General features: G+C 48.9%; 46 protein-coding genes and 2 pseudogenes (1 of these 48 running past the window's edge). 21 read left to right on the forward strand and 27 right to left on the reverse strand.

The annotated features are described in order from the left end of the window. Positions 1 to 417 precede the first annotated feature (417 nt). Positions 418 to 1398, reverse strand: a complete 981-nt coding sequence (locus tag ACO6UY_RS11650; protein WP_422447534.1) for a LacI family DNA-binding transcriptional regulator — start codon at positions 1396 to 1398, stop codon at positions 418 to 420. A gap of 309 nt (positions 1399 to 1707) precedes the next feature. Here ACO6UY_RS11650 and ACO6UY_RS11655 point away from each other — a divergent pair, with 309 nt between their 5' ends. The 4 genes from ACO6UY_RS11655 (at position 1708) to ACO6UY_RS11670 (ending at position 8225) form a co-directional block, all read left to right on the forward strand. Next, positions 1708 to 3135, forward strand: a complete 1428-nt coding sequence (locus tag ACO6UY_RS11655; RefSeq protein ID WP_422490005.1) for a carbohydrate porin — start codon at positions 1708 to 1710, stop codon at positions 3133 to 3135. Between the two features lie 16 nt (positions 3136 to 3151). After that, the gene (locus tag ACO6UY_RS11660; RefSeq protein ID WP_422490007.1) at positions 3152 to 3718 is read left to right on the forward strand and encodes a GlgB N-terminal domain-containing protein; all 567 of its coding nucleotides are present in this window, start codon (positions 3152 to 3154) and stop codon (positions 3716 to 3718) included. Beyond that, positions 3715 to 5445, forward strand: a complete 1731-nt coding sequence (gene glgB, locus ACO6UY_RS11665) for a 1,4-alpha-glucan branching protein GlgB (protein WP_422490009.1) — start codon at positions 3715 to 3717, stop codon at positions 5443 to 5445. Before ACO6UY_RS11660 ends, glgB begins: the two co-directional genes overlap by 4 nt. 392 nt (positions 5446 to 5837) lie before the next feature. Then, positions 5838 to 8225 carry a hypothetical protein gene (locus tag ACO6UY_RS11670; RefSeq protein WP_422447544.1) on the forward strand — a complete coding sequence of 796 codons (2388 nt, stop codon included), beginning with the start codon at positions 5838 to 5840 and terminating at the stop codon, positions 8223 to 8225. Between the two features lie 187 nt (positions 8226 to 8412). Here ACO6UY_RS11670 and ACO6UY_RS11675 read toward each other — a convergent pair whose 3' ends face one another. From ACO6UY_RS11675 to ACO6UY_RS11690, 4 genes are all read right to left on the reverse strand, one after another. Then, a complete protein-coding gene (locus tag ACO6UY_RS11675; protein ID WP_422447546.1) occupies positions 8413 to 9543 on the reverse strand; it encodes an ABC transporter ATP-binding protein in 1131 nt (376 codons plus the stop codon). Positions 9544 to 9579: 36 nt separating this feature from the next. Further along, entirely contained in the window at positions 9580 to 10068 is a 489-nt protein-coding gene (locus tag ACO6UY_RS11680) for a hypothetical protein (protein ID WP_422447548.1), read from the reverse strand. 62 nt (positions 10069 to 10130) lie between these two features. Next, on the reverse strand, positions 10131 to 11177 hold the full coding sequence (lpxD, locus tag ACO6UY_RS11685) for a UDP-3-O-(3-hydroxymyristoyl)glucosamine N-acyltransferase (protein WP_422490011.1): 1047 nt from the start codon (positions 11175 to 11177) through the stop codon (positions 10131 to 10133). A 15-nt stretch (positions 11178 to 11192) separates the two neighbouring features. After that, positions 11193 to 12236, reverse strand: a complete 1044-nt coding sequence (locus ACO6UY_RS11690; RefSeq protein WP_422461453.1) for a hypothetical protein — start codon at positions 12234 to 12236, stop codon at positions 11193 to 11195. 450 nt (positions 12237 to 12686) lie between these two features. Here ACO6UY_RS11690 and ACO6UY_RS11695 point away from each other — a divergent pair, with 450 nt between their 5' ends. From ACO6UY_RS11695 to glgX, 7 genes are all read left to right on the forward strand, one after another. Beyond that, entirely contained in the window at positions 12687 to 13919 is a 1233-nt protein-coding gene (locus ACO6UY_RS11695) for a maltose ABC transporter substrate-binding protein (protein WP_422461455.1), read from the forward strand. Positions 13920 to 14028: 109 nt separating this feature from the next. Beyond that, entirely contained in the window at positions 14029 to 15324 is a 1296-nt protein-coding gene (locus ACO6UY_RS11700) for a carbohydrate ABC transporter permease (RefSeq protein WP_422490013.1), read from the forward strand. Then, positions 15324 to 16157: a sugar ABC transporter permease gene (locus ACO6UY_RS11705; RefSeq protein WP_422490015.1), complete on the forward strand. Its 834-nt coding sequence runs from the start codon at positions 15324 to 15326 to the stop codon at positions 16155 to 16157. Before ACO6UY_RS11700 ends, ACO6UY_RS11705 begins: the two co-directional genes overlap by 1 nt. Before the next feature lie 9 nt (positions 16158 to 16166). Then, positions 16167 to 17948, forward strand: a complete 1782-nt coding sequence (locus tag ACO6UY_RS11710; protein ID WP_422447560.1) for a glycoside hydrolase family 13 protein — start codon at positions 16167 to 16169, stop codon at positions 17946 to 17948. Positions 17949 to 18026: 78 nt separating this feature from the next. Beyond that, positions 18027 to 18827, forward strand: a complete 801-nt coding sequence (locus ACO6UY_RS11715) for a TrmB family transcriptional regulator (protein ID WP_422447562.1) — start codon at positions 18027 to 18029, stop codon at positions 18825 to 18827. Between the two features lie 51 nt (positions 18828 to 18878). Further along, entirely contained in the window at positions 18879 to 20462 is a 1584-nt protein-coding gene (locus ACO6UY_RS11720; protein WP_422490017.1) for a family 43 glycosylhydrolase, read from the forward strand. A 378-nt stretch (positions 20463 to 20840) separates the two neighbouring features. Continuing rightward, a complete protein-coding gene (gene glgX / locus ACO6UY_RS11725; protein ID WP_422490019.1) occupies positions 20841 to 22952 on the forward strand; it encodes a glycogen debranching protein GlgX in 2112 nt (703 codons plus the stop codon). 52 nt (positions 22953 to 23004) lie between these two features. On the opposite strand, the gene ACO6UY_RS11730 is transcribed toward glgX, so the two are convergent. Further along, complete coding sequence (locus ACO6UY_RS11730; protein ID WP_422461461.1) at positions 23005 to 25050, reverse strand: alpha-amylase family glycosyl hydrolase; 2046 nt, start codon at positions 25048 to 25050, stop codon at positions 23005 to 23007. 466 nt (positions 25051 to 25516) lie between these two features. Here ACO6UY_RS11730 and ACO6UY_RS11735 point away from each other — a divergent pair, with 466 nt between their 5' ends. After that, the gene (locus ACO6UY_RS11735; protein WP_422461463.1) at positions 25517 to 27937 is read left to right on the forward strand and encodes a glycogen/starch/alpha-glucan phosphorylase; all 2421 of its coding nucleotides are present in this window, start codon (positions 25517 to 25519) and stop codon (positions 27935 to 27937) included. A 105-nt stretch (positions 27938 to 28042) separates the two neighbouring features. Here ACO6UY_RS11735 and ACO6UY_RS11740 read toward each other — a convergent pair whose 3' ends face one another. Both ACO6UY_RS11740 and ACO6UY_RS11745 read right to left on the reverse strand, forming a co-directional pair. Next, positions 28043 to 28864 carry a serine protease gene (locus ACO6UY_RS11740; protein ID WP_422447572.1) on the reverse strand — a complete coding sequence of 274 codons (822 nt, stop codon included), beginning with the start codon at positions 28862 to 28864 and terminating at the stop codon, positions 28043 to 28045. Positions 28865 to 28910: 46 nt separating this feature from the next. Further along, positions 28911 to 29618, reverse strand: a complete 708-nt coding sequence (locus ACO6UY_RS11745; protein WP_422447574.1) for a SapC family protein — start codon at positions 29616 to 29618, stop codon at positions 28911 to 28913. 285 nt (positions 29619 to 29903) lie between these two features. Here ACO6UY_RS11745 and ACO6UY_RS11750 point away from each other — a divergent pair, with 285 nt between their 5' ends. Beyond that, entirely contained in the window at positions 29904 to 30566 is a 663-nt protein-coding gene (locus tag ACO6UY_RS11750) for a class I SAM-dependent methyltransferase (protein WP_422461465.1), read from the forward strand. A 294-nt stretch (positions 30567 to 30860) separates the two neighbouring features. Here ACO6UY_RS11750 and ACO6UY_RS11755 read toward each other — a convergent pair whose 3' ends face one another. Then, positions 30861 to 32597, reverse strand: coding sequence for a hypothetical protein (locus tag ACO6UY_RS11755; RefSeq protein ID WP_422447578.1), 1737 nt, complete (start codon positions 32595 to 32597; stop codon positions 30861 to 30863). A gap of 695 nt (positions 32598 to 33292) precedes the next feature. On the opposite strand from ACO6UY_RS11755, the gene ACO6UY_RS11760 reads away from it, so the two are divergent. Further along, positions 33293 to 34144: a hypothetical protein gene (locus tag ACO6UY_RS11760; RefSeq protein ID WP_422447580.1), complete on the forward strand. Its 852-nt coding sequence runs from the start codon at positions 33293 to 33295 to the stop codon at positions 34142 to 34144. A gap of 287 nt (positions 34145 to 34431) precedes the next feature. After that, positions 34432 to 35547 (forward strand): hypothetical protein, encoded by a 1116-nt coding sequence (locus ACO6UY_RS11765; RefSeq protein WP_422490020.1) that lies wholly within the window; start codon positions 34432 to 34434, stop codon positions 35545 to 35547. A gap of 145 nt (positions 35548 to 35692) precedes the next feature. Here the strand turns inward: ACO6UY_RS11765 and tuf are convergent, their stop codons facing one another. The 4 genes from tuf to rpsL form a co-directional block, all read right to left on the reverse strand. Beyond that, positions 35693 to 36886, reverse strand: a complete 1194-nt coding sequence (gene tuf / locus ACO6UY_RS11770) for an elongation factor Tu (protein WP_257294232.1) — start codon at positions 36884 to 36886, stop codon at positions 35693 to 35695. Between the two features lie 155 nt (positions 36887 to 37041). Beyond that, on the reverse strand, positions 37042 to 39144 hold the full coding sequence (fusA, locus tag ACO6UY_RS11775; protein WP_422447584.1) for an elongation factor G: 2103 nt from the start codon (positions 39142 to 39144) through the stop codon (positions 37042 to 37044). A gap of 18 nt (positions 39145 to 39162) precedes the next feature. Further along, on the reverse strand, positions 39163 to 39633 hold the full coding sequence (gene rpsG / locus ACO6UY_RS11780; RefSeq protein WP_101748087.1) for a 30S ribosomal protein S7: 471 nt from the start codon (positions 39631 to 39633) through the stop codon (positions 39163 to 39165). 149 nt (positions 39634 to 39782) lie between these two features. Further along, positions 39783 to 40157, reverse strand: coding sequence for a 30S ribosomal protein S12 (gene rpsL, locus ACO6UY_RS11785; protein WP_101748082.1), 375 nt, complete (start codon positions 40155 to 40157; stop codon positions 39783 to 39785). Positions 40158 to 40658: 501 nt separating this feature from the next. On the opposite strand from rpsL, the gene glpX reads away from it, so the two are divergent. Continuing rightward, positions 40659 to 41669, forward strand: coding sequence for a class II fructose-bisphosphatase (glpX, locus tag ACO6UY_RS11790; protein WP_422447586.1), 1011 nt, complete (start codon positions 40659 to 40661; stop codon positions 41667 to 41669). Positions 41670 to 42153: 484 nt separating this feature from the next. Here glpX and ACO6UY_RS11795 read toward each other — a convergent pair whose 3' ends face one another. From ACO6UY_RS11795 to ACO6UY_RS11805, 3 genes and pseudogenes are all read right to left on the reverse strand, one after another. After that, entirely contained in the window at positions 42154 to 42369 is a 216-nt protein-coding gene (locus ACO6UY_RS11795) for a group II intron maturase-specific domain-containing protein (RefSeq protein WP_422447939.1), read from the reverse strand. A gap of 193 nt (positions 42370 to 42562) precedes the next feature. Continuing rightward, positions 42563 to 43189 (reverse strand): annotated as a pseudogene (locus ACO6UY_RS11800) (reverse transcriptase domain-containing protein); the annotation flags it as partial. 148 nt (positions 43190 to 43337) lie between these two features. Further along, positions 43338 to 43478 (reverse strand): hypothetical protein, encoded by a 141-nt coding sequence (locus ACO6UY_RS11805; RefSeq protein WP_422461471.1) that lies wholly within the window; start codon positions 43476 to 43478, stop codon positions 43338 to 43340. A 346-nt stretch (positions 43479 to 43824) separates the two neighbouring features. Here ACO6UY_RS11805 and istA point away from each other — a divergent pair. Beyond that, positions 43825 to 44828: pseudogene (istA, locus tag ACO6UY_RS11810) on the forward strand (IS21 family transposase); the annotation flags it as partial. Between the two features lie 151 nt (positions 44829 to 44979). Here the strand turns inward: istA and ACO6UY_RS11815 are convergent. From ACO6UY_RS11815 to yhhA, 4 genes are all read right to left on the reverse strand, one after another. Continuing rightward, the gene (locus ACO6UY_RS11815; protein ID WP_422490022.1) at positions 44980 to 45315 is read right to left on the reverse strand and encodes a hypothetical protein; all 336 of its coding nucleotides are present in this window, start codon (positions 45313 to 45315) and stop codon (positions 44980 to 44982) included. A 396-nt stretch (positions 45316 to 45711) separates the two neighbouring features. Further along, a complete protein-coding gene (yhhC, locus tag ACO6UY_RS11820; protein ID WP_422447592.1) occupies positions 45712 to 46311 on the reverse strand; it encodes a cyclophane-containing peptide 2OG-Fe(II) oxygenase YhhC in 600 nt (199 codons plus the stop codon). Positions 46312 to 46315: 4 nt separating this feature from the next. Further along, a complete protein-coding gene (gene yhhB / locus ACO6UY_RS11825) occupies positions 46316 to 47452 on the reverse strand; it encodes a cyclophane-forming radical SAM/SPASM peptide maturase YhhB (RefSeq protein ID WP_422464001.1) in 1137 nt (378 codons plus the stop codon). Positions 47453 to 47457: 5 nt separating this feature from the next. Beyond that, on the reverse strand, positions 47458 to 47607 hold the full coding sequence (gene yhhA / locus ACO6UY_RS11830; protein WP_422447594.1) for a YhhA family cyclophane-containing RiPP: 150 nt from the start codon (positions 47605 to 47607) through the stop codon (positions 47458 to 47460). A gap of 351 nt (positions 47608 to 47958) precedes the next feature. Between yhhA and ACO6UY_RS11835 the strand changes: the two genes are divergently transcribed. Continuing rightward, complete coding sequence (locus ACO6UY_RS11835; protein ID WP_422463186.1) at positions 47959 to 48153, forward strand: transposase; 195 nt, start codon at positions 47959 to 47961, stop codon at positions 48151 to 48153. A gap of 8 nt (positions 48154 to 48161) precedes the next feature. After that, complete coding sequence (locus tag ACO6UY_RS11840) at positions 48162 to 48536, forward strand: IS3 family transposase (protein ID WP_422463184.1); 375 nt, start codon at positions 48162 to 48164, stop codon at positions 48534 to 48536. Positions 48537 to 48569: 33 nt separating this feature from the next. On the opposite strand, the gene ACO6UY_RS11845 is transcribed toward ACO6UY_RS11840, so the two are convergent. Next, positions 48570 to 48947, reverse strand: coding sequence for a hypothetical protein (locus ACO6UY_RS11845; RefSeq protein ID WP_422463182.1), 378 nt, complete (start codon positions 48945 to 48947; stop codon positions 48570 to 48572). Positions 48948 to 49088: 141 nt separating this feature from the next. On the opposite strand from ACO6UY_RS11845, the gene ACO6UY_RS11850 reads away from it, so the two are divergent. Beyond that, positions 49089 to 49352: a YihD family protein gene (locus ACO6UY_RS11850; protein ID WP_422447602.1), complete on the forward strand. Its 264-nt coding sequence runs from the start codon at positions 49089 to 49091 to the stop codon at positions 49350 to 49352. Between the two features lie 27 nt (positions 49353 to 49379). Here the strand turns inward: ACO6UY_RS11850 and ACO6UY_RS11855 are convergent, their stop codons facing one another. Then, entirely contained in the window at positions 49380 to 49973 is a 594-nt protein-coding gene (locus ACO6UY_RS11855) for a hypothetical protein (protein ID WP_422447604.1), read from the reverse strand. Between the two features lie 70 nt (positions 49974 to 50043). Next, positions 50044 to 50238 (reverse strand): hypothetical protein, encoded by a 195-nt coding sequence (locus ACO6UY_RS11860; RefSeq protein ID WP_422490024.1) that lies wholly within the window; start codon positions 50236 to 50238, stop codon positions 50044 to 50046. Here ACO6UY_RS11860 and ACO6UY_RS11865 point away from each other — a divergent pair. Next, entirely contained in the window at positions 50225 to 50584 is a 360-nt protein-coding gene (locus ACO6UY_RS11865; RefSeq protein WP_422447608.1) for a hypothetical protein, read from the forward strand. The genes ACO6UY_RS11860 and ACO6UY_RS11865 overlap by 14 nt on opposite strands. On the opposite strand, the gene ACO6UY_RS11870 is transcribed toward ACO6UY_RS11865, so the two are convergent. The 4 genes from ACO6UY_RS11870 to rpoB form a co-directional block, all read right to left on the reverse strand. Continuing rightward, positions 50585 to 51343, reverse strand: coding sequence for a TlyA family RNA methyltransferase (locus ACO6UY_RS11870; RefSeq protein WP_422490026.1), 759 nt, complete (start codon positions 51341 to 51343; stop codon positions 50585 to 50587). It abuts the gene before it with no gap. A 146-nt stretch (positions 51344 to 51489) separates the two neighbouring features. Continuing rightward, positions 51490 to 52470: a hypothetical protein gene (locus ACO6UY_RS11875; RefSeq protein ID WP_422490028.1), complete on the reverse strand. Its 981-nt coding sequence runs from the start codon at positions 52468 to 52470 to the stop codon at positions 51490 to 51492. A 602-nt stretch (positions 52471 to 53072) separates the two neighbouring features. Next, complete coding sequence (gene rpoC, locus ACO6UY_RS11880; RefSeq protein ID WP_422463180.1) at positions 53073 to 57284, reverse strand: DNA-directed RNA polymerase subunit beta'; 4212 nt, start codon at positions 57282 to 57284, stop codon at positions 53073 to 53075. Between the two features lie 70 nt (positions 57285 to 57354). Then, positions 57355 to 57671 carry the end of a DNA-directed RNA polymerase subunit beta gene (rpoB, locus tag ACO6UY_RS11885; protein ID WP_422490030.1) on the reverse strand. Its footprint extends 3760 nt past the window's final position, so only the last 317 of its 4077 coding nucleotides appear in the window; its start codon lies off the right edge, out of view — the gene reads right to left on this strand; the stop codon is at positions 57355 to 57357.

A 57671-nucleotide genomic window follows, 5' to 3' on the forward strand; every position in this document is an offset into this window, starting at 1 on the left:
TGAACTGGCAACATGTCGACGTTCCTGAATATCTGATCAATCCTTTGACAACAGATTTCAGGAAAATATCAATCGGGGTGGTGAAAGGCAGTTAGTACATTATTTCGATGAGTTTGATGTGTACAATCTCCGTTCACCCTGAGCGGAGTCGAAGGGTGATTGGCACAATATGCAGGGTATGGAGTTTACGCCTTTCGACTCCGCTCAAGACGAACGGAGTCTGGAAGTCAATAAAGGAACCCATCAATCGCATTGAAACCGTACACCATCTCCGTTCATCCTGAGCGGAGTCGAAGGGTGTTTGGCACGATCTATCATGGGCCGGAGTTTGCGCCCTTCGACAGGGTCAGGACGAACGCAGTGCAGAGGCTTATGATAACGGCAACCCGTCAAACTCATTGAAACCATGGACTAGCCTCAAGTCATAACACAGGAGGTCTGCCCTTTACGGACAAACACATCCAGCCAGCACCCACGAGGCTCACAGGATTTGATTGCCTCTATCGCCAGCTCAGCCCCCTGAACGGCAATACTGTCTATATCCTGTCGTACAGTGGTCAGTGAATGATAACGATCATCATCAATGCCATCGTAACCCACCACCTGCACATCATCCGGTACCCGCTTACCGGTATCCGCCAGTGCCATGGAAATACCTGTGGCGACAATGTCAGAAAAGGCGACAAATGCATCGGGCTTAATCCCCGATTCCAGCAAGCCACGTATACGGCGATAACTGTCTAATGCAGGCAGACCGGTATCCACTGAAATTTCTATGGCTTCCGAGGGAATAAGCCCTGCTTCCAGCATCGCCCTGCGATAGCCCTGGTAACGCATGCACGAAACCGCATGATCACTGTGCAGGCAGACGTAATAAATAGTACGACAGCCATTCCCGAGCAGGTGTGTGGTTGCCAGAAAACCACCCTGTTCATCATTGGAAGCGACCCAGAAATGCCCCTCCCGCACATCACCAATACTCACATAGGGGGCTTCCTGCTCCTGAACCTTCTGATAGCGGGGATCTTCATGGTGCAACCCAATGCCAACATAGGCCTTGGCCGACGTCATCAGCTCACCCTCCGGAGAAAACTTCACCCGCTTGACCCGGTACCCCTGCCGCTCCAGCTCAATCTTCAGCGCTTCATACACTTTTAATGCAAACGGCGATATGGTTCCCAGATCCAGCCCCAGCACAACCCCCACTACAAAGGCATTCTGCCCGTGCAACTGCCGGGCCATATAATTGGGTTGATAGTTAAGCTCATGGGCCGCGTCCAATACCTTCTTGCGGGTACTGTCTGAAACGTATTTTCCGCCATTGAGCACCCGACTGACGGTTGCAATGGATAATCCTGCCAGCGCCGCCACCTGGAGAATGGTTGATTGCCCAGACACTTGATTCCTTCCCCAAGGGATTTATCCCTATATCAAATAACTGACATTGATTCGAAATATCACCAACCTTGGTAATATATTTTGTTTACAGTGTTCACAAAAAGACACAGATCAATATTTAGCCAAGTTCTTCTAAAAACCTTTTCATATTGCTCTTCACCCCACAAATGCCAAAGAATTTCACAGCCAAAAAAACGTCAACACGTTGTAATGCCTGCTGACAGAGTCTGGACGATTTATTTCGTTTCAGGGGGGACTGCAGCATGCAAGATGGCGAACACACGACAACACATTTGAAGGAATTTGGTTGTGACCAAAGCAAGACTTCTGCCACTGGCTGGTGCTATCGCTGCCGTACTGCTTTCCGGTACGGCAATGGCCAGTGAAACCACCACTGAAACTCTGAATCTGAAGCCGACTGATATCCTGACCGATGGCTGGCAGGTAAACGGTTATATCCGTGCTGGCTGGCGGGTGAATGAAAACGGTACATCTACCGGTAATGAATATGGCAAACCTGACTACAATGTAGCAGGTACAACTGGCAAGAATGCTAACCAGGTTGAATTCAACGTCAGCAAAAACACCACTTTCCAGAATGGTGTGTGGTCGCAGCTGGGTGTGCGTGCTGAGTACGGTAATGGTGACTCCAGCTTCTATTCTTCCACAGGCAGCGAAGACAGCAACAACGATGGCGAAGGTAGCTTTGAAATCAAAGAAGCCTTTATGCGCTTGGGCGGCTTTAGCTATTTGCCAGAAAACGCAGAAATCTGGGCTGGTCGTCGCTTCCTGAATCGTGAACAGGGTTTGCTCTCTGGTGAATTCTGGAAGCAGTCTTCCGGTGTTGGGTTTGGTTATGAGCAGAGCGGCAACGGTATCGCTGTTGTATCTGTAGATCCGGGTGAAAAGTCTGAAAAACCAGAAGGCAAAACCATCCACTCTTTAGATCTGTATAGCTACAACCACGAAGCGCTGGGCGGCAGCTTTAACTTTGATGCCAAATTCATGATGGCTGGAGATAAAGACAAATACGCAGATAACGAAGCCACTGACGGTATCGGCCTTGCTCTCACCTATAAGCGCGACTACTACGGACTGGATGGCTGGACTGCGACTGCTCTGGCCTATGGGAACGGTTTGGCCGCCAACCGAGGTGTAAACTTTGGCCAATGGAGTGGTGGCACATCAACGGTTGATAGTGATAAGGGCAACAGTATCTTCTTCACATCCTACGGTGTCATGAACATTAATGATCGTTGGCAGTTAGCTACTGAAATTACGTATCTTCGTGGCGAAAAAATCTGGGGGTTAGGTTCTGATACCAAATTTGATCCAGATAAGGAAACAGCCAATGACGAAATTTATTACAAATCAGAGGGTGACACTGTCGATCGCCTTCTCATAGCTGCACGTCCAACTTACAAAGTTAACGAAAATTTCCGCTGGGAATTCACCGGTTCATACGGCTACGAGAAAGATTATTGGGGTCACCGTGAGGTAGACGGGAATCTTGTAGAAGGTGGTGCAAAAGCTGAAACAACCTTCTACACTGCTGAAATTGCAGCTGTATTCACCGTTAACTCAGACTACTTTGGTCGTCCACAAATCAAGCCTTTCATCACCTACATGGTTCGGGATGCGGACAATAAGTACGAAGATCAAAAAGGCTGGGGTGATGAGTTCGACAACGATGACAAAACCTTCCAGTTCGGTGTAGAAGCAGAAATCTGGTTCTAATTCCGCCAGCTATCTGTTGTTGAATCCCCATGCACAGCATGGGGCGCTTAATCTGACCAACCGCAAAGCGGTGCAATGCGGTTGGTGCCGTGAATATCAGTGTTCTGTGCTGATGGCGGGAAGAATTTCTCGCTCCACTGACACCGGTAACCCAAGGCCTGAGCCAGGTGATGCATGCCTCACCTTTTTCCATCCTGGGATTCACCCCGGGCAGTCCGGTAGTGGTCTCACCATCCGCGCCTGGCATCCTGATGCCGAGTGCATCGAGCTTGTGCAGGAAAGTACGGGTAAATCACTGGGCAGAATGAACCGACTGGCCAATGGTTTTTTTGAGCTGAGTTTTCCCCAACGGAAAAAAGTCTTTTACTATCTGCTCAACATCACCCTGAAGGACGGGACAGAAGAACTCCGCTTTGACCCTTACCAGTTTGGCGAGTACACCCTTTGCCAGCAGGATATCGACCCGCTCCATCTGTACCGACATCTGGGTGCTCTGAAAGTGGAACACGCCATTACCCGTCAGCGCAGTGTTTCAGGCGTGTTGTTCAAGGTCTATGCCCCCATGCCCGTTCCGTCAGCGTGATCGGTGATTTCAACCGGTGGGATGGTCGCTGCCATCCCATGGCCAGTGCTGATGACGGTATCTGGCGACTGTTTGTACCGGGCGTTGCTGAAGGTACCCTGTATAAATATGAGCTGCACGATCAGAATGGTCAGCTGCTGCCGGAAAAAACCGACCCCTTTGGCCATAAAGTGGAACAGTGGCCGGGCCTCGCCTCCATTGTACAAACGGAAAGTACCTTTACCTGGTCCGACAGCCAATGGCTGAACAAACGTCAGCTGAACCATAACAAACCCATGTCGGTTTATGAGGTCCACCTGGGCTCATGGAAAAAATCGAACGACGATGGTTTTAAAAATTACCGGGAGCTGGCCGACGAACTGATCCCCTATATCCGGAAAACGGGCTTTACCCATATCGAATTACTGCCCATTTCCGAACATCCTCTCTACGAATCCTGGGGCTATCAGCCGGTTGGGCTGTTTGCCCCCACCAGCCGCTATGGCACACCGGACGACTTCCGCTACCTGGTTGACCAGTGCCACCAGCACAATATTGGTGTGATTCTGGATTGGGTTCCCGCCCACTTTCCACAGGATGAACACGGCCTGTTCCGTTTTGACGGGACCGCTATTTATGAATATGAAGACCCGCAACGGGGCTGGCATCCGGACTGGAAGTCCTGTATCTACAATTACGGTTCGCCATGGGTACAGGATTTTCTGATCAGTAATGCCCTGTACTGGCTGGATGAGTTTCATATTGATGGCCTGAGGGTGGATGCCGTGGCCTCCATGCTCTACCTGGACTACTCCAGAAAACAGGGCGAGTGGACACCCAACCATCTGGGCGGCAATGAACACCTTGAGGCCGTCGCCTTTTTGCAGCGCCTGAACACTGAAGTTCACCGGCTGCATCCACACTGCATGATGATCGCCGAGGAGTCCACCAGCTGGCCCTGTGTATCACGCCCCGGACACCCACAGAGCCTCGGCTTTGATTACAAATGGAATATGGGCTGGATGCACGACACTCTGGCCTATATGAAGCGGGACCCGATTTATCGTCAGCATCACCACCATGAAATGACCTTCAGTATGGTCTACGCCTATAACGAGAACTTTGTGCTCTCCCTCTCCCACGATGAAGTGGTTCATGGTAAAGGCACGATCCTCACCCGTATGCCCGGGGATGACTGGCAGCGCTTTGCCAACCTTCGGGCCTATTACGGATTTATGTTCGGGCACCCCGGTAAAAAGCTGATGTTTATGGGCTCCGAGTTTGGTGTGACCAACCAGTGGAACCCGGCAGAAAGCCTGAACTGGAACCTGTTGGAGCAGGGCCCTTACCACCAGGGCATGCTGACGATGATCAGTGAGCTGAATACCCTGTATCAGCGTTACCCGGCACTGCATGAGCTTGATTTTGATCGCAACGGTTTTCGCTGGCTGATACTGGACGACCATGGTCAAAGTGTTTTTGCCTTTTACCGAACAGACAGCGCAGGTAAAACCATTGTCGTTATCAGCAATATGACACCATTTGTAAGGCATGATTACACCATTGGCGTTCCGGCAAGTGGACAATGGCAGGAAATCTTTAACAGCGATGACCAGCGCTTTGGTGGCAGTCATATTGTCAACGGTACCGTCTCAACCCGGCCAGGAGAGTGGCATAACCAACCCCAAAGCATCAGACTGACTTTGCCGCCACTGGCGACTATTATGCTGACCGTTGACCGGGAATAAAGCCCATAGCGAGAAAAAGCTCCCGACACATACTGATTCCTTCGATCCCGTGTGTATTACAGAAATCGCTCAATCCTCCGTAAGTATCTTTCCCATGCTTTTAGGCCCTTTGGGTACTGCGTGGGAATGCATACCGGAGCCTGCAGTATGGAACAACCTGTTTCTGCCCGGAATCACCAGAGTTTAATGGGGGTTCTACATTTTCGGAGAAGTTCGGTATACATTCCCTTCCCACCTGGCTGGCAGCCTGGAACATTTGTAGCAAGAACTCACAGTAATTCCGGTACTGACAAAAATAAAATAATCATCCTTATTTACATCTACATTTGTATTCTGAATTTTGTAAACTCGGAAGCTCTGAAATGACCCCCGTGCTCACCTCATGCGTAACCATGACGCCACCGTCTGATTTGGCTGCTACTGATAGCGGCCATGGCCCGGAACGGGGTTCGTCCTGGCCGGGCTTCTGGAGTGTCAGCAAGTCAGTGGCTCAATCCCTTCATCCTGACTTTGATCCCGGGCAACGGACTGATCAGCCCGGTAGCCCATGGATACAACTGAAGATTCAACCTAAAGAGCTGGCCCTGCGTCTGGTCCAGAAAGCCATCCCCGTCGATAGCTACCTGAACACCATTAACCAGGTGGCCATGGCCTGTCTGGCGCTGGCCAGCCTGCCGGTTTGTGGGGGCCAGACGCCAGAAGACAGCAATCCTGGAACCAGTAAAGAACCACCTGGCACTGCTGCCTCAACCGTCCCGCCGGGCTGCAGAGACGAGCAGATTCCTGTCCAGAGCAATGCTGACCTGGCCAAAATCGGGAATAAGCCATGCTATCCCCCCAATGGCAAGTACGAACAGATTGCTGATATTGATGTCGAAAACCACTCGCCCATCCCGGGCTTCACTGGTGAGTACAACGGTAACGGCAAGAGCATTAGCAACCTGAACAACTGCCTGTTCTTGCTGGTGAAAGATGGGGGAGTAGTACGTGATGTGGTGGTCAAAAATGCCAGTATAAGCATAAATGACCGGCGATCTTACGGTAATAAGGGCATTATCGCCTGCGAAGCCAGCGGACACTCACTGTTGAAAAATAACACAGTGGAACATTCTGATTTCAAGTTAGTGAGAGGCGGCCAGGGTATGATGATGGGGATGCTGGCGGGAGAGATCAGGAACAACTCAAAACTGGAAAGTAACCAGGTCAAGAACTCGGCGATGAATGTAAATACAATAGGGCTACGTTCTGCCTCTGCAGGAATATTAACCGGAAGGGCCAGAGGATCTGCTTCCCTGGACAGCAACTCGATTGACCATTGCAATATCACAGCAAGCCACAAAGAGAGCATTTTCTGGAGTGAGAGTGAAACGTTCACTGGCCTGATAGCTGGGAGCATGGACGATAACGTCACTGTCAGTAACTCGAGACTCACCAATAACCGGCTGGTAGATAATACGCGATTGGTCAACGCCGGAGGTGTCGCAGGGTGGGCGTCCGGCACAACTATAGAGGGTACCCATGCCATCAATAACAGCATGCTTTCGCAGATATGGTTCGCACCAGACCCAAAGATTGCGGTAGTGGTTGCCAATGCAGTTAAATGCCGTATTAGCGATACCACCGCTATCAATAACCGCCTTGAATTAAAAGAAGGTTATGGGGAAACTTCATGGGAAAGTGCACCCGCTACGGGAATCGTAACAGCAAGTTGTGATCAAAGTACGATCAAAAATACTCTGGCCGAACATAATGAATTGTTCTCCGTAGGCAAGGTAGCCGTTGCCACCGCCTATATTGAAGATAAATGCGAGATCCGTAATACCACTGCCAGAAATATCAAGATTGAAGCCAGACAAGGTGACAACGATCAATCTGCTGCGGCGATTGCTGCGGCCAGCTTTGGAACAAAAGCGTTCTACAACAATAAGATTAGCCAGACAACCGCTATCGATTGTCAGATATCAGCTCAAGGAACAAATGGTTATGCCGCAGTGGGAGCTGCCTATCGAGGCAGGGGTTATGTAACCATCAGCGATACCACTGTCTGCAACAGTAACATCAAGGGTACTCACGCAGGCATAGCCGCTGGCGACACTAACCATCCATTTACTCGCACCCTTGCCTGTAAAACCACACTCAACACCCGGCTGGAAAATTCTGGTTGCGCTGAGGCAAACTGTCCGAAGGAAAGTACTGACGCTCCTCCCACACAACTCAACACGACCACCACCGCTGGCAGTTATCAAGCAACAACTGACGCCTTATCCTCACCTCTTGAAACACCGGCCAGCAGCACTACAACTTCAGAATTGTCGAGCTCAACTGTTGCGCCCTCGATTTTCTCAACATCAACAACATCACAACTGGCCAGTTCAGCAACTTCACCAACAGCTCTGTTCTCAGGCAGAGATCAGCCAACCACTGTTGATCGACATCTGTCGCTCAAAACAGTAACGGCTGCACCACGTCAGCCACTACCATCTGCCACTGTGTCTTCTTCATTGGTTAATGGAACCAACGACCACACTATTTCACCCCTGAACAACGACGAAGTGGATGCAGGTATTCCGGTTCCTGCCCTGGCCGGATGGGTAGCAGCGGGGATTCTCACGGGTGGCATTTTGCTGTATGCCTGCTACCAGTGGTACCAGGGCTATCAGCAAGGGTTAACGGGCAAAGCGTTAGCCCTGCGGCCCATGACCCGGATCAGAGATGCGATTTGCTGTCACCCAAAAGCGGATAGCCTGGAACTGGTTTCTTTGCAGCCGTCTGATGTCTGACAGTAAAATCGGAACCGGCAGCCTGCCAACAAACGTCAGACTGATTGTGATGAACGCTGAAAAGTGTATCTTCCCAGTAACTTGCGCAGCGGTTCGATATGCATTCCCACGGGGGCCGTGGGAACAAGGTGGCTGTATAATAGAGCTTGTCTGCAATAGAGTGGTTGTACGTGGTTTACTTTGCCGCTTACCCTTTAATGATCGTCAGGTTTTTTTCATTTTCCACATCAAAAATATGACAAGCTTCGGTATTCAAATTGAAGCGCATTGTGCGACCAATATCAGCTGTGGTAATGGTATGGTCGTTCACTCGAGCAATCAGCTCATTATCGCCTACTTTGAAATACAGATATTTCTCATTACCCATATTCTCGACAACCGTCAACATGCCTTCAACCGTATTAACAGCATCACTGTCATTTGCCAGGGAGATATGCTCAGGGCGAATACCAAAGTAAACCGCCTGATCAATCTGCTCCTGCAGCAATACCTGTTTGGCTCTTGGGATAAAGCACTTCACCCCCGGTGCAAGTTCTACAAAAAGTCCCGCATCCGATTTATGAATAACCGTTTTTACCAGGTTCATGGAGGGAGAACCAATGAAACCAGCGACAAATTTGTTAGCCGGGAAATTGTACAAGTTGGCAGGGGTATCCACTTGCATGATTTCACCCTTATTAAGTACGCAGATTCGGTCACCCAGTGTCAGTGCTTCTGTCTGATCATGAGTAACATAAATCATGGTGGCAGGGTTACCTTCCTCCTTCAGACGCTGGTGCAGCTGGGCAATTTTTACCCGCATGGAAACACGAAGCTTGGCGTCCAGGTTTGATAACGGTTCATCGAACAAAAACACATCAGGCTTGCGCACAATGGCACGGCCAACAGCAACCCGCTGTCGCTGACCTCCGGACATCTCTTTTGGCTTGCGGTCCAGAAGATCGGTAATTTCCAGTTTTTCTGCTGCCTCTTCAACCGCCTGGCGAATCTCCTCTTTCGACTTTTTCTGCATTTTCAGGCCAAAGGCCATATTGTCAAAAACGGTTTTATGGGGGTAAAGCGCATAGTTCTGAAAGACCATGGCAATACCCCGGTCCTTGGGAGGCAAGTCATTCACCACGCGTTCACCGATCCGGATTTCGCCGTCGGTGATGCTTTCCAGCCCTGCAATCATGCGTAGCGTGGTGGATTTTGCACAGCCGGACGGACCAACGAACACCATAAACTCGCCGTCATGGATATCAAGGTCAATACCATGAACCGCCTGAAATTCATTGTCATATTTTTTTTCAACGCTTTTTAAGCTTACGTTAGCCATCCGGTCATTCCACAGATAATCTTTCAGGTAACAGGGTTATTCAGCACACTGGGCAATCGCAGCCAGTTTCGGCTTGCCTTCAGCATCAACCTGGAAGCCCCAGACATAAAGGCCGGATTCGGTGAAGTTGATGCGGGTATCTTTCATAAACCCACCACGAATTAACTTACCTTCCTGTCCGACGGTCAATGCCCGACCACTCACGGTGAATTGTGGTTTCCAACCCATACTGGCAAACTGGAAGTTCACCGGGCCCGCCTCATTCTCCATGATGACCTGATAAATGCCATCCCCCTTGTAAGACATACGACGATGCTCCTGGTGCATCCACTGCCCATCGGAGAAAGTGCCAGTAACGTACATGGGCGGACGAACAGGGCCACTACCGGCAACATCAGGCAAATTACAACTGGCAACGGGGCTGGTGCTGACCGCTGATGCAGCAGCCGTATCATTAGCAGGATTTCCGGCACAACCAGCCAGAGTGGCAGCAAGGGTAAGGGTTGCCAGGACTTTGATTTTCATATTAACTCCATAGCGACAATGACCAGTCGCCAACGTAGATAAATAACAAAGACGTGTGTTTTTTATTTAAAATAAAGTTTCTGTCGTATTTTTCCGAACCAGCTCGCTTCGCCGTGGGCTTCACGCTCCGGTTTTTGCGATTTAACGTTCCGGGTTGAAATCATTGGGGCTTTACCCTTTGACAGGGCATTAAGCGTAGCCATTGATTTCATATATCGTTGTGCATCTCTGGCAGGATAACCAAACAGCTTGCTTCGTGGTGGGCAGGAACGGCTGACGCCTGACTTGCCCTGAATCACCGTACCATCGCCAATATGCAGATGACCGGCAATGGCACTCTGCCCATGCACCGTAACCCGATTACCAAGGATGGTATGACCGGCAACACCGGATTGTGAAATGATCAGGCAGTGCTGGCCTATACGACAGTCGTGGCCAATCTGGCAAAGGTTATCAATTTTGCTGCCCCGGCCAATAACCGTGTCTCCGAGAGTACCCCGATCAATGGTGTTGTTGCAGCCAATGTCCACATTATCTTCAATAATGACCCGACCAATACTTTCCAGCCGTTCATATTCGCCAGAACTATTGAGCATGTATTCAAAGCTGAAATTACCGATGGAATTATTGGAATCGATGGTCACATTATTGCCAATCACCGTCCCTTCCTTAATGACGGTATTGGCATGTATGGCAACATTATCGCCAATCACTGCGCCATTATGTATGCGAACTCCCGGCATAAAATGGCAACCTTTGCCGATGCGGGCATGTTTGCCAATGAATACACCCGGAATAGTGGACACATTCTCCTGATCCAACAGGTGGTATTTTTCAGCTTTGTAGTAACGCAATAGATGGTTAAGCAAAGTAACATCCAATGCATCAATCACTATTTTTGCCGGTGCCTTGATATTGCCTATGGCTGCAGGTCCAACCACAATGGCTGCCTGGCAATGATCAATAAACTTGAGGTCATGCCTGGAGAGCACAATAGCCAGGGCATCTGGCCTGCTGGCCGATACCGGGCAGATACTGTCTACTGTGATGTTGCCATCACCAAACAGACGACCGTGGAGTTGTTGAGCAATATCAAGGGCGTTAAGCATGGGATTTATACCAGATTAAAACCTGTAAAGAGCATGGGCGTAAAATTTGTGGCTATCCACTTTCTTGCTCAAGCCTGCTTCCCTGGGGTCATTAGTGGTCTCTTTTTCATAGGTATATTCATACTCGGCCTTAACCATCCAGTTCTCACCCAGATCGGTCTCGTAACCAATAGAGGTTTTGACGACGTCCTTAAAGTAATCCGGACCAGCGCCTTTGTCGGTGGTTTCGTTTTTTGTGAACCGGGTTGTCAGGTAAACCAGACCAGCATTATCTATGCTGTAACGAATAGTCGGTTGGATGTATTTCTCAGTAAACTCATACTTCTTGACCCCGCCGGCATGAACGGTCTCATTATCATCTTTGACCTGGTAGAACAGCTCCAGCTCGAACTGAAAGTTGCCGTAATTCTTATAGGGCTTGAACATTAAGCTGTAGCCCCCCTCATCGGTTGTCCCCCAACTACCATTGTCAAAACTCAGGTCCAGGTATTCAGCCGATGCATAGAAACCAGCGTTGTAGTTATTATTCCAATAAGTCAGGTATGGTCGAATGATTTGCTCAAGAGAGTTTTTTTCGTGGTGATTAGCAGAGCTTGATACAACTTCACTGGTAATGTATTCCGCTTCATAGCCCAAACCCGTTCCCCAGCCACCACTCAGGGCAAAGGGCCGATCAAGTAAGATCAGGTGCTTTAGAGAATCTTCATTCTCATAGTAACCTTTGGCACCGGAAGTATCGTAATTTTTCTGCTCCCGGCTCATGGTTTTTAATGAGTAGTTAGCGCGCAGGCCCAGATCCTGAATATTTAAAAACACATTACCAATTTCATTGGTAATGATTTTTTCCTTGATTTCACCGTAGCCCCAGTTTGTGGTTGTTTTTGTCTCATACTCGATTGATGAACCAAAGTGACCAGACAGGTTTATGCCTTCATTGCTGGCAGATAAATTATCTCCATTATTTGCCTGACGCAGGAAATCAGTAAATTCATCGGCTGATGCAGCACCCGATAAACCGATAACATTAGCAATAACAACTGATAGTAACTTTTTTCTCATCAGGAATCCCCAAGTGGCAAATAATCTGGCAATTATTCAATTGAAGTAATGCAATCCAAAAATAACGGACAGCTAATAATGTAACCTTTAGTTACTTACAACTCTTCAGTGAAAAAATACGAACAACTGCAACAAGGTCAGAGATCGAAAACAATCGGAAGTCATAGAATGACAACCCTGTAATTCAACAATTTGAGTCTGAAAACATATAACCTGCAGTATGTTCAACAATGTGTTTTTGTGGTGTGATTAAACGCCTTTAGTTCAGCTTTTACAATATGAAAATATTGATCTGAATCAATTTAATCATTTTTTCTCAAATAAAATTTATTTATAAACAAAATCAGCAACAAAATGAATGATTAACCATTGCGCCATTTTTTCTTTTGATTAAAAATGTGGTATTCCACCATGTACTACCCTGTGAATTGTGATTGAGTAGCCAACAGTATGAAACCTCTTTATAAAAATCTGGCGTTCACGCTTTCGTTACTGTCTGCCAGCATTGGGTCCGCTGAACAGTTGATACCTGAAAAGAATGCACAACTGCTCATCTGGACCGATGAGCTGGCCATGGATTATATGGACTATGCCACCGAGGCGTTTAACGAAACCTTTGGCTACGATGTTCAGTTCCGGTTCCGACAACTGGCGCCAATGAACAGTGCCGGACGCCTGATTCAGGACGGTGGCACCGCCCGGGTTGCTGATGTCGCCGAGATTGAACACGATATGCTGGGCAAATTAGTCGTCAGCGGCGCGGTTATGGAAAACCTGGTCAGTGCCGATCGTGTTGATAAAGAGTTTATTTCCAGTGCTGCCTCAGCAGCCAAAGCTGATGGCAAAGGCTATGGTTTTCCCGTCAGCTATGCGACAACTGCCCTGTTCTATAACAAAGACATCCTGGCCGAGGCACCAGAGACCTTTGAAGATTTGATTGCGTTCTCCACCACATTTAACAACCGAACTGAAAACCGTTATGCCCTGCTGTGGGACGTACAAAATTACTATGAATCCCGAATGTTTATGTCCATGTATGGCGGCTATGAATTTGGCAAGGCAGGATCCGATGCAGATGATATCGGGGTAAATTCCGAAGCGACCAAACGCGGCCTTGCCGCCATGCTTAAATTGAAAACAGCCAATGACTCGAACCCTGTGGATATGCGCAACACCCAGGTGCGTCGAGGCCTGTTCACTGAAGGTAAAGTTGCCGCCATTGTTGACGGTCCATGGGCAACAAAAAGCCACCTGGAATCGGGAGTTAATGTTGGCGTCGTGGCGATGCCAACACTGGAAGGAAAGCATCCGCGCACATTCTCCACAGTAAGGCTGGCAGTGGTCTCCTCTTACACAGAGTATCCCGTTGCCGCACAACTGTTTGCTGACTTTCTGGCGTCAGAAGCCATGTTGAAAAAACGGTTCGAGATGACCAGATCCATCCCGCCACTGAATCATCTGATGGCAGAAATCGCCAACAGTGCAACGGCTGATGAAGCAACCAAAGCCTTTATTGCCCAGGGTTTTTATGCCGATGCCATGCCCTCCATTCCGGAAATGGGCTATGTCTGGTCTCCCATGGCTAACGCCATTACCGCAAGCTGGGTCAATGGCGAAACACCGGAAAAATCATTGGATAACGCCTTAATGGTGATCAAAGAGCAGATTGCTTTCCAGGAATAACAAACACCCCACCCTGATCAGGGACATTATTTCGGAATAACTCCCGGGCATGGTGGGATTGACGACATCATTATTGACGGCAACTGATTAATACTGTTTAGGAGGGGCTATGGATATAGCCATGGATCAGCCCAGGGTGGCTAACAAGCTACCACCTCTGTCGGTTTTTCTGATGGGGGGGACCCAGCTGTTAAACCGACATTATATAAAAGGGTGTTTCTATCTTTCAGTGCAGATAGTGTTGGTACTTTTTGCTGCTGATTTACTAACAGCCCTGGAAGGCTTTATCACCCTTGGTGATACCGCACAACATCGCGTGGGTTTCAAAATCATCCACGGCGACCACTCTATTCATATGCTGGTTGAAGGGGTACTTGCCATCTTTCTGACCGTGGCGTTTCTTGCTGCGTACCTGCTGAACATTAAAGATGCCGTTAACATTACCCCTTGCACCATCGGCTTCAAACAGCAGTTGCGGGCCTTTTATGATGAGCATTTTGCCCTCATCATGTTAACCCCGGCGGGGATTGCTGCACTGGCATTCATTATTTTGCCAATACTGATTACCGTACTGGTTTCTCTCACCAACTACGCAGCACCAGCACATATTCCACCAAAAAACCTGGTGGACTGGGTTGGGTTTAGAAATTTTCTGTCCCTGTTTGAGCTGAAAATCTGGTCAAGCACTTTGCTCGGTGTCGGCAGCTGGACGGCGATATGGGCGGTTTGCTCAACAATATTCACCTTTGGCTTTGGCTTTGTTCTGGCGCTTGCCCTGGCTAATCGGGACATCGCCGGTAAAAAGGTATGGCGCGTTATATTCATGCTGCCTTACGCCATTCCGGCATTTGTCAGCCTGCTGATCTTCCGCCTGCTGTTAAATGGCATTGGTCCGGTAAACTCAATCATTAATGGTTTTGGCATTGAGTCCATTCCTTTTTTATCGGACCCCGTGCTGGCGAAAGTGACGGTCATTGCCATCGGTGTCTGGGCCGGAGCCCCCTACTTTATGCTCCTGATTGCCGGTGCCCTGACCAATATTCCCAAAGAACTCTATGAAGCCAGTGAAGTTGATGGTGCCAGCCGGTTCCAGCAGTTCAAAGAGATTACCCTGCCCATGATCCTGCATCAGGTAGCCCCTTCGCTGGTCATGACCTTTGCGTTCAACTTCAACAATTTCGGTGCGGTTTATCTATTGACGGAGGGTGGCCCCATTAATCCGGAATATCGCTTTGCCGGCCACACCGATATTCTCATTACCTGGATTTACAAGCTGACCCTGGACTTCCAGCAGTACAATATCGCTGCCGTGGTTTCCATCATCATCTTCCTGTTCTTGTCACTGATTGCCATTTGGCAGTTTAGAAGGATGAACTCCTTCAAGACCGATGTGAGTATGCGGTAATGAACAAACTGATGCATAAAGCCGGTGTTTTCGCCGTATACCTGTTGCTGGCCATCAACGCTATCCTGGTGCTTGGACCCATTGCCTGGACCGTGATGGCGTCGTTCAAGCCGGGGGTAAACCTGTTTAGCAGTTCGTTTACCGACTTTTCCTTTACCCTGGATCACTACCGGGCCCTGTTTACCGATACCCCATATCTGCAATGGTATGCCAACACTTTTGTCCTGGCCTTCAGCAATATGGCCATCTCCATCATTGTGGTGACGATGACGGCATTTATCTTCTCCCGATACCGGTTCAAAGGTAAACGCAATGTCATGATGGGGATTCTGGTGATCCAGATGTTCCCGGCGTTCCTCTCCATCACAGCGATTTATGTGTTGCTGTCCAAGCTGAACCTGATCGACACCTTTACCGGGCTGCTGTTTGTCTACGTCACCGGCTCATTACCTTTTATGACCTGGCTGGTGAAGGGCTATTTTGACGCGATCCCAACGTCGCTGGATGAGGCGGCCAAAATAGACGGCGCCGGTCATTTGACCATTTTCTTTGAAATCATTTTGCCATTGGCCAAACCGATACTGGTCTTTGTCGGGCTGACCTCATTCACAGCCCCCTGGATGGACTTTATTCTGCCCACACTGATTCTGCGCAGCGAAGAAAAAATGACGCTGGCCGTGGGCATTTTCCAATGGATCGCCTCTAACTCCGCAGAAAATTATACCCTGTTTTCGGCCGGTGCACTGTTAGTGGCCATTCCTATCACCCTGTTGTTTGTCGCCACCCAGAAGCACATTACTGTTGGCCTGGTCAGTGGCGCGGTTAAGGAGTAACCCCTGAAAATGATTACCTTGAGTGCTCTGGTCCATAACCCGAAAAGCGCCATGTGCTACGCCCGCGATAATAGCACCCTGCATGTTCGCCTGCGTTCAGCCAAGGATGAAATCGAAAAAGTGACCCTCTGGATCGGTGACCCCTATGAGTGGGCAGTCGGAGGCCTGGACGGCGGTAACCTTGGAGGCAGCGATGCCCACGGCTGGACCGGCGGACGTGAAATCCCCATGACCGTCGAGGCCGAAACGCAACATCAAACCTGCTGGCTGGCTGAGTTCACCCCACCCAGGCGTCGGGCACGCTACGGTTTTATTCTGCATTCGAAAAGCACTGGCCAGAAGATACTGTTTGGCGAGCGAAAAAGTGTTGATATTACCGATACCAAAGTGGCAGAAGTGGAACTGAGTAATCTCAGTAATTTCTTCTGCTTCCCCTATATCAACCCCCGTGATGTCCTGGCAACGCCGGAATGGGTACAGAAAACCATCTGGTATCATATTTTTCCGGACCGTTTTGCCAATGGCCGACCGGACATATCCCCCGCTGGTACGATGCCCTGGGGCACAGAACCAACGCAGGATAACTTTATGGGCGGGGATCTCTGGGGGGTAATCGATAAACTGGATTACCTTCAGGACCTGGGCATCAATGGCTTATATTTCTGCCCGGTGTTCACCGCCAACGCCAGTCATCGTTATGACACAGTGGACTACTTCAATGTTGACCCTTCCCTGGGTGGCAATGAAGCTTTTACCGTATTGGTAAAAGAAGCCCACCGTCGTGGGATGAGAGTGATGCTCGATGCTGTGTTTAACCATGTGGGTGATCAACATCCGTTGTGGCTGGATGTTGTCGCCAATGGCAAGGCGTCGCCCTACCATGACTGGTTCTGGATTCGCGAGTTCCCGGTGTATGAAGACAAGCCCCGTGAACAGTGGGACTACCAGAACCTGCGTTATGAAACCTTTGGCAATGTGGCATCCATGCCCAAACTGAACACCGAGAACGAGCAGTGTCGTGCGTATCTGCTGGACGTTGCCAGACGCTGGGTTGAGGATTTTGATATTGATGGCTGGCGCCTGGATGTGGGTAATGAAATTGACCACGACTTCTGGCGTGATTTCCGCCGGGTGGTCAAATCAATCAAACCTGACTGCTATATTCTCGGGGAAATCTGGCACGACGCCTCAGCCTGGCTTGGTGGCGACCAGTATGATTCGGTAATGAACTATCCGATGACCCAGGCAGTGCTGGACTTTTTTGCCCTGGATCTGAGTAACAAGCAGGACTTCATCTGGGATGTGAACCGTTCCTACTGTGCTTACTCTCACACCGCCAACCAGGCGATGTTCAACCTGCTGGATAGCCACGACACTTCTCGTATTTTAAGTTTGTGTGGAGAGAATAAAGCAAGAGCCAGGCTGGCCTACCTGTTTATGTTTACCCAGGTAGGTACGCCCTGCATTTATTATGGCGGTGAAGTTGCCCTCAGTGGCGGGCGGGGAATGGGCAGCGAAGCCAATCGCCGTTGTATGGTTTGGGAGGAAGAAAAGCAGGACCTTGAGTTCAGACAATTTATCCAGGAGTTGATTGTCCTGCGCAAAAGTGAGCCTGATTTCAATATTCCGACCGTGCATTGGCTTGATGTTGACAGTGATCATTGTATTGCCTATCAACGTGGCCAGTGGCAAATCGTGATGAATAACTCTGCTGTTGCCCAATCGGTCAACCTGCAAGGTGAGACTGTCCAGCTAGCCCCCTATGGCTACAGGATGAGCAAGAGTCAATAAACAGACCAAAGCCTGCGCCCCTTAACTGGGGCGCAGCTGGGTCAGGAATATAACATTTTTGATGTATGGTTTTGCACGATGAGCACTACAACAGATTTACAAAAATATAATGATATTGTTCAACGTTTGACGACTTTTGGTTTCAGTAAAACGGATGCACTGGTTTATCTTGATGTGCTGAAAAATGGCAGGACCAACGGTTATCAGATTGCCAAATCGTTAGGCATGACCCGCTCAACCATTTATTCATCCATAGACAACCTGTACCTGCAAGGCTATCTCTACATGATTTCCGGCAGTGTAAAGGAGTACGAAGCTAAATCACCTGACGTGATTCTGGCGCAAATCCGGGAAAAAACCATTGACGATATTACAGTCCTGAAAAAAGAGCTGGCCGTTTTATCCCGTTCAGAGGAAAAACCCTTTTTTTTCAATCTGTCAGGGTATGAGAGCCTGATACTGAAAATTAAAGAACTTATAAACGACAGTAAAAACGAGCTTTATATTAATACTGACTTTGATATCACTCTGTTCCAGCGTGAGCTGCAAGAGGCTATTACTCGAGGAGTCCGGGTGATTTGCTTTTCATTTAACCAGATGCACTCTCCGGTTGAAGGCATTGAGTTCTTTTCACGTTCCCATATTCCAGAGCATGACTTCCCCTCTACCCGGTTCATGCTGGTCCGCGACACACTGGAAACACTGGTATTTTCCAATTTGACTGAGGCTCAGGGCATCTACACCAATGAGAAAACTCTGGTAAGAATCATCTCCGAGCATGTTCACAGCGATATCTATCTATCGGGATTATTAGGGGATAAGCCCCTTGACCTGGTGAACATCGCCATCAATACCAACCATGAACGACAGGCACTATAAGCTCCTTTGCCACTCCCTGTTATCTGCAATTTAATCACGAACCCAACCCCCATGACTGAAATGACCAATCCTGTTTTACCCGGCAGCTTTCCTGATCCGTCCATTTGTCGCGTCGGTGATGATTTCTATATGGTTAACTCCTCGTTCGAGTATTTTCCGGGGCTGCCCATTCACCACAGCCGTGACCTGGTCAACTGGGAACTGATTGGTCACGCCCTGGATCGACCGGAACAGTGTCAGGGGCCGGTGTTTCTGACCGATGTACAGTCCGATGGCGGTATTCATGCGCCGACTATTCGATATAAAGACGGTGTCTTTTATCTGATAACCACTAATGTCTATATACCACTGGAGGCACCAGCAGATTTCAATCCCTGTGTGAATTTTATTCTGACAGCGACAAATCCTGCTGGTCCCTGGTCTGAGCCTAAGGTGATCAGCGGCGCACCGGGCATCGACCCCGATATTTTTTTCGACGATGACGGCAAGGTGTGGTACGTGGGAACCCATAGCCCGAGTGATCCAGCCTACCCCAGTGAAGGTGAAATCTGGTTGCAGGAGCTTGACCTGGACAATACCGCCCTGATTGGTGAGCGTTACTTTCTATGGCGGGGCACCGGCGGAGACTGGGTGGAAGGCCCTCATATGTATAAATACAATGGTCGCTACTATTTAATGACAGCAGAAGGGGGAACGGGGTTTTACCATGCCGTGACGGTTGCCTGCAGTGACGCTATTACCGGACCGTATAGCAGTAATCCAAGAAACCCGATATTAACCTCACGTCACCTGACCCACAATTACTGGGTAAACAGCACCGGCCACGGTGACCTGGTTGAGCTGGCTGATGGCCGTTGGTATATGGTCTGCCTGGGGATTCGTAATGACATTGCCAGCCGTTCCAACATGGGCAGAGAAACCCATCTGCTTCCTGTGGTTTGGGAAGCAGAAAACCCGGACAACCTGGATATGCTCTGGCCAGTGTGTGCTCCTGATACCGGCAAAGTGGAAAAACACCTGCCGTTACCGTTTCCGGGATCAAGTCAGCCTGGTAATGGTAACTTTTATGATGATTTTTCTGGCCAGACTCTGAAAAAAGAGTGGAGTTTTCGGCGACTGCCAGAAGCCAGTCACTTTCAGATTCTGCCAGAACAACAGCGCTTGAGAATCTGGCCGGGGCAACCTGTCCGGGAGCGTAGCCAATCCACCGTTATTGGCTTTCGACAATCACACAGCTATTTCAATTATCAGGCCACCCTGCATATATCGGATACCATGGGCAGTAGTGAGATTGGTATAGGGATATTGCAAAAAGACAACCATCATCTGTTACTGGGTGTCTCGCAAAATGATAATGGTCTTGATTTAATCGTCAAACTCAATGATGTGGTGCTTGCATCAGCGACCATTGCTGACAAAACAACAGCGTTGGAATTATTCGTTCATTGTGCTGAAAACGGGTACGACTGTGGTTATATAACCAATGGACAAAAAGTACCAGTGATAAACAGCATCCCGATTGATTCGATGTTATCCAGATACTACACAGGTGCGTTTTGCTGTCTTTTTGGCGTCAATCCAGAGGGTACATCTGAAGTATTTGCAGACTTCTCAGATGTTAAATTCCTGAATTAGCCAGTTGCGCTGCTTGCGGCCACCACCATGATGTGATGTGACCATCGAATGGAATCCGTTAGAAAGTCTGATGTGGTCGGTTCGCATGCGTACCCATAGTGCACAAAAGCCGAATCATACTTCTTACCCCAACCGCTATGCACTATGAAACCCTGATATCATGGTGCATGGCGGCCGGTTGGGGTGTTGACTCCTTCAGGAGCCGATCCCTGAGGAGAGTCCTTTATACAGATTTTCTGTTCAACATGTTTTTAATTAAGTCAATTCTTTATAAAAGTCTGTAATCGTTTACATAACCGGCGTGCTTTTCTGTTTGTTCCTGAAAACTAATAATACACGCCGTTTTTTCTGATCACGCTATATAGAGCTTCACACGCTATGGATACACCGTCTGCCACCCAGACCTATTGCCCCTCTCCCGGAAAAACCTTCCCACAGGGTGCCACTTTGGTTAATGCCGATCTTGTGGCAGTACCGGGTAATCAGGCGACAGGGGTTAACTTTTCTGTGTACGCCCCTAAAGCAGAACAACTGTTTTTATCGTTATTTGATGCACGGGGAAATGAAGAACAACTGAAAATGTTTCCTTCCGCTGAGGGCATCTGGCACCTTTATATTGAAGGTATTATCGAAGGTCAGCACTATGGCTTCCGGGCAGACGGTTACTGGTCACCCAATACCACGCCGCGCTTTAACAAGAACAAACTGCTGATGGATCCCTATGCCCGGGAAATCAGTGGCGATGTGCAATGGTGTCAGGACATTTTTGACTATATTTCAGACGACAATGGGCAATGGCTGTTCAACGAGCAGGACAGCGCCACCAAAATGCCCCGCAGTGTTGTGCGTGATGCTACCTTTGACTGGCAAGGCGTAACCCATCCACACACTCCGGACCAGCAGAGCATTTATTACGAAACCCACCTCAAGGGATTCACCAAAACCCACCCGGATATTCCGGAGAATATTCGTGGTACCTATCTGGGCATGTGCCACCCCATTACCATTGAATATCTGAAACACCTTGGCATTACTGCCGTTGAACTGCTGCCGGTGACCTACAGTACCAGTGAAGAGCGACTCACTCACCTTGGGTTATCCAATTACTGGGGTTACAACCCGCTGTGCATGATGGCACCGCACACACCTTATGCCATTTCCGACCCGGTGATTGAAATGAAAACCATGGTACGGGAGCTGCACCGCACCGGCATTGAAGTGATTATGGATGTGGTGTTCAACCATACCTGCGAAGGTGGCCATGGTGGTCCATTCCTGAGCATGCGCGGTCTGGCTGAAACCGACTACTACCATATGAACAAACACGACGGTGGCATTTCCTCGGAGAATTACAGTGGTTGCGGCAACACCATCAACTTCGACAGCCACCAGACTCTGCGCCTGACTATGGACGCACTGCGTCACTGGGTAGTGGAGTATCAGATCGACGGTTTCCGTTTTGACCTGGCCCCCACCATGGCCCGCCAGCACCGTAATTACAGTAAAGATGCGCCTTTCTTTTATGCCGTGAGCCAGGACCCGATTCTGAGCCAGGTAAAAATGATTGCCGAGCCCTGGGATATTGGGCCGGACGGTTATCATATGACCGACTTCCCCTCTGACTGGCAGTCCTGGAATGACCGTTACCGTGATACTTGCCGGAAGTTCTGGAAAGGCAGCAAAGGGGTACAAACTGAAATGGCCTGGCGTTTTTCCGGTTCAGAAGACCTGTTCAGTGAACAAAGTTATCTTGCCACCGTCAACTATATCTGCAGTCACGATGGCTTTAACTTGATGGATCTGGTTTCTTACAATCAGCGCCATAACCTTGCCAATGGTGAGGACGGGCGGGATGGTGACGAGCACAATTACTCCTGGAATCACGGTGAAGAAGGCGTCACTGACAACCCGGACATCAATAAAGCCCGCCTGCGCAGCCGGAAGAATCTGGTGGGCATGTTAATGCTGGCCAAAGGCTCACCCATGCTGTTAGCTGGCGATGAGTTCAGCAACTCTCAGGATGGTAATAATAATGCCTATTGTCAGGACTCCCCCATCGCCTGGCTGCACTGGGACTGGCTGCACAACACCGACTCTGACGGTGCACAAATGCACGATTTTACCCGACAAATGATGCATTTTCGTCGCAATGAACCACTGTTGACCAATGGTCTGGGCCACATAGAATACCAGTTACATTCCCCGAAGGGTGACGTCGTTGACCCTCTTTATTTCAGTGAGCGCCACTGTTACACCCTGACGGTTAAAATTCATGACCCGAATGATGCTGAAAAAGGTGCTATCTGGGTCATCCTGAACGCTGGCAAACATGTAGGCAGAGTATTGATTCCTGAAACCGGTCAATTCAAACACCGGACGGTTGTGGTGAATACTGACAAAGAGTCTTCTTTTATTCACGAACCGTCTGTTGATCAGTGCAGCTATGAAGTTCAGCCGCACAGCCTGATCATGCTTAAAGAGATGAATTAACAGGCAGGTCGGCCACTCCGAAGATGGGTTGCCGACCGGTTAATCTACACAATTACTCCGCACAGCGGGAAACCATCACCTGATCAATCTCACCACTGTCTTTGAACGTTAAGCTCCATACATAGCGTCCCGCCTCCGGTATCATCACCGAGGTATCGGTACCATACCCACCGTTTTTCCCGGCAGTTGCCTGCCCCGGCTTTTGTGACAGATCAGCAGCCGTGTATTGCGGGCTCCAGCTGGCTGTGGCGTACTGGAAGCGATAGCTGCCTTTGCGCTCATTGGTGACGGTTTGATACACGCCGTTGCCTTTATACTGAAAAGCCCGGGCTGGCTTGTGTATCCAGTTAGAGTCCGGAAAGCTGCCCACTACAAACAGAGTATCTTGTGCCGGGCCTGCTTCATTCACTGTTGGGTTGTCGCACTGGGCCAAAAAACCTTCGCCGGTCATCGAGCTGGCATCTCGTTTGTTGACCTTTGGTCCGGCTGCAACAGGCCTGGCAATGCGCAGGAATCGTGATTCAAAGCCTTTCATGCGAATGGAATATTCATTGTTTTTCGGGAAAAACACCTCTCCCGTGAGCAGATCCACCAGCCTCCCTTCGGAACCGGCTTCTGCCGTTGTCAAAGTGACCATTTGGAAAGCGCTGTCGGTGCTGACCATATAAAGCAGGGCATCATCGCCACTTTGCTTGTGATCGACGTAGACCTCTTTCTCTGCACGGATGTTAATGCGTTCACCTTCAGACAACGCCGGGTGTTTATCCCGCAACGTCATCAATGACGATACATAGGCTTTAAGATCACGCTGCTGTGCATTCAACTCAGCGGTTAACCCATCAATTTTGGCACTGGTACGTCCCGAGTGGTCATCACACACACCACGAATGGCGCAGTTATTATCCGGCTGCTTTTCAGAAAAGTCTGGCGTTTCATCACCAATTTCATCGCCGTAATACAAGGTGATGGGGCCCGTGTAGGCTGCCATAAATGACAGGGCCGCTTTATGCCGCAACCAGTATTCTGCATCGTCCGGATTGGCAATGCCGCCACGCTGCAGAAGGTCACCAAAGCGCACAACATCGTGATTACCCAGCATCAGGTTAGGTTGCGCATGGTTCGGATAGAGTGAGTGCAGGCTCATGCCTTCATCCAGCCAGTCACCGCCTTTACCACCCATACCGTTTTCATTCACTGCAAAGGTTTCCACCAGGCGATAACGCATGGGGAAGTCAAATGCAGAACACAACGCCGGACTCTCCCCGGTACCGTAGCCGACCCTCTGAATGGTGTTTTCTTCTTTCCAGATCTCCGCCACCATATAGCCCAATGGATTGACAGTTTCACCCTTGTGGTTCTGGTAAGTCACTGACTGAGAAGCTTCATCCACGGCTTTGCGGATTTCAGTCCAGGCTTCGGTGGGCACCTGATAGGCCTGATCCAGACGCCAGCCGTCTATTTTCAGCTCCTTCACCCACCAGGTGGCCACCTCCCGGTAAAATGGCAGGCTTTGGGGATAATCAACAGGATTGTGACTGCCAGAAGGCAGCAAACCGGACGGCGATGGCACGACACCGGACTGTTTATGATGGCCGAATACACCATCAAAAAATACATACAGCCCTTTGGCATGGGCTTTTTCCACCAGTTCTTTTGCCTGCTCCAGGGTCCCGAAGCGTGGGTCAATGGCAAAATAATCCGTCGCAAAATAGCCAGTGGCATCCAGCCGGTCATCCCAGTGTGATTGGCCTGCAACGGGTTCCGAGTTGAAGACTGGTGTCATCCAGATGGCATTCATACCCAGTGACTGGATGTAGTCCAGCGAATCAATTATACCCTGCAAATCCCCCTGGTGATGACTGGTACCGTAGCCGGTGCCGTGACCGGTTCCCTTTTCTCCATCCACAAAGCTTTCGACCATAATCTGATAAATTCTCAGATCGTTGGCTTTTGCCCGGGTGCTGGCGCTGCAGTCATAAGCCGGTGTCAGGCTGGTGCTGGCCTTAGACGCTGTATCAGGTGACTGACTGGCACAGCCAGTCACCAGCAAGGCAGAAAGCGCAGAGATGGCCACAGCCAATGCTTTTGGCTTCGTCATTGGGTCCTCCGATTGGTCACATTACATTGCTGAAAAGAGGATGGGAAAGAGATGCAAAATATTAGTGGCTGTTTCCCCAAAGTTGTATAACGACACAGGTCATGCGCCGCCCGCCATTATCGCTTTGAGTAGCTTCAATGCATTGATTTAAAGCATTTTTATTTTCTATTCAAAATAGTTGTAATCGTTTTCAGAGGTTTACAACAATGCGCAAAAGGTGAAATTAATTTACTTGACGCCTGTTTTTCACTTTGACACATTGATGTTTACTTATTAAATAACAACACATGGTTGGTGGTGTGCAATCCTATCTTTTAAAACATTTCAATCAGCACAAAGACTGAAAGCGTTTACAAAACAACAAACCATCTTTTTCCATTACACTAGGATTCTTTTGCAAAGCCGCTGAAACAGATCATCAGCGAAAAAGCCAACCTGATAGCACAACAAGAGTGATACGCATCACATGGATCAGAAAGCATTTACCACAGAGCTTGAAAAAAACCTGCGTCGTGAACTGGGCACTACCCCGAAGCAAGCCACACATCGCGACTGGTGGCAGGCCCTCTCTCTGGTACTCCGTGACATTAATCTGGACCAGCTTCAGGAAAGTAGCCTGGGCGTCACCAAAGAGACAAAGCCGCAACGTCATGTCTGCTACCTCTCCATGGAATTTCTGATGGGACGCCTGCTGGGTGACGCCCTGATGAACCTTGGACTTTACGAAACCGCAGCCACCCTGCTGCAATCCCACGGCGTTCGCATTTCTGATGTTCTGGATCAGGAGCGGGACATGTCCCTGGGCAACGGTGGTCTGGGTCGTCTGGCCGCCTGTTTTATGGATTCTCTGGCCAACCAGCATATTCCAGCCACCGGGTACGGCATCAACTACCGCTATGGTCTGTTTCGTCAGATTTTTGTGGATGGTTACCAGAAAGAGAAGCCGGATGTCTGGCGTGAATTTGGCAGCCCGTGGGAAACCTGTCGTCCATCCGAGACCGTGGAGATTGGCCTGTTCGGTCATATGGAAATGGACAACGATGGCAATAACCACTGGGTGCCTGGCAAGAAGCTTTTCGGTGTGCCCTGGGACATCACCATTCCATCCTTTGGCGGAAACTATGTAAACCGCCTCCGTCTCTGGGAAAGCCTGGTGGGTGCCTATCCTATCGATCTGGATAAATACAATCAGGGTGAGTATCTGGAAGCCTGCCGTAACCTGGTGGATGGCGATACCATTTCCGGAGTCTTGTACCCTGAAGACTCAACGCCGCAGGGTAAGGATCTGCGACTGATCCAGCAGTACTTCTTCACGGCCTGCTCCCTCAAAGACATTATCCGTCAGCATAAGCAGCGTGGCCTGCCATTAAGCAGTCTGGCAAAACACTACGCGCTGCAATTGAACGACACCCACCCGGCTATCGCCATTCCGGAATTAATGCGCCTGCTGATGGACGAAGAAGGCATGGTCTGGAATGAGGCCTGGGCCATCACTCAGGAAATGTGCCACTACACCAACCACACCCTGTTGCCAGAAGCCCTGGAGAAATGGTCTGCCTCCCTGCTGGACCGTGTTCTTCCAAGACACTTGCAGATCATTGAGATGATCAACTACGTCTTCCTGAACGGCGAGGCTAAAGAGCAATGGGGCGACAATGTAGAGATCATCAAGAAAGTCAGCATCTTCGAAGAGCTGGACAACGGTGATCGCATGATCCGCATGGCCAACCTGTCGGTGATTGGCAGTCGCCGGGTCAATGGTGTTGCCGCGCTGCACAGTGGTCTGGTTAAAGCCAATCTGTTCCCCGAGTTTGACGCCCTGTATCCCGGCAAGCTGGTCAACGTCACCAACGGTGTTACCCCAAGACGCTGGCTGGCTCACTGTAACCCGGGCCTGGCACGACTGCTGGATCGAAATATCGGCAAAGAGTGGCGTACTGACCTGGACCAGCTGGAAAAACTGACACCACTGTCGGAATCTCCCGATTTTCTCGATGCCTTTGCCAATGTCCGTTTCAAAAACAAGGAGCGACTGGCGCGGTTGATTGAAAAAGAGTGCAAGGTCAATGTTAACCCCAATGCGTTGTTCGATGTTCAGATTAAGCGACTGCACGAGTACAAGCGTCAGCAGTTAAACCTGTTGCACATCATCAGCCTGTACCACGAAATGCTCGATAACCCGGATGCCGAACATACCCCACGGGTATTTATTTTTGGCGCTAAAGCTGCACCAGGTTATGTAATGGCCAAACAGATTATTCTGGCCATCAACAAGGTCGCCCAGGTTATTAACAACGATCGTCGTTTGGATGACCGCCTGAAAGTGGTATTCCTGCCGGATTATCGCGTCACCCTGGCGGAACAGATCATTCCTGCCGCCGATCTTTCCGAGCAGATCTCCACTGCCGGTTTTGAAGCCTCCGGTACCGGCAATATGAAGCTGGGCCTGAATGGTGCACTGACCATTGGGACACTGGACGGAGCCAACGTGGAAATTGCCGAAGCGGTGGGCGATGAGAACATCTTTATCTTCGGAAAAACCGTCGATGAGATTGCCGAACTGCAGCAGCAGGGTTACAACCCATACCCTTATTATGAGAGTAATCCGGTACTGAAGCGGGCCATTGACGCCCTGATGAATGGTTCCTTCTGCCAGCACAAGCCCGACCTGCTGAAACCCGTTGCGGAAGATCTGATGCATCGTGACCAGTTTATGGCTCTGGCTGACTTTGACAGCTATCGTGAAGCTCAGCAGAAAGTGTCCGACACTTTCCGTAAGCCAAGGCTCTGGTGGCGCAAAGCAGTGCTGAATACCGCACGACTGGGTCGATTCTCTTCGGACCGGTCTATTGCTGACTATGCTGAGAAGGTTTGGAATAGTAAATAATCAGGTGGTTTTGGCAGCTTACTGAGCGTGAGCTGCCGCTAATTATTCTTGTTAATCTGTTCCTAAACCACTGACTTTCTGTGCTTCAACGTGAGGAGTACTGAATCAAATATCAGGCACTGTCTGCCTTACCCAACCCAACAGTTCAACGATGTTGGTATAGACTCCCGGGTAACCCGGCTCAGCGCAGCCGTAGCCCCAACTTACGACACCCAGCTGGTACCAGGTACCCTGGTGGTTATAAACCATGGGACCACCACTATCGCCCTGACAGGAGTCTTTGCCTCCTTCATCAAAACCAGCACACAGCATATTTTTGGTAATCGCTCCGTCATAATGTTGCCCGGAGTTGCAAAGCTCTCTCTCCACATAGGGCACCTGAACCACATGTAGCGTGTCTGGTTGTCCCTTCTCATACCCCAGGGTTCCCCAGCCCATCACCTCAAATACTGAACCTTTATTAATGTCTGCAAAGTGTTCTTCAGAAATCAGACGAACAGGTTCAATACCCTCAACGTCCTGCTCTAATTCAATAATGGCAATATCGCTATCGATGGTTTCTTCGTTATAGTCTGGATGTATATAAAGCCTTGCCACCCGGTAGAAACGGCCAGCACCCGGCTCACTGAGTTTATGCCCCCCCAACCAGACGGAAATAAATTCGGCATAATCCTGAATGTCTTCGACGCAATGGGCAGCCGTCAGGACATACTTGCCACCAATGTAGGCCCCGCCACAAAAATGCACCTCTCTCAATACTCTTAATGACGCCATATAAGGACGGGAAAATGGAGAAAGCTCATCACCACCAACAATTTTTATTCCTGAATAGTTACTCGTCTTTTCAGGATGCGCACTGACGCTTACAGCAAATACTAAAACTAATTGACTTAATGCCAACACGGCCATCTGCAGGAGTTTTTTCACTATTGAAGTCCCTTTCAATGTTAAAATCACAAAGAGGTCATGGATATTACAGTTGTGTTTTCTGTCGTTTAACAAGACGGTTTAATGCACCCAGAGAGTGTAAGTGTGCATAGGTCCACGCCAGCCAACCGGAATCAAACCAGCTTTTCACTTTTTCTTCGGGAATGGAATTCAGTTTTTTCTCATCAATAACTAATAACCCTTCGAGCCTTAGGGGCTTATCCTTCTCCAAGAGAATTTGGAGATTGAACGGAGATAACAGATCAAGCGCTTTTAATTCATGACAATAATCAAGGGTATTCTTATACTGCTGATCATAGTTATTAAGAAATTGAATAATGTTATTCAGGGTTTCTGTATTTTCACCGTCATCACTGAAAAGTGCTTCACCTTCTTCACCAGCAAACTGACTGGCTTTCTGATCAAAGCAAACAGAGCCTTCATCGGTCAGGGCGAAAGGATAACGGCGGATAAAAGCAGGAATATAGCTGTCACTCCAGCTGCCCGCCTCACCCAGGTGCTTATGCCCTGCATCCATCAGCGAAAGCAGGGCAAGGGGGAAAAAGTTGCCCTGCTCATCCTTACTGAAGAGCACTGGCATATCACGGCTGGCTTCAAAAAACTCGATACCGGTCAGTGGTACAGAGTTTACCTCTTCGGTGAAAGAGTAGTCGTCAGATGCCTTGAACTTAAGGGTCTTATGCACTTCCCGGTTGAGAAATGTCGGCTCATTGTAAAACAGTAATGTTGCCATAATCAGGGGCCGCCTCTCTTGTTTTGTCTGGATATAAAACCACTTCTAAAAATAGTTATTTTGACATTTTTAAGCTGACCTGAGCTTAAAATTTTTACATAGCACATTAAAGGTATCAACGAATAAAATGTTATATGATTGTTAAGGGTAAGTGATTGCTGCAAAAGAATGATGACAATGAATAAAAACCACTCATTTTCAGGCTTCATTCCTGACTTAATAGTCAGTAATAACAACCATATCTTTGATTTATTTTTTCTCAGGAATTAAACGGAGTCCCCACCAATGTCCACTGAAACCCTGCAACTCAATGATACGCTCTATCAATATATTTATAACGTTGGTCTGCGTGAGCACCCGGCATTAAAAGAGCTCAGAGAATTGACCAGCCACCATCCCTACCGAATGATGCAAATCTCTGCCGAACAAGGGCAGCTTATGGCCATGCTGGCAAAACTATCCAATGCCCGCAGAACCATAGAAATTGGTGTTTTCACCGGTTACAGTGCGCTCTCTGTTGCCCTGGCACTGCCCGATGATGGGGAGCTGATTGCCTGTGATATCAGCAGTGAGTATACCGACATAGCCAAACCCTTCTGGGAAAAAGCCGGTGTCTCTGAGCGGATCAAACTTCACCTGGCTCCGGCGTCTGAAACCCTGGATCAACTGATCAGGAACGGTGAACTGAATCAGTTTGATATGGCCTTTATTGATGCGGATAAAACGGGGTATGACGTTTATTACGAACAATGCCTGCAGCTTATTCGCCCTGGTGGGCTGATTCTTATCGATAACGTGCTGTGGAGCGGGAGAGTAGCAGATGCAGAAGCAAGTGATGAAGACACTGCAGCACTGAAAGCATTAAACCGGAAAATTCACGACGATGATCGTGTGGATATGATGATACTGCCTGTTTCCGATGGGCTTACCATTGCCATCAAGCGTTAAATAGCTAACCATATGAAATCATCCCACTTTCACCACCAAAATAACGTAATCATTTGATTTTGAAGCATATATTCTATTCGAATATATGGTTGGCACGATTTTTAATCGTTTAAAATCAAAATGTTACCAAGGGGTGGTGAAGGTCGGAATCATATATTTCTGACTCCATATGGCCAGCTACTTAAGAATAATGAGCACAGAGAGTTACTCGTTCCCACACCGCAGAGGCTGTCGCGAAAGTCTTTTTAATCTGTCTTTTGCGACAACCTCTCCAGCCTGGGAACGAGACAATTTTTAATTGGGGTTCTTTTCCGTTTTCATTGACTCCTCATAACTTGGAGGTGGTTCATCAAAAGTCTGTGTACCCGGAGGGCTTAACCAATACTCTAAAGAACCATACGCAGGAGGAGCTGACGGCATTGAAAAATAGCCATCTCCCTCAGGATCAGCAGGAGGAGATGATGGTGTTGGGAAATAGCCATATTCTCTCTCAGGATCAGCAGGAGGGGCTGACGGTATTGGAGAATAGCCACAAGCTCCCTCAGGCTCAGCAGGATCATCATGAGGCGGTGCAGGCATATCGTCACAAATTTTTCCTTCAGGCTGCTGTATATTAAGACCGCCTTCTTTCTTTAAAAAATCAACAATCACTGTTTTATTAAGCTCCTCTGCCTGGTCCAGAGGGGTGCATTTGCCATGGCCATTGATAGGCTGCCCTCTATGCAAGAGAAGAAGGATTATCCTACAGGCTGCCTGCTCATCCATCCATCTTGATTGAACTGCAGCATTAATAAGTGCATCGATACCGCTTTTCTGAACAGGTTTGTAATATTTTTTTTTCTTTTCGTTGAGCTTTGGGTCAGTCAGATATTTCACAATATCAAAGTGTCCATGAGAAACCGCTGACCAGATAGGAGCCTCGAAAGATTTTATGCAAACTTTTATTCCTTGACCAACAAAATAATTGAGAACTTCAAGGAATCCGTGCCTGGATGCCATTTGCATCGCTGTAGCAGAGTCTAAACTTAATTTCTTACATAGTGATTTGATGCCTGATTCCTTTTTGGTTTCAATTGCGTTTTGCAATTCAATTAAACAGTCAAACTCTTTTTTCTCACTCACGGACAATAAGCCATATCTCTTAAGGTTACTTCTATTCCTCAAAAGTCTGGCTATGCGTAATTTATTTAACTCCACTGCCCTATTGAGAGGAGTAACCACATCACAACCATCAGGATCTTCTCCCTTACTCAGAAGAAACTCGATCATTCTGCAGGCTGTATCCTCATCCATATTTGATGATAGAACTGCATCGTGGATAAGTCCCTCATTTTCAGTTCCTTCACCAAAGATGAAGAAAGACTTGTCTTTGTCTTTGAGTCCGAGATCAATCAGATATGCCACGATTTCTAATTGTCCATAAGAAACGGCTTTCCAAATATGGGAGGAGGAGCCAACTTTATCAATTTCTTCTCCTTTGTTGATAAAATACTTAAGTACATCAAGGTAGCCATACATGATTGCCATATTCACCCAGTAAGAACTACGATATTCTTTCAACAGTTCTTCTATTATTTTTTGTTTTCTTTTTGGTTCAACACCCCAAAACCCTGTATTCAAATTGACAGCCTCATGAAAACGTTGCAGATTCTTAACTTCTCTGGTGCTTTGTCTTAAAATAAATTCATCATGTAAATCGCTGGGTACCCGAATATGAGGAACATGATGATGATTATTTTCCTCTGGGTTCATGTCGAGGCTATGTTTACTGATACGTTTACCGAAACGTTTACTGTTACGTTCAACGTAACGTTTACTGATACGTTCACCGTAAAGTTCACCGTAACGTTTATCGTACCGTTCACTGTAACGTTCACCGATACTAAGATTATTGACGTATTCTGTAATCTGTATTTTCCGGTATCCTGCGCTTCTGCATTCATTTCGCTCGGAACTGCCGGGGGGATTTGGGCATTCTTTAAAATCAGTGCAGCAACATAGGATGCTAAAAGGTCGACTTGTAGTTTCCATTAAAATTCCTTATCACATTATTAATTAAGGACATCCCTTAACACACTGTTATAAAAGCTTCCCCTTTAGAGTAAAATTTCAGAATTTAGTTCCCATACTGACAACAACTAATCAATCCAGTAATTTTTGGTATTTACCAATAGCACCTTCTCAGGGTAGACATTAAGTCCCAACCACCCCGAAAAGGCTTAATCTTGTACGCCCTGAACAACCACCCCGTGCAGGGTGCTCTCGTTTCGCATTTTTCATAAGAAAATTAAAAAAGCATCTTAATAATTGAGTGACCTTAATTATAAAGCCAACCGCAAAAAGCCAGGCATTAGCATTACTAACCGACTGGTTAGTTATTTGTGGAAAACAAAATGGTTAAATTGCAACGTTTTTTAACAATGACCCCGTTGGTAAAGCTCTATTGAGTTCGTAGCAAAACTTGCACGAGCCATTTTAATACAAATAATTAACACAAGGATTGTCCAATGACTTGCATAGCCGCATCTGAATTTGCGATACCCCTAACTGTGGATTTGACCGATCCGCATGGTAACGATAAACCTGTTACAAAAAGTTCCGAAAACCAGGGGCAACCAATCCACCACAGGGCCATATCGCCGATCAATCATCCTGAGCCCCGGGAGCCCGAGAACCTCAGGTTATTGATGGAACCTCTGCCCGGGCAAACAACTGCATTTCACCAGATGCAGCCGCTTATAGCTGATGAGATTACCATTGATAATCCGGAATTTAAGCGGCCACCCGGAAAAATAAAAAAGCTGGCCCTGGCGATTAAAATCTTTTCTAAAAGCTTTAAAACAATGTCTTGTTTCAATAATCCAGAGACTGACAGGAGTGCACGGGTAGAAAAAATACGTAACCGGGTTTTCACCGGAACCGCTGCAGTGTTAGACATACTGACCGGGGCAATCATCTTAAAAGGGTTTATAGACTTTATGGGTTCTTGTCGTCAACGTGGAGAGTCAGACACTATACTCCTGGATTTTCTTGTTGCGGCTATCGCCATAACCGTAATGTTTGGGACTTTTGGTATTGGCTGGCTGCTCTCTCAGGGAATCTCTCGCCTGGTGACCTCAACCGTGGCAGCGTCGGTGGATACCCGTGAAAAATTAGCCGAGATGACCGGCTTTACATCACCAGAAGAGAGATTTTTAAACAAATATCAAAGAACGCAGGAGTCTCTCACCGTATTGAAAACCAAGCTTATTGATGCTGAGCTGTCCAGTACTTTAAGACATTGTCAATCCAGTGAAGCAGAGCGTGAAGCCAGAGAGCAGGCCAAACTTGATACTCAAGCTTTGAATCCAGGCGCTGCCAAGGATAAATGGTATGATTCTTTACAGCGTTATTACCTGAGAGAGTGGGCTGAGTTCTATCAGTTCAGTAGTGAGGAACTAAAGGAGGAAATCCGTAAAACCGAAGATTGGCTTAACAGGGCAGCAAAACAGAAAGAACGGCTCTGTAATGAACAGGAACTACAAAAACTGAATGCTGTGGTTGCTGACGAAAACCCGGCTCACCGGGCTCCTATGTAATTCGAAGGTAATGGGCAGCGTGTACGGTTGTAGACGTTAGCCTTTTAAAAATCGCTGTGAAGACCGCTTCTCTGGACAGGATGGGCATAGCACCTTTCAGAAGAACCTTAAACATTTCATTCTACAGCCAGGGGTTAGCTATGCTTACCAGCTGGTTAGTGCTTTATTGAATAAAAAATCATTTAATATTTTCAATTGATGAGAAACAGACGGAAATGTTTTATCAATTCCCTGCCAGAATTTGCAGGCGATCTCTAAATACCAGCAATTAAGACAAGGAGTGTCCCATGATTAACACAACTGGTCCGGCGACATTATCGGCATCTGCGAACCCCTCAACTCAAGCAAAAAAAGCGACAGAGCAGCCAAGGGACGATAAAGCTGTCGAGTCCAACAGCCATACAAGGCCAGATCAGTCACTCTCTCACAGGGCAGTCTCTTTAACCGAGCAATCACCAGGACTCAAAGCATCCGAAAAACTTAAGCTAACGGCAACTTCGTCACCAAAACAAACAGCCATTGACCAGATGCATTCACCATTTAAGGCTGATATTACCATTAATGATCCGGAGTTCAGGCAACCACCCGGCAAAATAAAAAAGCTTGCCCTGGCGATTAAAATCTTTTCGAAAAGCTTTAAAACAATGTCTGATTTCAATAATCCAGAGACTGATCGGAGTGCCCGGGTGGAAACCATACGTAGTCGGGTTTTCACCGTGTCCACTAAATTGTTGGACATACTAACCGGGGCAATAATCCTGAAAGGGTTTATAGATTATTTAGGTTCCCATGAGAGTCTTAGATCTTCAGTCAATTTTCTCGGACTGATTATTATTGATCTTATCGCCACAATCGTAATTTTTGGGGCTTTTGGTATTGGCTGGCTGCTCTCCCAGGGAATTTCTCGCCTGTTGACGTCAACCGTGGCAGCATCGGTGGATACCCGTGAAAAATTAGCCGAAATGACCGCCTTTACGTCACCAGAAGAGAGGTTTTTAAAAAAATATCAACGAATGGAGGAGTCTCTGTGCGTACTGCAAACCAAGCTTATTGATGCAAAGCTGGCCAGAACGTTAAGAAATTGTGACAGAGGAAACGCAGAGATTAAGGCCGAAGAGCGCGCCAGAAAGGAGATTGCAAAGTTGAATCCTGGCGCTCATAAAGAGACATGGTTTGAATCTAAACAGCGCGAACACCTGAGAGATTGGTATGAGTTTTACGCGTTCAAAATTGAGGAACTGGAGCAAGAAATCAGTAAAACCAAAGATTGGCTTGGCCGGGCCGCAAAACAGAAAGCACTGCTCGCTGATGAACAGCGGGAACTGGAAGAACTGTATGATGACGTTGCTCCACCGATTGTCGGCAAATTGAAGCTGGAACCGCTTAAATTGATTCGTGTTTAATTCCCGGTTAAGTCCTGGGCGAGCAGCTTCTTTCCTGCCCTTTGAACTTCTGGCAACACATATTTTTCCCTACCCAAAACGAGAAACCCCGGCCTAAGCCGGGGTTTCTATGGGGTTTGGGAATACATTTTCGTTAGAAAATGTATTACTCCATGATTTTGGCAACAACGCCAGCACCAACAGTACGGCCACCTTCACGGATCGCGAAGCGCAGACCTTCTTCCATCGCTACCGGGTTGATCAGGGTAGCAACGAAGTTGATGTTGTCACCAGGCATGACCATTTCAACGCCTTCGTTCAGTTCTACAGCACCGGTTACGTCAGTAGTACGGAAGTAGAACTGTGGACGGTAGCCCTTGAAGAATGGCGTGTGACGACCGCCTTCTTCTTTGGACAGGATGTACACTTCAGCTTCGAACTTGGTGTGCGGAGTAACGGTTCCTGGCTTAATCAGACACTGACCACGCTCAACGTCTTCACGCTTGGTACCACGCAGCAGGGCACCGATGTTCTCGCCTGCACGACCTTCGTCCAGCAGCTTACGGAACATTTCAACACCAGTAACGGTAGTCTTGGTCGTCTCTTTGATACCAATGATTTCTACTTCGTTACCAACGTTGATGATACCACGCTCAACACGGCCAGTTACTACGGTACCACGGCCAGCAATGGAGAATACGTCTTCGATCGGCATCAGGAATGGCTGATCGATCGCACGCTCTGGCTCTGGGATGTACTCGTCCAGAGTTTCTACCAGCTTACGTACAGCAGAAGTACCCATTTCGTTGGTGTCTTCGCCGTTCAGGGCCATCAGGGCAGAACCGATGATGATTGGCGTGTCGTCACCCGGGAAGTCGTAGGTGTCCAGAAGTTCACGAACTTCCATCTCGACCAGTTCCAGCAGCTCTTCGTCGTCAACCATGTCGGCTTTGTTCAGGAATACCACGATGTAGGGTACACCTACCTGACGAGACAGCAGGATGTGCTCACGAGTCTGTGGCATGGGGCCATCAGCAGCGGAACATACCAGAATAGCGCCGTCCATCTGGGCAGCACCGGTGATCATGTTCTTAACATAGTCAGCGTGTCCTGGGCAGTCTACGTGCGCGTAGTGACGGTTTGGAGAGTCGTACTCTACGTGTGCAGTAGAGATGGTGATACCACGCTCACGCTCTTCTGGAGCGTTGTCGATCTGGTCGAATGCACGCATGGTGCCGCCCCAGATTTCAGCACATACACGAGTCAGCGCTGCAGTCAGAGTGGTTTTACCGTGGTCAACGTGACCGATGGTGCCGACGTTTACGTGCGGCTTCGAGCGTTCAAATTTTTCCTTAGCCATGTCTCTTAACCTTTAGCTATAGATAGTTCGAGGGTAGCAATATCAAGCAGGGCATTCTAACAGCCATTGTCACCGGAAAGAATTTCTCATGTTAAAAAAACATAAAAAAAACGGTTATTCCCGGGAAGCCGACGGTCAGAACCCCTTAGTTAATATCAACCCTGGTTTTTGATGACCGCTTCAGCAATGCTGGCGGGCGCTTCGGCATACTCATGGAATTCCATGGAGTATGTTGCACGCCCCTGAGTTGCTGAACGCAGATCGGTAGCGTAGCCGAACATTTCACCCAGCGGCACCTGAGCATTAATCACCTTGCCAGAAGGTGTATCTTCCATCCCCTGAACAATACCGCGACGACGGTTCAGGTCGCCCATAACGTCACCCATGTAGTCTTCTGGTGTTACCACCTCGACCTTCATCATAGGCTCCATCAGGACAGGCTTGGCCTGAGGCGCGTATTTCTTCAGAGCCTGCGAAGCAGCGATTTTAAACGCCATTTCGTTAGAGTCAACATCGTGGAAAGAACCATCGTACAGACGAGCTTTCAGACCCAGCAGCGGGTAGCCGGCGATAACGCCGTTCTTCATCTGTTCTTCGATACCTTTCTGGATAGCCGGGATGTATTCCTTCGGAATCACACCACCCACGATTTCGTTGATGAATTCCAGACCTTCTTCACCGTCGGAAGCAGGCGAGAACTCAACAACAACGTGACCGTACTGACCGCGACCACCAGACTGCTTGGCAAACTTGTGGTTAGCGTCAACAGAGCCTTTCAGCTTCTCACGGTAGGCAACCTGTGGCTTACCAATGTTCGCTTCTACCTTGAACTCGCGACGCATACGGTCAACGATGATGTCCAGGTGCAGCTCACCCATACCGGAGATAATGGTCTGGCCACTCTCTTCGTCAGTGTGTACGCGGAAAGATGGATCTTCCTGGGCCAGTTTGCCCAGAGCGATACCCATTTTTTCCTGGTCAGCCTTGGTCTTTGGCTCAACCGCAACAGAGATTACCGGCTCCGGAAACTCCATGCGCTCCAGAGTGATAATGCTGTCCATGGCACACAGAGTGTCACCGGTGGTGACATCTTTCATGCCGATCAGCGCTACAATGTCACCAGCGACGCACTCTTTCAGCTCTTCACGGTTGTTAGCGTGCATCTGTACCATTCGGCCAACACGCTCTTTCTTGTGCTTAACCGGGTTGTATACCGTGTCACCAGAGTTCAGAACGCCGGAGTAGTTACGAACGAAGGTCAGAGTACCCACGAACGGGTCGGTGGCAATCTTGAACGCCAGAGCGGAAAAAGGCGCGTTGTCATCCGCTTCACGGGTAGCAACCGTACCTTCTGCGTCGTCCAGGATACCTTCGATTGCCTTCACTTCTTTTGGCGAAGGCATCAGCTCGATAACGGCGTCCAGAACAGCCTGTACACCCTTGTTCTTGAAGGCAGAGCCGCCAAACACCGGGATGATTTCATTGGCCAGAGTACGGGCACGGATACCGGCCTTGATCTCTTCTTCTGACAGATCACCCTCTTCCAGGTATTTTTCCATCAGTTCTTCAGTGGCTTCAGCAGCAGCTTCGACCATGTACTCACGCATTTCTGCGCACAGCGCTTCCATGTCGGCAGGAATGTCTTCGTAAGTGAAGCTCATACCCTGGTCTTCTTCGCTCCAGATGATGGATTTCATCTTAACGAGGTCAACCACGCCCTTGAACTCGTCTTCGGCACCGATGGTCATCTGCATGGGTACAGCGTTGGCATTCAGACGGTCACGCAGCTGGCTGATCACCATTTCGAAATCAGCACCGGTGCGGTCCATCTTGTTGACGAAGACCATACGGGGAACTTCGTACTTGTCTGCCTGACGCCAGACGGTTTCAGTCTGAGGCTGAACACCGGAAGAACCACACAGTACGACGACAGCACCGTCGAGTACACGCAGGGAACGCTCTACCTCGATGGTAAAGTCAACGTGTCCCGGGGTGTCGATGATGTTGATACGGTGCTCGTCAAACTGAGCATCCATACCACGCCAGAAACAGGTAGTAGCAGCAGAGGTAATGGTGATACCACGCTCCTGCTCCTGCTCCATCCAGTCCATGGTGGCAGCACCATCATGAACTTCACCAATTTTATGGCTCAGACCGGTGTAAAACAAAACACGTTCTGTGGTCGTTGTCTTACCCGCGTCAACATGGGCACAGATACCAATGTTGCGATAGCGGTTGATCGGGGTTTTACGGGCCACGACTCAATCCTCTGATACTTAGAAACGGTAGTGGGAGAATGCCTTGTTGGCTTCAGCCATACGATGCACGTCTTCACGCTTCTTAACGGCAGCACCCTTGCTTTCGGCAGCGTCCAGCAGCTCTCCAGCCAGGCGGAGTTTCATGGACTTTTCACCACGCTTGCGCGCAGCGTCTACCAGCCAGCGCATGGCCAGGGCAGTACGACGGGCAGGGCGAACTTCAACGGGTACCTGGTAAGTGGCACCACCAACACGGCGAGACTTAACCTCTACCATAGGAGCGATGGTTTCCAGAGCTTTTTCGAACAGCTCCAGAGGCTCCTTATTGGTACGCTCCAGAACGATGTCCAGGGCACCATATACGATCTTTTCAGCGACAGATTTCTTACCGCTGACCATCACGTGGTTGATGAATTTAGTGAGTGTTTTGTTGCCAAACTTAGGATCTGGCAGCACGTCGCGCTTAGCGACTACGCGTCTTCTTGGCATTGATAAGCCCTCTACGTCGGTCTTCAGGTAATCCAGGATCAATCAATGACTTTTTCGATACAAAAAAGCAGTGACCTGGCCTTACTCTCATCAACCTGATATTAAAAAAATTTTTACCCGGCTTGACACTAGTCTCTTGCAACTAGTTTCTAGCCCTTAGGTCTCTTGGTACCGTACTTGGAACGGCCCTTCTTACGGTCGTTAACACCCTGGGTATCCAGGCTACCGCGAACGGTGTGGTAACGAACACCTGGCAAGTCCTTTACACGACCGCCACGGATCAGAACAACACTGTGCTCTTGCAGGTTGTGACCTTCACCACCGATGTAGGAAGTCACTTCAAAGCCGTTGGTCAAACGCACACGACATACTTTACGCAGCGCAGAGTTAGGCTTTTTAGGGGTAGTAGTATAAACACGGGTACAAACCCCGCGACGCTGAGGACAGGCCTGCAGCGCAGGCACGTCCGTCTTTCTAACCTTACGCTTCCGGGGCTTGCGCACCAGCTGGTTAATTGTTGCCATTCAGCAAACTCCAATCTCTATTCGAGAACCGTTTCTAAGTGTTGAGTCTGAACCGTCAGAGGAAAGAGCAGTCCAGACTCCTGCTTTAAACAGCAAAAGCCGGCAGAAACCGGCTTATACGACCCGGTCCACGACTAACTCACAAGAAGCGAACCACGGGCAAAATAAAGCGCAGAAATTCTACGGATCGACAAAAGCAACGTCAAGTAGGGGATTCAGCCATATAAAGCGAGAAATATCCCATACTCTGGCACAGAAGCGTGTTTAACAGGGGATTCTTACTGTTTTAAGGAGGGCTAACCAAAGACAGGGAAGATAATTTACGGGCAAAAAAGTTAACGCAGGAAAGCCAGAAAAAACAGATAACCTAATGATTTATATATTCTTTAATAAATGCCCCTTATCCGGCAATCACTTCCCCGAACAAGTGATAAGCGCTGCCAGAGCATTACCAGATATGCTAAAGTCGCCACCCCACACACCTTCAAAGTTTAAAACTCAATGAAACGCGAACTGGCAATCGAATTTTCACGGGTCACCGAAGCCGCCGCCCTGGCAGGTTATAAATGGCTGGGACGAGGCGATAAAAATGCCGCTGACGGTGCTGCCGTCGAAGCCATGCGCACCATGCTGAATAAAGTCGATATGCACGGTGAGATTGTGATCGGTGAAGGAGAAATCGACGAAGCACCCATGCTGTATATTGGTGAAAAAGTCGGCACCGGCAATGGTGAAAGCATTGATATTGCTGTCGACCCGATTGAAGGCACACGCATGACGGCCATGGGCCAGAATAACGCCATCGCCGTTCTGGCTGCCGGTGAAAAAGGCTCCTTTTTGAAAGCGCCGGACATGTATATGGAGAAGCTGGTCTGTGGACCGGGCGCCAAAGGCGTGATCGACCTGAATCTGGGGCTGCGTGAGAATATCCGTAATGTCGCCCGCGCCCTGCACAAACCCGTCGAGAGTCTGGTGGTCATCACCCTCGCCAAACCACGCCATGATGCCGCCATTGCCATGATGCAGAGCATGGGTGTTCGCGTCTTTGCCATTCCCGACGGGGATGTTGCTGCTTCCATTCTTACCTGCATTCCCGACAGCGAAGTTGACCTGATGTACTGCGTGGGCGGAGCACCGGAAGGCGTAGTTTCTGCAGCCGTTATCCGGGCACTGGGTGGTGATATGCACGGCCGTCTGGTAACCCGTGACAAAGCCAAGGGGGAAACGCCGGAAAACATTGAAGCAGGCCGACTGGAAGCGGAACGCTGCCGGGAAATGGGAGTAGAGCCGGGTAAAGTACTGCGCCTGGATGATATGGCCAGTTCCGATAACGTCGTCTTTTCAGCCACCGGCATTACCAAGGGTGATTTGCTCCAGGGCATTATGCGCACCGGCAATATCGCCACTACCGAAACCCTGGTGGTTCGCGGTAAATCCCGAACCATCCGCCGCATCCAGTCCACACACTATCTGGATCGCAAGGATGATGATATTAAGAACATCATTCTTTAACCCACCAGGAGGTTGTCTGGGAATAGCGCCCGTCTGGTAAACCAATTCAATGGGTTTGATGCGTACAACCGACCTTCACCACCCCTTGGTAACATTTTGATTTTAAACGATTAAATATCGTGCCAACCATATATTCGAATAGAATATATGGTTCAAAATCAGATGATTACGTTATTTTGGTGGTGAAAGTGGGGTACAATCTCCGTTCACCCTGAGCGGAGTCGAAGGGTGCTTGGCACGATCTAAGTTTCCGCCCTTCGACAGGCTCAGGACGAACGGAGTGCGAAGGCACCACAACCTGTCAAACTAATTGAAACCATGTACAAGAGCAATCGGGATAGTGCAGAGTCTCACAACTCTGCTCCTCCCACAACACCGGCCATACGGATCACGTAGCACGGCGTTTCAAATCTACTCTGTATTCATCTTGCCGCCAATTCTGGCAGCCCGAGGTTCTTGAAATATCTATTCGGCAATGCTTGAGTTAGTGCCGACTACCACTCAACCGCATAGGTCCATGAGCTGATTTTGCCGTATTCCACGCAAGGAAACGACTTACTCCCAGAAGCCTCAACATTCGGTAGCCTTTGCTGCCCCATTGCTTCAGGATATAACACCGTAATCGTCGTCGAATCCATTTGTCCAAATCTCGCAGAGGACTCAGTATTTCGGCAATGTCGAAATACGCTTTGACCACCACGGACGATGGGAAGCCTGGTTTTGCAGGAGCAAAAACCAGCCCAACCAAGCAGGGATTTTCTAAGCTCTGCAATAATCCGGATGATTGAATGGCCTCTCGTTCGACGGCTCAGTTGTTTAACGGTCGTTTTCAGTGTGGTCAACGCTTTATCACTGACTTTTACTTTTAACACCCGTCGACTGAACGTAAATCCAAGGAATCTGCGCTCCCAAGGTCGGCCTGCTGCGCTTTCCTGGGTATTCACTGTGAGTCGCAGTGATTCTCCAAGATAACGTTGCAGGCTTTTCATCACGCGCTCACCCACTGTTTTGCTTCTGACGAAAATTACGCTGTCATCGGCATAACGAGCAAACCGAAGGTTCCGCTTTTCCAGTTCCCAGTCCAGATTATTCAGCACTATGTTTGAAAGAACAGGCAACAAAGGGCCACCTTGTGGTACACCTTTCACACTGGCTTGCTTTGTTCCATTAATGCAAACACCCGTTTTCAGATAACGGTTGATTAACCGAAGCAGAGTGGCATCCTTATGGTGAGCTTTGAGTTGTGTCATCAATAAATCATGATTGACATTATCAAAGAATGCCTCAAGGTCGCCGCCCACCACCCAGCTGTTTCCGTCTCGTATGACTGATTGTGCGTGACGTATGGCTCGATGTGCATTCCGGTGAGGGCGAAAACCGTAACTGTTGTTATGGAATTTGCTGTCCCACTCTTCCTGCATAATATGGGCAACAGCCTGCTGTATCAGTCGGTCAAGTACGGTAGGAATACCCAGCTTGCGTTTGCGGCCATCCGGTTTTGGGATTTCCACCCGCAGCACGGGCCTGGATTGGCAGGCTCCTTCTGCCAGTTACTGCCGAATCTTTGGCCAGTGTTGTTTCAGGAAGTCTGGAAGTTCATCAACGGTCATGCCATCAATACCTGTGGCTCGTTTATTACGTTGAACCTGTTTCAGTGCACGTACCAGATTATTCCTGTCCAGTACCCGCACCATCAAAGATGAACAAAAGATGCTTTTTTACAGTGAAGAGCGGTTTAATCGGGTCTCCCGTTTCCGGTTCACCCTCTGTTTTATCCCGAGACAACGACAGTTGTTTAACAGATGCCATCCGAAATCACTTCCCCGATGATTACTTTCCAAGATTTGTTCTGGCCTTCAGTGGCCGGAGACCACCTACTATGCCGTCTGCTGATAGGGCTATGGATAGCCCGTATGCCGAAAATGCAGGAGCAATTTTCGGTCTTCTGCACTGCGATCACAGCGGATTGCTCCGTTGTGGGTATTCCGGAGGCATTCGGCCACCCATTCCGGTAACATCCGGCCACTGATTCCGGAAACATTCGGCCACCTATTCCGGTAACATCCGGCCACCCTTTTCCAGCCAGCGACGCAGTCTTTTTCAATAACCGTTACCCTCGTTCTTGAGACCCTTTCAAGGATGACGGGATTGCATCATGAAGAGACTGCCCATGCGCAAAATTCGTGAAGTTTTCAGGCTCAAATTTGAGCACAACCTCAGTGAGCGAAAGATCGCCCAAAGCTGCAATATCTCCCGCTCAACCGTTAAAGATTATCTGGCCCGGCTTTCGGTTTCTGAACTGACCTGGCCACTGCCTGACTCCATTGATGAGCATACGTTGGAGCAGCAATTGTTCCCCGTCAAACCATCATCAGGCAGGAACAAGCAGGCTCAGCCTGACTGAAGCCAAATTCATCAGGAACTGCGGCATCCCGGTATGACCCTGATCGACTTTGGCAGGAGTACAAAGCCTGTCATCCGGATGGTTATCAGTACAGCTGGTTCAGTGACCAATATCGCTCATGGAAGAACCAGGTGGATGTGGTCATGCGGCAAAACCATATAGCCGGAGATAAACTCTTTATTGACTATGCAGGTCAAACGATGCCTGTCGTTGACCAGTACACTGGTGAAGTACGACAAACACAAATTTTTGTCGCTACACTGGGAGCTTCCAACTATACCTATGCTGAAGCCACCTGGAGCCAATCGATTCCGGACTGGGTCGGCTCTCATGTACGTGCCTTTGACTATTTTGGAGGCACTCCCTGCACACTGGTCCCTGATAATTTGAAATCAGGCGTAAAACAGCCCCATCGGTATGAACCGGTGATCAACCCCACCTATCAGGATCTGGCTGAGCATTATCAGGTAGCCGTTGTTCCCGCCCGGGTCAGGAAACCTCAGGATAAGGCCAAGGTTGAATCTGCCGTACAGGTGGTCGAACGCTGGATACTGGCCAGCCTGCGTAACCAGACATTCTTTACCCTGCCTGCACTGAACAAAGCGATTCGAAGCCTGCTGGATGAGCTGAATAACAAACCGTTCCAGAAATTACAAGGTAGTCGTCGTTCACTGTTTGATGAGCTGGACAAACCGGCACTCAAGCCTTTACCTGCAGAGCGTTATCAATACGCTGAGTGGAAAGAGGCCCGGGTACCAATGGCACTGACTTAAGCTCACTTCCCTTGGTATTTCTTGAGTCTGCGTGCCTGCGACCTTTAATGCTGGAGCCTTTTATGGGGTTTTGGCCGCTTCTTAACGGCCCTTGGCTCCGACCGACCGGGCCGATTTCCAACAATATGCTGTCCTATGTTCGGGAAACCAAGCCCTTTTTTTGTGTGCCAGGCTGAGGATATTCTTTCTGATTTTTCTCGGTGTCAGGCATCAACAATGTTGAACCATCAGTAAGCAGTACACGACGTTGATGCCATAGCCATGATTCTGGTGAGGCGTGATCAAGACTATTGCCAGATATGCGCAACAAACCTCCTAGGGATGCTTCACTCAACCGTTGCCTCGCTTTGCAATATGCGCTGGTGTCAGTGTTGGGCACTTTCTTCTTGTTGCCCCTGACGACCTGCTCTCTCGCTTCATCAATGAGGGTGTGGCGACATGATTTGGTGTCACTGGCCACCTGCCGCATGAACAAGGTTAATGTTTTGATGGGTGGAAAATCGCTTTCCCTGCAGCCGGGGTAACAATTCTGAAAAGAGTTAAGGCCATCAGAGGTAAGGATTGATGAAAATTCATCACTTTCAGTCTGTGCAAATTGGTGAAGGCATTCATCTGCAAGGGACAGAAACTCTTGGCTACACTTGTTCATGGCTTGCTCGGAAGGGAAATATTTAGGCTTGTGACTTTTTATAGTCGCTTCTTTCCGAGTAAGCCTTGAATTATCAAGGGCTGAGGCCTTAAGTCAATGCCATTGGAGTCTGCCCCCTGTTTAAACGCTTACAACAGGATAAGATTGCGGCCGGGCGCAATCTATCCTTATTCGTTTATGCGCCTTTTATTAGGTATCAAATCCGTGAAGAGAGGATTAAATGATTTCTTTTGGAGATGTTTCTCTAAAGGAATAGACAATTGTATATCTTTCACCATCATGAACAGTGCTAACAGCATGATGTGAATTTTTCGAAATCTCAAAGCCCTGAACCGAGGCGGATATTGGTTCTATTATATCAGACCATTTATCATTTTCTGGGTCTTCAAAAAATATCAAAAGACCACCACTGTGTTTAGTGTAGTTTCTGTTTAATTGAAAAAGAATTCTATGAGTTTCTCTTCCTTCTTTGTCAATAAAATCATTATGGACGCGGATTGTTTGCCCGGCTACTAGCTTGTGAGCGATAACATCGACTTTATCTGAAAGCTTCACTTTAAATATGCTTTCGATAGTATTGGTCAGTTGGGCAAGTGTTTCATCACTTGAAAGATGGGATATTTTTTCAGGTAAGTCTGTATGTAAAAGGCTAAATTCATACTGTTCATAAAAATCTGTCTCTACAAGCTCCCATGGTGCACTATCTTCAAACCATTCTATCCATGATAAAATATTTTCTTTACGAGAACTTGAAGTTCCAAAAAAATACTTAAATGGTTTTGTTTTTAGCTCATAGCTGTCAATTTGTGGAAACATACCATTACTCTACATTTTCTATATTCAAGCTTTCTAAACGCGAGCTAATATTTTCAATGAAAAATCGATGATCTTTGCAAAATACTGATGGGTTATTATAACCATTTGCTGCGCTCCATCTATACAGGGGCATCCCTCCTCCACATACTTTCAAGACAGGGCATTCAGCACATTCTTTAGCTGTAGGTTGTTGTAGCTTTGAAGCCTCAATGAATTCGGGAGAATCTAGTATCACCGACAATGGGGTGTTAGAAATATTTTTTCTGGTAGAAAAGAAGTCTGCACCATCAAATGATAATCGTAAAGTATCATTTTTTCTTATCTCACCATCAGTTTCGACAATAAGGATTCCAAAGGATTCCTCACCTCGACCTTCTTTTGAAGACTCTCCACCAAGTGACAACTTTATAATGTCATCAATGCTAGGAATTTTAGGTGGTTCTGGGTCTGATAAGTACGTTCCCAAAAGCTCCGTCATCCATGTTCCGTATTCTAGGGAGTCGAAAGAAAGCTTTCCTTTCGGGAGATAATCATGATTACCATCTTGAAATAAGAAGTCCATGCTTGGTGTATTTAGACTTTTAAGGAATTTGTATGTAACAGATGGTGATACTGATGGCTGGATTACTGATAAAGTTCCAGCAAAAAGGAAGCTGCTATCCTTGTGACTACTTAATTTTTTAATTCCTTGGATCGTACTTGCAAATGTACTTTTTCCGTTGTGTCCAACTCTTGCAATATCATTCGCGTATTTGTTACCGTCAATACTAACAGATACACTAACTCTTTTGGAGGAGAATAAATCAAGCAGCTTATTGGTAAGAAGGCCACCATTGGTTTGTAAGCTTATAGGGTAAAGATGTTCATCTAATTTTTCACGCAGCAATGTTAGCAACAATTTCAGACGATCATATCCTAATAATAATGGCTCGCCACCATGCAAGACTATAGCAAAACCTTGCTTTTGTTTTAAAGACTGCTCTATTAAGCGGTTGGAAAGTACCTTTATAGTCTCAACTGACATTCGTTTAGGTTGTTGCTCCCAACTAGTGTCTTTGCCTTGGTAAACATAGCAATAAGAGCAGTCTAAATTACACCGGCTTGCAGTTTTAATTAATACTGTGTCTAAAGGTACTTCCACTACGGTTACTGACCTCTGTTATGGCGATTATGAGTTCTATCGTATCTAGACATGGTAGTCTTACTATTTCTAACTTCCTCCATAAGGCGGGCTAGAACAGGACTGGCTGAGTTGCTTGGTGCGAATTTGTTTTTTGTAGTTGTTGAAGCTTGCATTTTTTAATCCTTTTTTTGTCGCAAGGGAATTATATAAGTATTTTGCCCTGTATCTCAAGAAAAAAAATGAAGCGCGCTAACTTATTAATTGCTATCGATTTTATATTTCTGCACTGCTGTAAATCAATGATATTTAATGAAATACAACATGAAACATAGAGGTGTGATTGTATGCTTGCACGATGCATGAGGTGCAGAGTGCTTAATCGGGATAGGACAGAGTCCCACAACTGAAGTGGTTTAATGACTTAGGACACCTCGTTAATCACAATAGTGCAGTTGATGACGAGGTAGAAAGTGACAAAGCAGCGCAAGAATTATTCTCCGGAATTTTAGCGTAAAGCCATTGCTATGGTAGTTGAACAGGGGCAGGCTGCTACAGAAGTGGCCAGAAGTCTTGGTATCCATGATGGCAACCTGAGACGCTGGGTACGGGAGCAGAATGAAAAAAAGGAAATGTCTTTTCCTGGCAAAGGGCAGCAAGCTCTGACGCCTGATCAACAGCGAATAAAAGAACTTCAAGGAAAATCGTGGGCTGGTCAATGAACAGTCGCATGACGACAGAATTACCTTTAGAGGCGTTGAGAATGGCGTGGGGGAGCCGCCGTAGGCCTGGCCCGGCAGTACTCCACCATTCGGATCAGGGGAGTCAGTATGCTTCTCTGGACTATCAGGCTCAGCTCATGGAGTACGGCATGATCTGCAGTATGAGCCGTAAGGGAAATTGCTGGGATAATGCAGTGACCGAACGCTTCTTTGGAAGCCTGAAAAGGGAAAGGACTGATCATTATATTTTCGAAACAAGAGCAGATGTTGAAGCAGCGGTTATTGATTACATTTTGTTCTACAACAACCACAGACTTCACTCCTATCTTGATTACGTGAGCCCTGAGGACTTTGAACAACAGGAATTCAGGAAAGCGGCTTAATCAGGTATCCATTTGTACTTGACCACTACACATCTATGAATCCACTACACATTGATCTTCAGACATACCAAGCAACTCACAAGGGGAGTCACAATTCGGGTTAATAACACCCGTTTCCCTGAACTCTCCCAAACAGGCAGCACGAAAAGCAATCTCTTGTTGGATAGCCCTAAAGCTGTAGGCCACAGTGGCCACATTCACTGCCAGCATAAGCTTTGTGCGCCTTGATGGGCTCCAGCCCTCCAGAGCGCATTGCGACAGGCCCAGGATACTACCAAAAGTCCCGGTAACGAACGTCACTGAATAACTCTGCCATTTTGGCTGAGAGAAGCCGAAAAGCGAGCTTTCATTGGTGGTCATTGTTTTAAGGCCAAACATGGCAAGATGTGCTGCTGCATCCCCAATATTCATAGATAATAATTCCGTTTTGCTTAAAAAAAATTGTTCGATAGACTGCTGTCAGACACTTGGAACTAGTGAAAAGTTCCAGATGATTCGTGCTCTTGCCACACCGGCGAAGCACCTCCAAACCTTCACCTTGAGTACTGAAATATGAGCAGTCACAGAATTAACGAATTGATCGAGCTCCTCTCCCCACAGTGGCAAAAACAGGATCACCTGAATCTGGTACAGATTATTGAGGCCCTGGCCACAGAAGCTGGCCATAAAGGGCCTCTTCACGAAGTAACGGATGACCTGCTGATGTATCATCTGAAAATGAAAGGCGAGGCTCCGGATGCGATGATTCCGGGCCTCGCCAAAGATGTTGAGGTCGATTTTAAGGAAGCGCTTCTCAAGGCCCGTGGCTGTAAATGACCAGGGAACGCGCCGACTATTGAGAGGTCAGTGCTGCACACCTGAAGACAATGTCTTCAGAACAGCCTTGAGGGTATTATCATTAGCTTTCAAAGAGCCACCCAGGTAGGCAAATTCCAGCAGCGACTGGTCAGGTTTCCAGCCGTGGGAAAGACGATAGATAATACCCACCACACCGCCACGCTGGGTGCCTCCCACGCAGTGCACATACACCGGAGCAGGATGAGCACTCAATTGTTCCGCAATATGCCGGATTTGGCTCTGGTCAAGGCTGGCATTCTTGTCAAAGGATAAATCAACAACTTTAATACCCTCACTTTCCAGCCATTCACGCTCTTTATCAGCCGAGGTGATGGCAAAAACGGTTTTTATGCCAAGGTTGGCAAGACTGTGGGCACCTTCAGCACTTTCCAGCTCACCTCCCCGGTAGAAGTGATCGTCATAACGAATCAGCCAGGTTTTCAGGCCATCTCTCTTGCCAAGCACCTCATAACTCTGATGGTTCCATTCATCAGCTGTTGGCGGCAGGACTCCACGAAAACCGGATTCATAGGCCGTGACTCTGTTCTGTCCCCAGTCACAAGCTTCCTCATGGTCGGCAAGGGCACCAGGTGAAAACATATTGAGAGCCACGAAAAACAAGGAAGGGACCCAGAACCGGCAAAGTTTGACAAAGTACATTGCACTAACCTCAATCATTACTTGACAGGGTGTGGTTAAAACTAGCACAACGTTGTTTTTTTTCTAATTGGCTGATTGCCTGAAAACCAAATCCTTCCAACCACAAAGCCATCTCCTTTTTTTCCCGGTCCTGCCGATGCAAACAGTCTGAAAAGGCCTCAGAAAACTCGATGACCACAGCACTCAACAGAATGACCGGCTCCATTTTAGCGTTGACCATTTCGGCATCAGCCGCAGTGAGCAGGGCACAGCCATCAGAGTCCTGGTATCAGCAAGTCTGGTGTGAAGGGATGGATGGTAAAGTGGAACACCGGCTAAAAGACGGCCGACGTATTGACTGCCTTACGGATCAATACGCCATTGAGATTGAATTTGCCCGAAAGTGGCCGGAGGCAATCGGTCAGTCATTAAACTACAGCATGCTGACCGGGAAAAAAGCGGGGATTGTTCTGATTCTCAAAACGGCAGAGGAGCATTCCCACTGGCAGCGACTGAAGACCGTTATCAAACACTACACACTGCCCATCAAAGTATGGAAACTGGGTCCATGATCATTGGCGCTGAGCCCAGATAAAAAACTCACGATTGCCATCACCACCGGTAATCGGGCTGTCAAAATAACCACGAACCTGTAAATCAAGCTCAATGCAGCAGGCTTTGATTGATTGCTCAACCTCTGGATACAACCGGGAATCCTTGACAATTCCTCCCTTACCCAGACCGCCGGGCCCCACCTCAAACTGGGGTTTCACCAGGCTCAGCAGCTGCCCTCCCTGCTTTAGCAGAGGCACCAGCGATGGCAAAATTCTGGTTTGGGAAATAAACGACACATCCATAACCGCAAGATCAAATCCCTGTTGCTGATCCGTATGGTCAAGGAGTGCAGCAGGCAATGCACGGGCATTCATCCCTTCCAGACAGACCACCCTGGGATCCTGACGCAGCGTCTCGACCAGCTGACCATGACCCACCTCAACCCCTATGACTCTGGACGCCCCGGCCTGTAATGCACAATCCGTAAACCCACCGGTAGACTGGCCAACATCAATCACGGTCGCACCGGTCAGGGATATACCTGACATCGCCAGTGCTCCGGCCAGTTTCATTCCGCCCCGGGAGACAAATTGATCGGCTTCATCCTGACAGATATCAATCTCAACCCAGTCAGGGTATTTCTGACCCGCTTTGCCCGGTGTTTCCCAGCCTCCTGACTGCCGGACTTTCACCCTGCCTTCACTGATTAATCGCTGGGCCCGACTTCGGGAAGACACTTTACCCTGATCCACAAGAATAAGATCGAGTCTGCGCATAAATAAACTTTAAATAGAAACGAAAACGGATCCGGCATTATACACCAGTCGCAAATCAGTTCAGGTATTGCAATGGCCATACTCAGTGAGGGGTTTTAACTGAAACCTGTCATGGGGAATAATCACAATCACGGATACTGGAAGAATTAACGAAAGCGCGCTTCATCCGCATCTTTACGGGCCGCTTTCCACTGATAAAGTGCCAAACTGGCGACTTTATCTATTTTATGCATCACTTCTTGCGCCCTGCCTTCATCCGCTATGGTCCACGGAGCAGTTATCCCGTGAAGAATATCAACCTGCACTTTTTGAGACACAAGCCGCCCTCTTTTACCCCGGGAACCCGCTTTGCCTGACTCAAGAAAAGCGTCTGCCAATTGTTCATAATCCGCTCGACGCGTCCGACGTATTTCAGGGCACGGGTTGTGAAAAGTCTCCCCCAGAATCTTATTGACAATTTTACCCACATCTTCTCCAGCTGAACTCACTCCTGATAACTCATGCAGCAAGGTAAGAAAGATGCGAGGTCTTATCACACAGGCAATCTGCAAGGCTTCTTTCAGGCTGACATCATCCGGCAGGCCTTGCTCTGTCGCTTCCTTCTTTCTGGATGCCTCTTGATTCAATCGATTAACCGCAGCCATTGTCCTCTCGGCTGTCAGGGCATCCACCCTGGCATTCAAATCTGAAAATTTCATCAGCAGATCATCAAGGACTTTCATTAATGCGACAATGTCGTGTTTTGAGCATCGGCCATCTCCTGATAGCCCGGGCAAAGTGGGCGGAGGATCACTAGACGTCACACCAGGATTACTTTCTTCCCTCACTGGGCCACGATAGTAAAGCGCCCCCGCCGCAAACCCACCCCCAAGGTAAAAAATCGTAGGAAGGGAAATCATACCGGTGTAGAGACCAATACCGGCCACCACCCCCACCCCTCCCAATCGTTCACACCAGGTTTTATGCTCCCGGTAAGTGTTTCCAACAACAGGCAACAGCTTTTTGGTCACAGGAACACAGACATCCCACACCCAGGCTCTTGCCCTCTGTAAACGGCCGCCCTCCCCTGCAGGACCGGGCTGAGTCAGATTCCGTGAACCAGCTGTTTTGACAGCTAACGCTTCCACACCTCAATCCCCTGAAAACCATAGTGGCTGGATGAGTCCAACCATTATTGGAATAACAGACACAAACCGGGTATTTAGAGTGCTAGGAAGAAACACCAGTTCCCCTGTATAACTACACACACCGTCAAGTATGCGTAAAATATTCGTTGGCTAACTCAGGAAGCTGATCAGCAATAAAGTCACCAGGAGCCTGTCGGACTTAAGCGTCCGTCTAGTGCAGTTAAGCGCTGATACCCATACCATTCGTGAAAGCTTGTTGAAGTGCGGTGGCACCATCCTTCGGCAAGCTCAGGATGAACGGGGTGTACGGGTATTAACGCTTTTCTGTACCAGTACATGGTTTCAATGAGTTTAACGTGTACAATCTCCGTTCACCCTGAGCGGAGTCGAAGGGTGCTTGGCACGATCTATCAGAGTCCGGAGTTTCCGCCCTTCGACAGGCTCAGGACGAACGGAGTGCGGAGTCACAATAACCCCTCAAACTCATTGAAACCATGTACTAGTCCCAAAACATTTATTGTTTTTTTTCAACAGACAAAAAAAAGCCACCGGTCAGGTGGCTTTTTTTGGATGTTAAAGGCAGGCCTTTAACGGATCAGCAATTAAACTTCACCGAAGTTCAAAGCATCAGACAGTGCCTGCTCGACTTCAGAAGCCGATACCTTGGCCGGGGTCTCAAACTCAACTTCTTCACGTCCCTTACGACGCTCAGCGTGGTAAGTCAGACCGGTACCTGCCGGGATCAGACGACCAACGACCACGTTCTCCTTCAGGCCGCGCAGGTAATCGCGCTTGCCGGTTACTGCCGCTTCGGTCAGGACACGGGTGGTCTCCTGGAAGGAAGCCGCAGAGATGAAGGATTCTGTTGCCAGAGATGCCTTGGTAATACCCAGCAGCACGCGCTCGAACTTGGCCGGGAAGCCGTTTTCACGGTTAACACGGTCATTCTCTTCCAGCAGGCGTGTGTACTCCAGCTGGTCACCACGGATAAAGGTCGAGTCACCGGTATCGGTGATTTCTACCTTACGCAGCATCTGACGCAGAATGGTCTCAATGTGCTTATCGTTAATCTTTACACCCTGCAGACGGTATACGTCCTGGATTTCGTTAACGATGTAGCGAGCCAGTTCACCAACACCCAGCAGACGCAGCACGTCGTGTGGATTGGTCGGGCCGTCGGAGATAACTTCACCGCGGGTTACCTGCTCACCCTCAAACACGTTGAGGTGACGCCATTTCGGAATCAGTTCTTCATAAGGATCAGTACCGTCAGTCGGTGTAATCACCAGACGTTTCTTACCTTTGGTTTCCTTACCGAAGCCGATGGTTCCGGAGATTTCCGCCAGGATCGAGTGCTCTTTTGGCTTACGGGCCTCAAAGAGGTCAGCAACCCTTGGCAGACCACCGGTGATGTCCCGGTTACCGGAAGACTGCTGAGGAATACGGGCAAGTACCGCACCCACTTCCACCGTGGCACCATCCACCAGGTTCACCAGGGCGTTCGCTGGCAGGAAGTACTGGGCAGGAACGTCAGTACCTGGCAGCTTCAGTTCGTTACCATTGGCATCTTTCAGCTGAATGGCTGGACGAATATCCTTACCGGCGGACGGACGATCCTTCGGATCCATCACTTCCATATTGGACAGACCGGTCAGTTCGTCTGTCTGCGTCTTCACGGTGATGTTTTCATCCATACCCTGGAATTCAACAATACCGGCGGTTTCCGTGATGATCGGGTGAGTGTGTGGATCCCACTTGGCCACGGTCTGGCCTGCTTCCACCAGATCGCCGTCCTTCACCGAAATCATTGCACCGTAAGGCAGCTTGTAACGCTCACGCTCACGGCCAAATTCATCAGCAATGGCCAGCTGTCCGGAACGGCTGACCGCTACCAGAGTACCATCCTTACGTTCAACCGACTTCAGGTTCAGCAGACGGATAGAACCTTTGTTCTTCACCGTTACGCTGTCTGCTGCTGCGTTTCTCGATGCCGCACCACCGATGTGGAAGGTACGCATCGTCAGCTGTGTGCCCGGCTCACCGATGGACTGTGCAGCGATAACACCCACTGCCTCACCCTTGTTCACCAGGTGACCACGACCCAGGTCACGGCCGTAACACTTGGAACAGATACCGTGACGGGTTTCACAGGTAATTGGGGACCGTACGCGCATCTCGTCAACATTCATGGTTTCGAGACGCTTCACCCACATTTCATCAATCAGGGTGCCGGCGGGTACAGCAATTTCACTGTCGCTGCCTGGCTTGAGTACGTCTTCTGCCACCACACGGCCCAGAATACGCTCACCCAAAGGCTCTACGATATCACCGCCTTCAATGTGCGGCGTCATCAGCAGGCCGTCGCTGGTGCCACAGTCGTCTTCAGTGACCACCAGATCCTGGGCAACGTCAACCAGACGACGGGTCAGGTAACCGGAGTTCGCTGTTTTCAGCGCGGTATCCGCCAGACCCTTACGAGCACCGTGGGTGGAGATGAAGTACTGGAGTACGTTCAGACCTTCACGGAAGTTGGCGGTAATCGGCGTTTCGATGATAGAGCCGTCTGGCTTGGCCATCAGACCACGCATACCCGCCAGCTGACGAATCTGTGCCGCACTACCCCGGGCACCGGAGTCTGCCATCATGTAGACGCTGTTGAAGGATTCCTGCTCTTCTTCCTCGCCCTGCTTGTTGATCACCGTGTCGGACTTCAGGTTATCCATCATCCGCTTGGCCAGCATTTCGTTGGCACGGGACCAGATATCGATAACCTTGTTGTACTTCTCACCGGCAGTGACCAGACCAGAAGCAAACTGGTTTTCGATTTCCTTAACCTCTTCGTTGGCATCATCGATGATGCGCGCCTTCTCAGGAGGAATAACGAAATCGTTAACACCGATGGAAGTACCGGAAATCGTTGCGTACTGGAAGCCCAGATACATCATCTGGTCAGCGAAGATAACGGTTTCTTTCAGACCAACGTTACGGTAACAGGCATTCAACAGGCCGGAGATCGCCTTCTTCTTCATGGCCTGGTTAACCAGGGCAAAAGGCAGACCTTCAGGCACGATATCCCACAGGATCATTCGACCAACGGTGGTATCCGCCAGGAACTTGTTGTCGTGCTCGACACCTTCACCGTCCCGGTATTTCTCATGGACACGGACCTTGATGCGGGCATGCAGATCAACCGCCTTGGTGCGGTAGGCTCGCATGACTTCGTCGATATCAACGAAGGCCATGCCTTCACCCTTGGCATTGATGCGCTCACGGGTGATGTAGTACAGACCCAGTACCACGTCCTGGGAAGGTACGATGATCGGCTCACCGTTGGCGGGTGCCAGGATGTTGTTGGTGGACATCATCAGGGCACGGGCTTCGAGCTGGGCTTCCAGCGTCAGCGGTACGTGCACCGCCATCTGGTCACCGTCGAAGTCGGCGTTATAGGCGGCACACACCAGTGGGTGCAACTGAATCGCCTTACCTTCGATCAGTACCGGTTCGAACGCCTGAATACCCAGACGGTGCAGGGTTGGCGCACGGTTCAGCATGACCGGGTGTTCGCGGATGACATCCGCCAGAACGTCCCACACCTCAGGGGTTTCCCGCTCAACCATCTTCTTGGCGGCTTTAATGGTGGTAGCCAGACCTTTGGCTTCCAGCTTACCGAAGATAAATGGCTTGAACAGTTCCAGCGCCATCTTCTTGGGCAGACCGCACTGATGCAGACGCAGGGTAGGACCTACGGTAATAACCGAACGACCAGAGTAGTCTACACGCTTACCCAGCAGGTTCTGACGGAAACGACCCTGCTTACCCTTGATCATGTCGGCCAGGGACTTCAGGGGACGCTTGTTGGAACCGGTGATGGCACGACCACGACGGCCGTTATCCAGCAGCGCGTCAACGGACTCCTGCAACATCCGCTTTTCGTTACGGACGATGATGTCCGGCGCGTTCAGGTCCAGCAGACGCTTCAGACGGTTGTTACGGTTGATCACCCGGCGATACAGATCGTTCAGGTCAGACGTGGCAAAACGGCCACCGTCCAGCGGCACCAGAGGGCGCAGATCTGGCGGCAGAACCGGCAGAACGGTCAGGATCATCCACTCAGGGTTGTTGCCTGAGTTATGGAACGCTTCCAGCAGCTTCAGACGCTTGCTCAGCTTCTTCAGCTTGGTTTCAGAGTTGGTCTGTGGAATCTCTTCACGCAGCGTATTGACTTCGTCTTCGATGTCGATATCTGCCAGCAGACCCTTGATGGCTTCGGCACCCATGCGGGCATCAAAGTCATCACCGAACTCTTCCAAGGCTTCGTAGTATTGCTCATCCGACAGCAGCTGGTTTTTCTCCAGCGTGGTCATGCCCGGATCAACAACAACGTAAGATTCAAAGTACAGTACCCGCTCGATATCACGCAGGGTCATGTCCAGCAACAGACCGATACGGGATGGCAGGGATTTCAGGAACCAGATGTGGGCCACCGGGCTGGCCAGCTCAATATGACCCATGCGCTCACGACGCACCTTGGCCAGGGCAACCTCAACACCACACTTCTCACAGATAACACCACGGTGCTTCAGTCGCTTGTACTTGCCACAGAGGCACTCGTAGTCTTTGACCGGGCCAAAAATCTTGGCACAGAACAGACCGTCACGCTCAGGCTTGAACGTACGGTAATTGATGGTTTCCGGCTTTTTCACTTCGCCGTATGACCAGGACCGGATCATGTCCGGTGAAGCCAGCGCAATCCGAATAGCGTCGAATTCGTCCGTCTGGCCCTGTGTCTTGAGCAGATTCAATAAGTCTTTCAAGATCGTATCTCCTCGCGGTGCAAGGTGCCTGCTGTTCTATCAGAGAGCAGGCACCCTGGCCACACGTTCGTTATTCGGTTTCCAGTTCGATGTCGATGCCCAGTGAGCGGATTTCCTTCAACAGTACGTTGAAGGATTCCGGCATACCGGCTTCCATTCTGTGGTCGCCATCCACGATGTTTTTGTACATCTTGGTACGGCCAGTGACGTCATCGGACTTCACAGTCAGCATTTCCTGCAGAGTGTAGGCAGCACCGTAAGCTTCCAGTGCCCAGACCTCCATCTCCCCGAAACGCTGGCCACCGAATTGTGCCTTACCACCCAGAGGCTGCTGGGTAACCAGAGAGTAAGAACCAGTAGAACGAGCGTGCATCTTGTCGTCTACCA

Source organism: Endozoicomonas sp. ALE010, from assembly GCF_049310165.1.
Taxonomy (GTDB): domain Bacteria; phylum Pseudomonadota; class Gammaproteobacteria; order Pseudomonadales; family Endozoicomonadaceae; genus Endozoicomonas.

Bases quoted from the DNA above. Each gene is read 5' to 3' on its own strand.
- ACO6UY_RS11670 (WP_422447544.1), top strand. From the start codon at position 5,838: ATGACGCCACCGTCTGATTTGGCTGCTACTGATAGCGGCCATGGCCCG.
- ACO6UY_RS11675 (WP_422447546.1), bottom strand. From the start codon at position 9,543: ATGGCTAACGTAAGCTTAAAAAGCGTTGAAAAAAAATATGACAATGAA.
- ACO6UY_RS11680 (WP_422447548.1), bottom strand. From the start codon at position 10,068: ATGAAAATCAAAGTCCTGGCAACCCTTACCCTTGCTGCCACTCTGGCT.
- lpxD (WP_422490011.1), bottom strand. From the start codon at position 11,177: ATGCTTAACGCCCTTGATATTGCTCAACAACTCCACGGTCGTCTGTTT.
- ACO6UY_RS11690 (WP_422461453.1), bottom strand. From the start codon at position 12,236: ATGAGAAAAAAGTTACTATCAGTTGTTATTGCTAATGTTATCGGTTTA.
- ACO6UY_RS11695 (WP_422461455.1), top strand. From the start codon at position 12,687: ATGAAACCTCTTTATAAAAATCTGGCGTTCACGCTTTCGTTACTGTCT.
- ACO6UY_RS11700 (WP_422490013.1), top strand. From the start codon at position 14,029: ATGGATATAGCCATGGATCAGCCCAGGGTGGCTAACAAGCTACCACCT.
- ACO6UY_RS11705 (WP_422490015.1), top strand. From the start codon at position 15,324: ATGAACAAACTGATGCATAAAGCCGGTGTTTTCGCCGTATACCTGTTG.
- ACO6UY_RS11710 (WP_422447560.1), top strand. From the start codon at position 16,167: ATGATTACCTTGAGTGCTCTGGTCCATAACCCGAAAAGCGCCATGTGC.
- ACO6UY_RS11715 (WP_422447562.1), top strand. From the start codon at position 18,027: ATGAGCACTACAACAGATTTACAAAAATATAATGATATTGTTCAACGT.
- ACO6UY_RS11720 (WP_422490017.1), top strand. From the start codon at position 18,879: ATGACTGAAATGACCAATCCTGTTTTACCCGGCAGCTTTCCTGATCCG.
- glgX (WP_422490019.1), top strand. From the start codon at position 20,841: ATGGATACACCGTCTGCCACCCAGACCTATTGCCCCTCTCCCGGAAAA.
- ACO6UY_RS11730 (WP_422461461.1), bottom strand. From the start codon at position 25,050: ATGACGAAGCCAAAAGCATTGGCTGTGGCCATCTCTGCGCTTTCTGCC.
- ACO6UY_RS11735 (WP_422461463.1), top strand. From the start codon at position 25,517: ATGGATCAGAAAGCATTTACCACAGAGCTTGAAAAAAACCTGCGTCGT.
- ACO6UY_RS11745 (WP_422447574.1), bottom strand. From the start codon at position 29,618: ATGGCAACATTACTGTTTTACAATGAGCCGACATTTCTCAACCGGGAA.
- ACO6UY_RS11750 (WP_422461465.1), top strand. From the start codon at position 29,904: ATGTCCACTGAAACCCTGCAACTCAATGATACGCTCTATCAATATATT.
- ACO6UY_RS11755 (WP_422447578.1), bottom strand. From the start codon at position 32,597: ATGGAAACTACAAGTCGACCTTTTAGCATCCTATGTTGCTGCACTGAT.
- ACO6UY_RS11760 (WP_422447580.1), top strand. From the start codon at position 33,293: ATGCAGCCGCTTATAGCTGATGAGATTACCATTGATAATCCGGAATTT.
- ACO6UY_RS11765 (WP_422490020.1), top strand. From the start codon at position 34,432: ATGATTAACACAACTGGTCCGGCGACATTATCGGCATCTGCGAACCCC.
- tuf (WP_257294232.1), bottom strand. From the start codon at position 36,886: ATGGCTAAGGAAAAATTTGAACGCTCGAAGCCGCACGTAAACGTCGGC.
- rpsG (WP_101748087.1), bottom strand. From the start codon at position 39,633: ATGCCAAGAAGACGCGTAGTCGCTAAGCGCGACGTGCTGCCAGATCCT.
- rpsL (WP_101748082.1), bottom strand. From the start codon at position 40,157: ATGGCAACAATTAACCAGCTGGTGCGCAAGCCCCGGAAGCGTAAGGTT.
- glpX (WP_422447586.1), top strand. From the start codon at position 40,659: ATGAAACGCGAACTGGCAATCGAATTTTCACGGGTCACCGAAGCCGCC.
- ACO6UY_RS11805 (WP_422461471.1), bottom strand. From the start codon at position 43,478: ATGGCATCTGTTAAACAACTGTCGTTGTCTCGGGATAAAACAGAGGGT.
- ACO6UY_RS11815 (WP_422490022.1), bottom strand. From the start codon at position 45,315: ATGCGGCAGGTGGCCAGTGACACCAAATCATGTCGCCACACCCTCATT.
- yhhC (WP_422447592.1), bottom strand. From the start codon at position 46,311: ATGTTTCCACAAATTGACAGCTATGAGCTAAAAACAAAACCATTTAAG.
- yhhA (WP_422447594.1), bottom strand. From the start codon at position 47,607: ATGCAAGCTTCAACAACTACAAAAAACAAATTCGCACCAAGCAACTCA.
- ACO6UY_RS11835 (WP_422463186.1), top strand. From the start codon at position 47,959: ATGGTAGTTGAACAGGGGCAGGCTGCTACAGAAGTGGCCAGAAGTCTT.
- ACO6UY_RS11840 (WP_422463184.1), top strand. From the start codon at position 48,162: ATGACGACAGAATTACCTTTAGAGGCGTTGAGAATGGCGTGGGGGAGC.
- ACO6UY_RS11845 (WP_422463182.1), bottom strand. From the start codon at position 48,947: ATGAATATTGGGGATGCAGCAGCACATCTTGCCATGTTTGGCCTTAAA.
- ACO6UY_RS11850 (WP_422447602.1), top strand. From the start codon at position 49,089: ATGAGCAGTCACAGAATTAACGAATTGATCGAGCTCCTCTCCCCACAG.
- ACO6UY_RS11855 (WP_422447604.1), bottom strand. From the start codon at position 49,973: ATGTTTTCACCTGGTGCCCTTGCCGACCATGAGGAAGCTTGTGACTGG.
- ACO6UY_RS11865 (WP_422447608.1), top strand. From the start codon at position 50,225: ATGACCGGCTCCATTTTAGCGTTGACCATTTCGGCATCAGCCGCAGTG.
- ACO6UY_RS11860 (WP_422490024.1), bottom strand. From the start codon at position 50,238: ATGGAGCCGGTCATTCTGTTGAGTGCTGTGGTCATCGAGTTTTCTGAG.
- ACO6UY_RS11870 (WP_422490026.1), bottom strand. From the start codon at position 51,343: ATGCGCAGACTCGATCTTATTCTTGTGGATCAGGGTAAAGTGTCTTCC.